We start from the raw sequence: 57671 nt of genomic DNA on the forward strand, positions 1-57671 counted from the left end.
CACTTCTTTTCTCCAAACCGGATCATCTCCTTGTGTCCCTATGTTTGCTGGTGAGTAAGGATCTGTAGAAGCATTTGTATAAACAACAGCATCATTATTGGCTATTAAAATTAATTTTACTGAAAGATCCCTATTAAAAATACCATTTACTCGAGTTAAAGTAGCATTCATTCCAGCTAAAGCACCTTCTTTTGTTCCACCAAAATAAGCTGCATATTCTCCTGTACAGGATAATGCCAATCGAAGTGTTTTAAATTGTTTGGCATTTGAAGTTGTTTTAGCAACAGTTGTAGCTCTATTTTCAAGAAATAAATTGGCTGTTTTACAATCCAAAATCATTCTTGACTCTGCATTGTCTGCCGATTTAAACACAACATATTCCGATTTATCATCAGGATTTTGCTCAATATATTCGGCTAGTTTTCCTGTTCTAAAAACCATTGTCTGCATTCCAATTGACGCAACGCTAAAATATATTTTGGCATTTTTATCGTCTATTCCGCGACCTTCATAAGATCTGATTTTTGGATATTTTGCTTGTAATTCCGGATCAAAATTTGAAGATTCCCAAACCGAAAATCGTTCTACTTTCCCGTCAGTATTTGGAACTGTGATTTCTGACGAAGTACTTTTTGCTGTTTTATTCGTTGCCGAAGCCAGCCTAGAATTAAGGAGATTGGTGTTTAGTTTATAATATAATTTATTGGAACTTACACCATTCGCTTTTCTCAAAACAGATGAAGAAGTTACTTTTTGCCATAAAACATCTTGTGCATTACTATTGGCAAAACAAAAAATAAAAAATATACAAAGTAGCTGTTTTTTCATTCCCTCAAAATATAGATATCAAAATTACTTGAATTAATTTGAAATAAAAGTATATATCAGACAATTATTGCTTTTTAATCGACGAGTCGGCATTTTTGTACAAAAAGACAGATTATGCATTAAAATTCGATTTGGCATATATTAAATATAAGCGAGAATAGTATAAATTTGCAGCATCTTAAATAATTTGTTTTGAAGCTCTTTCATTCTATAAACGATTTTCAGTCAACCAAGAAAACAATTTTAACTCTTGGTACCTTTGATGGTGTGCATATTGGTCATAAAAAAATTCTGGAACGAATTACCCAGAACACTGAAAACGGAAAATATGAAAGTCTGGTTCTTACCTTTTTTCCGCATCCGCGAATGGTACTTCAAGAAAAATCAGAAATAAGATTGCTGAATACGATCGGCGAAAAAATTAAACTTTTGGAAGCCACAGGTATTGAGAACTTAATTGTTCATCCGTTTAACGAAAGTTTTTCAAGATTAACAGCTGAAGAATTTGTTCGTACTATTTTAGTGGAGAAATTTCAAATTCAAAAAATTATTATTGGACATGACCATCGTTTTGGCCGCAATAGAACTGCAAATATTGACGATTTAATTGCTTTTGGAATTGAATACGGATTTGAAGTAGAGCAAATTTCTGCAGAAGAAATTCAAGATGTTTCGGTCAGTTCAACCAAAATTAGAAAAGCTTTACATGAAGGCAATATGGCTTTAGCCAATAAATACCTTGGTTACAGCTATTTCTTGAATGGAACGATTGTCAAAGGAAAACAGCTGGGGCGAACTATTGGTTTTCCTACCGCCAATATTGACATTGAGGAAGAGTACAAACTGATTCCAAAAATTGGCGTTTATGTCGTAAAAGCAACTGTAAACGAGGAAACTGTTTTTGGCATGATGAATATTGGTTTTAATCCGACAGTTAATGGCGAGAAGCAAACCATCGAAGTTCACTTATTTAATTTTGACAAAGATATTTACGATCAAAACATTGAAGTTTCTTTGCTCCATTACATTCGTGAAGAACAGAAATTCGGTTCGATAGATGCTTTAAAAGCACAACTAAACCAAGACAAAGCAGATTCGCTTTCTTTTATTGATTCTTCTTTAAAAAATCATACCGCATAGTTTTTGCCCTTTTTAAATCATCGTAGTTATTTTTTTAGTAAATTTGATAGAACACTGTTTTTCAAATATTTACTATTAACTTCTAAAAAATAACCACTATGAAATTACCTAAAGAAATTAGCAACGGGTTTTTGATTTTCCTCGGAATTGGCATTTATTTTTTATTAATGAATGTACTAGGTTTAGCAGATTTGTTTTACTTGAGAACACTCAACGTTTTCTTTATATTCTACGGTGTTAACAGGACAATGCAAATGAACTTTCATGAAGGAGAAACCGATTTTCTATCAAATGCCATATCTGCAATGACCACCTCTGTGGTCGGCGTATCAATGAGTGTATTTGGCTTATTAGTGTACAGTTATGCTCGAGGCGGAGATGCCTATGTAAGAACATTGTCTGAAACTTTCATGTTTGGAGGAAATCCATCAGTGCCAACGTATTGCATCTGTCTATTATTTGAAGGAATCGCTTCTTCTGTAATTGTTACTTTAATGATGATGCTATATTGGAACAACAAATATGCAGCCGATTAATTTTTAAACCTGCAACTTCAATCGATTCAAAATTGATTCGATTAACAATTTAGTTAAAAGAGTTCATTACTCTCGATAAATATTTATAAATTGCTTGTAGCTCAATGCTATAAGCAATTTTTTATTTAGTAAAAATGAAATTAAAACAAATTGAAAGGGTAAAAAAAATCTCTCGAGAAGATTTTGTTTCCCAATATGTAAAAAAACAAATTCCTGTTGTTGTCGAAGAATTAACCGAAGACTGGCCTGCATATAACAAATGGAAATTATCTTATATAAAAGAAATCGCAGGACATTCGATTGTACCCTTATACGACGACAGGCCTGTAAATCATGAAGACGGATTTAACGAGGCGCACACCACAATGAAAATGAGCGATTACATCGACTTATTGGAAGAAAAGCCTACCAATTACCGTATTTTTCTTTATAATTTAATGAAAGAGGTTCCTTCGCTAAAAAATGACTTCTTATGGCCTGATATTGGCCTAAAACTAGTCAAGCAAATGCCTATGCTGTTTTTTGGAGGAGAAAACTCTAAAGTCTTCATGCATTATGATATTGATTATTCCAACATTTTGCATTTTCATTTTCATGGCGAAAAACAATGCATGATTTTCCCTCCCAATCAGTCAAAATTTATGTATAAAGTTCCTCACGCATTAATTTCGAGAGAAGACATTGATTTTGACCATCCGGATTATGAAAAATTTCCTGCACTCCAAAATGTTGAAGGTTTTATTACCAATCTAAAACATGGCGAAATGCTTTATATGCCTGAAGGCTACTGGCATTATATGAAATATCTAACTCCAGGATTTTCTATGAGTCTGCGATCTTTTCCAAAAAACATTATCAATTTATCAAAAGCGGCATACAATGTTTTTATCATGCGTCACTTTGATATTATGATGCGAAAAATTCAAGGCCAGAAATGGATTGATTATAAAAACGAAAAGGCAATTATCAATACACACCAAAATCTAAGGCGCAGTGCCTAATCAGAATAAAAATAGCGATTGAGAATTTTAGGATTCAATCGCTATTTCATTTTTATTTAAATACTATTTTTTTCGTCACCGTTTTGCCACTTTCTAAAGTTATCTTAACCAATAAAACTTGAGGACCTGATTGAAAATTGGTTACAACCCACTCTTTATCTCCAATTTGTTTTTTGCGATATAGTAAATGACCTCCCGAATCGTAAATAGCAGCTTCTTCTAGATTTTGCTGATCAGAAATAGATTGCAACCTAATGTCTTTATTTTTAACTGAAACAAGAATCTTCTGTTCTTGATTTTCAAAATTTTCGTTTCCTAATGTTTCATTTGGATTTGTATAACGCAATACAAATCGGTTTAAAAAAGTTCCCGGATCTGATGTAAACGTATAACTTCCTGTTTTAAGATTGTGAATTGTTTTTGTTACATTATCCTGCAAATAGATATCTCGATTGATCAAATCGCCGTCGGCATGGTCAATAGCAACTGTAAAATTGCCCGTTGGAATGGTAGATTTATATCCTAACGGAATTGTATCTGATGCAATAAATGGCACCGCTCTTCCTTGAATAACCAATTTTTTACCTTCATTTATACTATAAAAATCAACATATGGATTTGCATTCATCGTTATTGCATCGTAGCTATTATCCCAAGAATTAGTCGCACCTGTTACATATCCGATAAGCAGTTGTTTAAATGCCCCTTCTGTATTGGTGAAATTTAACCATATACGATGTCGTTCTATTTCTGTTGTCGCAGCAGACTTATAAAATTGACTATTAAAATTTGGCACTCGCATCGAATTTGTAAAAATAACACTTTGTGATGTTAGGGATTTTGCAAAAAAGCCTTGACCAGCAGCAATGTAACCTCCTGGCGGAGTTTGATTCCCCTCTGTTGATGCGCCAGTTCCTTCCATTTGCCCAACCGTTGTTGCTCCCGATAAATTGTAGTAGGCATAATCATTACTATATCTATAGGTTGTCGTGCCTGGAATGAGGGCAGGAGAAGTGTTATGTGTCCAAAAATATAATGTTCCATAAAGGCTTGCCGCATTATCATTAATAAATTCATCAGCATAAATGGCTGATGGGTATGGATTTCCTAACAAAACAAATTTTTCAGCAACAGCTGCTGGACCTACAATGGTACCATTATTTGGCACCCCTTCAAATTCTCCGTAATAAACCTGAGCCAAATTTATATCATGTGATTGAGGCCCACGAATATTATAACCAGTACCTTTTACCATTTCTGCTGCGCCATTAACAATTGTTATCCAACCACTCGATGGGTCATATCTGAAAAATTTATCATACAATGTATTTGGCGATAAATCATGTAGCGTATATGGAGGTTCTCGAGTAACAGGCGAAGACCAATAAGTGACATCGTAACGTTTTACTGGAGGTGTTGTTCTTCTATAAATAATATTTCCCGAATTTGCTACATCAGCAATTTGAACTAAACTTGAATTATTTTCGAAAATTAAACTTCCATTTCCGATTACGTTTACTTCATTTGTTACCGTTATTGTATTTGTACTTTGCACAATTAAAGATCCATTATTTTGAACAGTCAATCTACTTGCAAAAAAACTTGCATCGGTACCCGAAATAATTGGATCGATGCCAACATCTGGAATATCAATACAATCAGTAGCAATAGGAACTCCTGTTGGTGTCCAATTTCCAGGATTTCCCCAATTAGCATCAGCACTTCCATTCCAAACTTTAGTAACAGAAGCGTTTATAGTAATAGCTTTTACTTCAGATTCACAACCTGATGTGGTATTTTTTACTTGCACATTATAAACTCCTGAAGATAATCCTGTGAATATTCCTGAAGTATTACTAAAATCTACTCCATCAATACTATAGGTGTAGCCTGTTCCAGATGCAGGCGAAGTAACCGTGATCGCTCCTGTGTTATTTACGCAGGTTGGTTGCTGTGTTACTGTAGCTGTGGGTGCAATCGAAATTGGATTTACAGTTAATGAAACATTCTGAGTTGCAAGGCATCCACCTGAATTAGTAATCGTCATTATCCCATTATAAGTTCCTGAAACGGTATTTGCAGGAACATTCACATTTATAACAGATCCAGATCCAGAACTAAAAGGAAATGGTGTCGCTCCCTGATCTGTTAAAGCAATCCAATCTATTTCATAACTGATTGGAGATCCAGTCGTTGAATTATAACCCAATGTTGTAGTCTGAACCGATGAACTTTGACATACAGACGTAAAGACACCTGCTGTATTTATCGTTGGAAGACTATTAATAGTTAAAGAAACTGTTTGTGTGGCCGAACACCCAGTTGATGTAGAAATTGTCATGACCCCAGTATATGTTCCAACTGCTGTATTTGCAGGAACAATAATATTGTTGATATTTCCTCCTGCTGGATTAAAAGAAAAAGCCGTAGTGCCTTGATCATCTAACCCTGTCCAATCTATAGCATAATTAATTGGTGAACCGGTTGCCGCAGAATATGGTAATGAAGCAATCTGTGCTGATGCATTTTGGCAAATTGGAGATAAATTTCCTGATGTAGTAATTGTTGGGGCTGAGTTAATAGCTATCGTAAAATTATTACCTACTGAAATACAGCCGTTTGCATTTTTTACAATTAAAGTTCCCGTATAAGTCCCAACTGCAGTATTGGCTGGTATTGAAATCGGAATTGAACCTGCTGGCAAATTTGCATCTGTAACTGGCACAAAGTTATTTGTCGGACTTGCATTCCAAACAATGCTATAAGTCGTCGGAGCATTTGTCACACCTGTATAATTTAAACTGGTACTTTGGACAGAAGTGCTAGTACAAACTGCAGCCGCCGATCCAAGTGTAATGGCTGGAAGTGCATTGACCGATATTGTAAAATTATTGCCCGCGGAGATACAGCTATTTCCATTTTTTACAATTAAAGTTCCCGTATAAGTCCCAACTGCAGTATTGGCTGGTATTGAAATCGGAATTGAACCTGCTGGCAAATTTGCATCTGTAACTGGTAAAAAGTTATTTGTCGGACTTGCATTCCAAACAATGCTGTAAGTCGTCGGTGCATTTGTCACACCTGTATAATTTAAACTGGTACTTTGGACAGAAGTGCTAGTACAAACTGCAGCCGCCGATCCAAGCGTAATGGTTGGAAGTGCATTGACCGATATTGTAAAATTATTGCCCATTGAGATACAGCTATTTCCATTTTTTACAATTAAAGTTCCCGTATAGGTCCCAACTGCAGTATTGGCTGGTATTGAAATCGGAATTGAACCTGCTGGCAAATTTGCATCTGTAACTGGCACAAAGTTATTTGTCGGACTTGCATTCCAAACAATGCTGTAAGTCGTCGGTGCATTTGTCACACCTGTATAATTTAAACTGGTACTTTGGACAGAAGTGCTAGTACAAACAGCGGCTGCAGATCCAAGCGTAATGGTTGGAAGTGCATTGACCGATATTGTAAAATTATTGCCCGCGGAGATACAGCTATTTCCATTTTTTACAATTAAAGTTCCCGTATAAGTTCCAACTGCAGTATTGGCTGGTATTGAAATCGGAATTGAACCTGCTGGCAAATTTGCATCTGTAACTGGCGTAAAGTTATTTGTCGGACTTGCATTCCAAACAATGCTGTAAGTCGTCGGAGCATTTGTCACACCTGTATAATTTAAACTGGTACTTTGGACAGAAGTGCTAGTACAAACAGCGGCTGCAGATCCAAGCGTAATGGTTGGAAGTGCATTGACCGATATTGTAAAATTATTGCCCGAGGAGATACAGCTATTTCCATTTTTTACAATTAAAGTTCCCGTATAAGTTCCAACTGCAGTATTGGCTGGTATTGAAATCGGAATTGAACCTGCTGGCAAATTTGCATCTGTAACTGGCACAAAGTTATTTGTCGGACTTGCATTCCAAACAATGCTGTAAGTCGTCGGTGCATTTGTCACACCTGTATAATTTAAACTGGTACTTTGGACAGAAGTGCTAGTACAAACAGCGGCTGCAGATCCAAGCGTAATGGTTGGAAGTGCATTGACCGATATTGTAAAATTATAAGAAGGCGATACACAACCCAAAGCATTTTTTACTGTCAATGTTCCTGTATAAGTTCCACCAAGTGTATTAGCAGGAACTGGGATAGTAAATGAACCTGCCGGTAAAGGAGAGTCAGTAACAGGCAAAAAATTATTTGCTGGCGATGCACCCCATGTAATACTGTAAGTTGTTGGTGAGTTAGCCGCCCCTGTATAGGACAATGTAACATTTTGGGAACTTGTACTAGCGCAAACAGGAGCAATTGTTCCTAATGTTAATGTCGGCTGAACACCAACTGTAATATTTACAGAATTATTTGTTGAAAATGTCGAAGTGCAATCCTGTGATTTCAAAGAAGTAACAGTAATAGTACTATTTCCTAAAGTATTCAATCCTGTTGCTGTAAAACTTCCAAATCCGGCAGTTGTAACAACCATTGTTGCTGGTAATCCCACTGCATTTGGTCTACTTGTATTATAAGTCACAGTATATGTACCTGCTGGTAAACTTGTGGCAGTACCAGTTAGACGTACCTGCGTACTTGTTCCTGGTGAACAAACATTATCTGCTGCTATTGAATTGAAACTGTACGTTTTACAAGTGTAAGTAATAGTAAGCAGACCTCTAGCCCCATTTCCTCCATTTTGTGCAACATTAGCACTTAAAGCTCCTCCGCCTCCGCCTCCGCTAATTCCACCGTTAGTTCCAGCTAAATCTGTTAATAATAGAGTAGATTGTGCGTCTCCACCACGTCCAGCTCCACTTATTGTACCATAACCGCCAGCATTTCCACCCGCACCCGATGTAAGAAGTAAGCTTAATGCAGCAACTCTTCCATTGGCGCCATTTGTTCCTGGTGCCGTTGCGAGATTTCCAATAGCACCAGTACCACCATTTCCACCAGTTGGATTGGAAGTTGTCGCAATATTCGCATTCCCTCCCTGACCTCCAGGCGCATTGAAAGCACCTGTAAATCCTGTTATGTAAGATGCTCCTCCAGATACGCCATTACCAGCTCCTCCTAATGCAGTTGCCCCGACAATAACTCCTAAGCTCGATAATCCCGTTGTATTAATTGTTCCTTTTGCATAAGCACCGCCACCGCCACTGCCACCGCTTCTACCTTCTCCTGGTGTCACTTTAGCTCCACCTCCAGCTCCTCCAGCACCCCAACCTTCAACAGTAACAACATCCATACCTGCAGGAAGAAGAAGAGTTCCACTACTTGTAAACGGATGTGAAATTTGAGCCTTAGAAGAATTATAAAAAAAGGACAACATTAAAATCAGAAGAATTTTAGTTCTTCTTTCAGATTTTAAAAATTTCTCAATGTAAGTTACTAAAGTTGAAAAGCTGAAGAAATTCAGCGCAGTAGGTAAATCTTTTTTCATCTTGTGGCATTTTAGTAATTGAAAAATAAATTCAAATTCAAAACAAGATTAATTGCAAAATCAAGTAATAGAGAACTGAAGAATCACTTCAATTTTACAATCAACTTAAGGCGCATAAATGACAGTTTTAATCTGTCCTTTTTTGAAGAAAAAGAAATAATACAAAGGCTTATAGAAGTATTTAATCGATTTAAAATGCTTTTTATCGATTAAATACAACTACAAGGTACGATTTTATTTACATTGAAATTTATATTGTAGTATTAAACATATAATTTTAACAACCAAAACGCGAAAAACACAAAAAATAAGAAAAAACTGTTAAATAAACAGTAAAACACTGTAAATCAAATAATTAAATTAAAAAAATCAAATTAATAGTTTTCTTCTTATTTTTAAAAAATCACCTTTTTTGAAGTCGATTTTCCATTGTCGAAAATAACTTTAACTAATAAAACTTGATGGGAAGAAAATAAATTTTGTACAGATGTCTTTTGCGTTTCAAGTTTATCTTTTTTGTATAATTGCTTACCACAAAGATCAAATATTGCAATCTCTCTTATTTGTTCTTTAAAAGATTCAATATCTATGATGTGATTTTTAACAGATATCAAAATGCCATCAAAACTCTTGTCAAAAGTTTCATTGTTCAAGACTTTATTAGCATAAGTTATTGAAAAACGATTATTAAAAGTTCCCGCTTCAGAATCGAATTGATATGGTCCGTCTGAAAGATTATGAATTTCGCCTAATGTCTTGTCTACCAGAAAAATATCAACATCCTTAAACAAAACATCTTGGTGATCAATCTCAATGTTTAAGGTGGTTTTAAGATCTGTTTTATAACCTAATTTTATCAAATCATTTTCGTCACGAGGCATTGCTCTTCCTTGAATTACCAATTTTTTACTTTCTAGAATACTATAAAAATCTATTTCTTGACTGGAACCAAAAGCTACGGCATCATAACAATCTAAAGAATTTGAAGCATCTTTCGCATAACCTAATAAAATTTGCTTTAACGCATTATTTTTATTGTTTAGATTCAGCCAAAAGCGAAGTTTTTCACTATTTTCAGAATCTCTAGCTGGTCTTAAAAAAGTATTGTTACGAGTTTTAACTCTTAAACTATTATTAAATTCTATAAATCCTTCTGTTTTACTCTGCACAAAAAAACCTTGTCCGGAAGCTATAATACCATCTGGTGTAGTAATATAATTATTAGTATTTAGAGAAGAGGTTATTCCGACGCCCCCTAAAAGATTATAAACTACGTAATCATTTGCCGAATATTTACCATTGGAAGGTGGAGTATTATGACTCCAGAAATAAAGGGCTCCTTGTATTTTTGATGAATTATTTTTTATAAATAGATCTGCACTTATAGCAGACGGGTAAGGGTTCCCTATTAAGTAATAGCCATCAACTACTTTAAGTTCAGCTTCAATTTTGCCATTATTTGGAACTCCTTTAAACACACCTTCAAATACTGCCCGATCTATAATAGAAAAATCTTGTGGTGCTCTAATGCTATAACCTTGGCCTGGAATCATATTCATAGTTCCACTAAAATTTATAATCCAGTGAGAAATTGGATCATACCAACAGTATTTATCCCAAAGAGTATTTGGAGAAAAATCAAACATTGTCTGATTCTTAACAGGCGAAGACCAATAGGTAATATCGTACCGAATTACAGGACTTGTTTTTCTTATTAAATGAATAACTCCTGTATTGACCATTTCATCATCCGATTGGTACAAACTTGCTGAATCTTCTAAAACTAAAGTTCCAGAACCAGTGTAAGCGAATTCTATTACAAGCGTATTTTTTTCCACCAATGTTACTGTTTTTCCTTCATCAATATTACAAGCACAAATTGATGTCGTTGTTAATTGCGGAAAATTTTCTTTAAAATATACGTCCTTCCCTGCCGAAGGTGAACCATTTGACCAAGAGATTCCGTTCCAAACTGTAGTATTTACACAAAGTTTTAAGCGAGCAATTCTGTGTTTTGAAATACCTCCAACTGAATTAAAATTTCCTCCAACTATTAATTTATAATCGTCAGTAAATTTCATGTCGCAGAGTGTATTGTTTAAAGGAGCTGTAAATGAATTATCAAAAACTCCAGAAGGCATCAATCTCAAAAGTCTTGAAACCGCTACATTTTTATAGGTTCCCGAAAATGCTCCTCCAACCAAAATTCTGCCATCTGGCTGAACTAAAATGGATCGCACGTCATTTTTACTAAAACCTGTTCCCGAATCGAATGTTTGATCAAGACTTCCATCACTATTTAATCGTAAGATTCTCTTTTGAGAAACACCATTAAAAGTCACGAAATTTCCGCCAACAATAATCTTTTGATCTGGCTGAATTGGAATTGCATAGACATATTTATCAAATCCCTCTCGAATATTAAAACTTGAATCTATACTTCCGTCAGAATTTAAACGAACTAAACCTCCAAAAGGCTGTCCATTGAATGTCTTAAAATGACCTCCTACGAAAATTTTGCCATCAGGCTGTATTGCTACTATCTCCACTATACCATCAGCTCCAGAACCGATATTAAAATCAGTATCTATTGCACCGTCGGGAAGCAGTCTTACAATTCTGTTTAAAGCTGATTTATTATATTTTGTAAATGCGCCTCCAGCAATTATCTTTTGATCGGGTTGAATCGCAAGTGTATAAACTTGAGTGCCAAATCCCTCGCCGCAGTTAAAAGAATCATCTATTTCTCCATTGGGTAAAATTCTAACAATTTTCTTACTTGGCATATTATTGTATTTTGAAAAATTACCCGCAACCAGTATCTTCCCATCTGCTTGTAATACTAAGGCCTTCACTATATCATCTGGACCAGAATTTCCAACATTAAAAGAGGCGTCAATAGAACCATCCTCTAAAAGACAAGCTATTTTTGAAACTGTCGTCCCATTAAATTTATTGAATTTGCCGCCAATAATTATTTTTTGATTTGAAAGTGGCAATATGCTAAAAACAGAATTATCAAACCCAATACCCGAAGACAAATATGCCGTATCATGATCTCCATTATTATCAATCTTTGCCAACCTACCTTGATTTTGATCATTAAAAACAGAAAACGAACCTCCAATAAACCATGAACCTTCATTATCAAATTCTAAACTTAAAACAGAAGCCGAAGCGGGACCAGAACCAATATCAAAATCTGTATTTAAAGTTCCGTCGGCATAAAGAAAAACCAATCTATTTACTGCATTCCCATCATAAGTTCCCGTAAATGATCCGCCTACCATCAAATTTCCATTTAAATCTATTTTAATCACCTGAACACCTTCTTTGCTGAAACCCTTGCCTGTTATAAAACTTTCATCTTTAGTTCCATCAGGATTCAGACGTATAATTCGATTGGCAACAATATTATCAAAAGTCGTAAAATTACCGCCAATCACTATCTTGCCATCAGGTTGAAGTACAACGCCATTCACATCATCATCAAATCCATTTCCACATTCAAAAGTTGGATCAAAAGTTCCATCTCTATTTAATCGGATAATTCTATTTGCTACAATTCCATTAAATTTGATAAAATTTCCGCTAAGAATTATTTTCTCATCAGCAGTAATCTTGACATGTGAAATATTTACTGTTGAACCTGATCCTGTTAAAAATGAGGAATCAAGTGTTCCGTCTGAAAGCAAACGCGCCACTCGGTTTACTGTAGTATTAGCATATTTTGCAAAACTTCCAACAATTATAATTTTGCCATCTGCCTGCATTGCAATATCGTACACAATTCCCGATGTCGCTCCTATTGCTGTATTGAAAGATGCATCATACGATCCATCTGGATTTAAGCGAACTAGCCTTCCAACATTAATTCCGTTGTACATGGTAAAACTACCGCCAACAATAATTTTACCGTCTTCTTGCAGATACGTTGAATAAATTTTACCGTTAAAACCACTGCCGGTATTGAAACTTTCGTCAATTGAACCATATGGATTTAAACGGGTAAAGTAAGAAACAGGAAATCCATTTAAACTGAGATAATCACCTCCCACAATCAAGTTTCCATCTTTTTGCAAAAATAGAGTTCTGACGGCACCGTCAAAACCATCGCCACTTTTTCCGTCATCAAATACATTAAAAGCTGGGTCTACCTTGCCTTGTTGCGAAAAAAGATTTGAACTGTAAATAAATAAAAGCAGTAGTAAGCAGGAATATAATTTTTTAATCATTGCAGTACAATTAAAGTTGATTTTACAAGAATTAACCTAAAATTATAAAGCTTTAATCAAGCACGCAATACCAAGATTTGGGGATTTTTAATGCATAAAAAAAAGCCCATTCTTTTTAGGAATGGACTTCTTACTATTTTGATTTATTATCTATAAATTAGAAAAAATGACTTTTTTAGTAAAATTATGCCCGTTTTCTAAAGTGATATTTACTAATACAACCTGATCGCTAGAATGTAAATTTGTGATCTGCAATTCTGAAGCATTTACTTTCTCATTACTATACAATAGCTGCGCTCCTATATTGTAAATGTTTACCTCTTTTACCGTTTCTTTAGATGAAGTAATTTTTACGACTTTATCTTTAACCGAAACTAAAACTGAATTTTCAAGATTCTCAAAATCATCTGTCCCTAAAGTTTTATTAGTAAAACGAAGAACAAAACGAGTTGAGTAAGTACCTGTTCCACTTGGGAATGTATAATTTTCTTTGCGTAAATCTATTATTTTTCCCAATATCTTATCTTCTAAATAAATTTCCTGAGTGTCAAAAAATCCGTCTGTATGATCAAGAGAAAATGTAAAATTACGATCTCCAGTAGCATCAACTCCACATTTGAACCCAAGTGGAATTATCTCTGTATTATCAAAAGGAAGCGCACGGCCTTGAATGGTTAATTTTTTACCTTCGTTAATACTGTAAAAATCAACATAAGTATTGTTTCCCATTGTAACAGCATCAAAACTTAAATCATTGCCATTTGTCGCTCCTTCAACATATCCGATTAGCATTTGTTTAAACGCTCCTTGTGAATTGGCAACATTTAGCCAAATACGATTTTTCTCAATTTTGTTAGTTTTAGCTGTTTTATAAAATTGTGTATTCTCTGAGCTTCCTCTACGCATACTGTTATTAAAGTTAATTACAGATCCCGCTGGCATAGCAAAAAAACCTTGGCCCGCTGCAATATTACCTTTAAATTCATCATTAAGATCAGTTCCTGGCTGATTTACTCGAATTGAACCTACTCCATTATAAACAAGATAATCTGAACTTACATATCGGTATGTATTCGTTCCTGAAACAATTTGCGGAGGCTGATTATGTGTCCAAAAATACAGTGCACCTATATTATCTTTATTTGTCACCAAGATTAATTCATCTGCATCTATCGCAGAAGGATATGGATTACCAAGGAAATTCCATTTATTTGGTTCTACCGTAATCGGAATATTTCCATTATTGGGTACTCCAGTAAATATACCTACAAACGGTTTTGCCGTTTCTATCTCATGATCCTGTGGACCTCTGATGTTATAGCCAGTTCCAATTTTCATAGGTTCTACGCCATTTGGGCTAGTTATCCATTTTCCGCTAAGGACATCCCAATAAAAATATTTATCATAAAACGTATTTGGAGAAAGATTGTTCATTTTAAAAGAAGCATTTTCAACAGGAGTTGACCAATACACTACATCATAACGACGCAAGTTTGTCGTTCTCTTATAAACAATCTCACCCGTATTTGCGATGCCTGTACTTTGAACTAAACTTGAGCCACTTTCAAATACTAATTTACCATTACTTGTTACTGCATTTGTAATATTTAATGTGACTCCTGAAGGAACAATTACGTCTCCAGATGTAACTGTAATATTTAATGAGCATGCCTCTATGTTTGGTATAGCAGTTGTAAAAGGCTGACCATTTGAAAGAGATGAAATCGTAACCATTCTATTACCATCTGGCGGACCATTGGTCCAGCCTGCAGGTCCCCAATCTGTACTAAGAGTAGTATTATTTATATCAACAAATATAGAACTTGAAGTACAGCCCGTAGAAGAGTTCGTAACAGTAAAATAATGTCTACCCGCTACTAATCCTTCAATAGGTTGAGTAGCAGTTGCACCATTATAAGTTCCTGCAGCTGCACCTGTTTGATTAATTGTCCAACTTGCAGGTAGATTCGTTAATGTTATACTCCCTAAACTATTACATGATACATCATTGTTTTTTGTGATTGATGGGGTAGCAGGAAGTGGATTAACCACATTTGTAATTCCAGCGCTAGTTGAAGTACAGCCCGAAGCATTGGTAACATCTACAGTTACAACCTGTCCATTTGTTAAGGTGCTAGTTGTATATGTTGCACCGTTTCCCGACTGGACTGCGGTAGAGCCAACTTTAAACACGTAGCTGGTTCCACCTGAAGCCGTAAAAGTAACCTGTGTTCCTGCACAGAATATATTGTCAGCATCACTGCTGCTTAGACTGGCTGTAGGAAGTGCATATACTGCTAAACTCTTCGTTGCAGTATTTGTGCAACCTCCACTCGTAATAGTATAAACAACACTAACTGATCCTTCTGTCAATCCTGTCACGACACCACCTGAATTGATACTAGCAGAACCAGATCCATTTGCGATAGACCAAGTTCCTCCGTTGGTATTATTTGTAAAAGCGGGAGTTACACCATTTACACAAACCGTAGTTGCACCACCACTTATTGTCGCAACCGTAGGCAATGCTGCTGTTGTAACAGATACCACATTAGATGGTACAGCATAAACACCGCATGCATAAACAGGAGAAATTCTATAATAATATGTAGTATTAGGCAAAAGGCCACTTACTGCAAAAGATGCAACATCACCAACATTTGCCCCATTAAATCCAGAAACAAAAGTACCAAAACCATTTGAAGTAGAAATATCTAACAGGTAAGCCGTTGCTCCCGTTACTTTATTCCAATTGGCAGTGAAGCCATTACAAACAGGCAAAGAAGCTGTCGTTGCGGTGACAGCACCCGTAGTTAAAATTCCCACTGATGAGTAAATAGAAGAACAACTACCACTCTTTACCAATGCTCGATAGTAGGTTGTAGTTGTAACATTCGAAACTGACAAAGTAGTTGTTGTATTTGGAATAATTGTTCCTGATGTTGCAAAATTATTAATAGATGATTCCCATTGTACCACACTACCTACATTTCCTGTTAATGTAAAAGTGGCGCTATTTGAAGCTACACAGCCGGAAGTACTACCTGACACTGTTCCTCCAACACTTATCGGGTTTACTGTAAATGAACTCGCACTCGTTACTGAACCACTCGGTGTTGTAACAGAAATTGTACCTGTACTTGCTGTCGAAGGCAAAGTAGCTGTAATTTGTGTATTACTATCGACCGTAAAAGCAGAATTAACTCCATTAAAAGTTACTGCAGTAGCTCCGTTAAAGGCACTTCCTGTTATCACTACAGCAGTTCCTGATCCTATACAAGCAGAAGTTGGAGTAAAACTATTAATAACTGGAGTAACTGCAACTACAACAGGTGATGAAGACACTGTACAACTATTCGCTGAATTCGTAGCAGTTGCAACATAACTTGTAGTTTGAGTAGGCGCAGCTATTGGATTAGCTATGTTAGTAGCAGATAATCCTGCTGTTGCTCCAGAAGGTGTAGCAGCCCAACTATAGGTGTAGGTTACCGGCTTAGTTCCTGTTACCTTAACATTATCAATAGCCCAAAACCAATCGAAAGATGCCGTGTATACAAATCTCACATATAAAGTAGTATTAGTACCATTAGCATAACTATTTAGCGGTATTGTTACCTTCTCAAATTTATTTTCAGTTCCTTGTGTACTATTAAAGATTTGAACGTTTGTCCATGATGTTCCATTTAATGAAACTTGAATTGTTGCAGAATCTCCTGACCAGCTATAGTAATAATGATAAAATTCTAATGATAAACTTGTACATCCTGTGATTGGAATCGCAGGAGAAGTTAAATAAGTAGTAATAGTAGCATCTTGCGAAGCGCTATTTGAAAGATAAAATTGGGTGTTATCATTAGAGCGAAAAGTAAAAGGCTCATAATTACCAGTACTAGTATATTCATAAAAATATCCATCTGGTCTTAGCGTCCACGCAACACTACCTGTATTTCCAGAAACCCCCCAACCTGGACTTGCACCATTGAAATCTTGATTTAATAAAGTTGCTGTATAAGAAGCCGGAGTCACTGACGAAGTCAGATTTGTAGTTCCTCCACTTGCAATGGTGGTAGGCGATGCACTTGCTGTAATTGTAGATACAGACATCGTAATTTCATTTGAAGTCGCTGTACTTCCAGAAGGCAAACATGGTGCTGCCCCAGATGTTACTACACAAGTTACTTTATCATTATTACTTAATGTCGCGCTAGTAAAAGTAGCACTATTTGTTCCAACGTTAACACCATTTACTTTCCATTGATATGAAGGCGATATTGCATAAGTAGGTGTGGCTGTAAATGTGGCACTTGCACCTTTACAAATTAAAGTAGATGTAGCATTTATAGTGATCGCTACTTCATTACAACTGGCTCCTACACTTACTCTTCCTGTTGCACTTGTACCAAAATAATATTCACTTTTAAAAGTTCCGGTAGCAGTATTAGTACTACCCCAAAATCCCGAATTTTGGCTATGTCCACCTAAAGTCAAACTCCCCGCTGTATGGGTAACATTGTTACTCAAATTAGCTACTACTCCCCAAACAATTGACAGATTATTAGTTATATTTATTGGCGTTGTACCAAATGTTTTTGTACCACTCCCAGAAAGAATAAGATTATTATATGCTGTTGCGCGTACGGTCTGATTACCTACATTATCATAATTTACTGTTGAACCCGAACCATTTAAGGTAAAAGTACTAGTACCGACGCCAGAAGGTGCAAATGGAGTAGTATTACCTAATAATAAAGTTTTTGATTGCGTCCCAGTAGCCATAGTAAAAAGGGACGTTGTACCAGATGGTGACGTTGTTTTAATCTGCCCATTAATATTTACAGAGCCACTTTCCAAACTAAAAGTTCCATTATTAGTATTACCGCCACTTGCACTACTTAAAATAGTCAAATCTCCTGATATATTTAAATTCGAAATAGTTGACACCACGCTTGTAGGCCTACTATCACTATTTGGAGTGCTAGTAGATCCAACCGTAAAAGATGCACAAGATAGAGTTCCTCCCCCAGCAATCTCAACATTCCTTTCACTGCTGTTGGAAGATTCTACGATAACCGCTCCAGTTCCTCCCGTAAGAGTTAGCGTAAAACCACTATTCACGGTCAGAGATAGATTGCTACCTCTAAATGTAATAGAACGACATGTCCTATTTGATGTCAATATAGGATAAAAGTTTGCAGTACCAATGATAATATTGGCATTCGTATTAGGAACTGCATTCCCACTCCAGTTTGCAGCAGTGCCCCAATCAGAACTAATACCCCCTGTCCAAGTTTGTCCAGATATTATATTGGAGACAAAAAACAGCCCCACACAAAGCAAGCCTAAACTAGGTTTGTATGATCTTTTAGATAAAAACTTAGGAAAAATGAAGAATAAAAACGAGTAAAGTAATTTTCTCATCATATAACAGTAGGTATTTGTTTTAAATTTGTTTTTGGTTTGCTTAAAGCAAAAATGGCATTTCTTCCAAAAAAGAACTCAGTTCTATTTGGTAATTAACTGAACCCTAAAATGTTAAATTCTGGCATTTTAGGCCGAAATTGAAAATGTTAAAATTCCGTACAAAAATATTTAAATTAGCCTAATACACAAGGTTATAATTTATTTCTTTTGATAAAATATTAACAAATTTCAGTATTAATTTATAACTATTTGAGCATAACGCAATTTAAACGTTAAAACGCATGAAAAACCCGACGAATAGCACCTTTACCATCAAAGAAGCTTTACAAAAATTAGAGCATTTTTGCGCTTATCAAGAACGCTGTCATGATGAAGTCGTTACTAAATTATATAGCTTAAAAATGACACCTAATGAGATTGACAGTATTGTCGTACAGCTTATTGAGGGAAATTTTCTAAATGAAACTCGTTTTGCTTGCAGCTTTGCTAGAGGCAAACACCGAATTAAGCATTGGGGAAAAATTAGGATTACTAATGAACTTAAATTGAGAAATATTTCGTCTACCAATATTACACTTGCTCTGAAAGAAATTTCACCTGAGGAATATTTTGAAACTTTTGAAAATCTTGCAGCAAGATCTTGGAATAGTATTTCGGAAAATAATCTTTTAAAAAAGCGAAAAAAATTCTGCGACTATATGCTCCGAAGAGGTTTCGAAAGCAATTTAGTTTACGAAAAAGTAAAAGAACTAGAAGAAAACTAAAATCTCATTTTTCCGCTTCAAAAAAGAACATTTTCAAATCGCTTTTGCACCTTCTCATCTCAACAAAAACTCCCTTTCCGAAACGCTCAAACCAAGACAACTGTTAGTTGTAAATTATTCCCATTTTGAAGATTTTATAGCAAACATGACGTTTTTCAGTCTAAAAATCAAAAAAAAGACCTTAAAAAAAGCAATTATTTACGATTATTCTTATAATATTTTTTTGTGTTTTATAGGAATTATTATCGAACATTAAAATTTTTAATGCACTTCATCGACTATTTTATCTATTCATCGATTATATCAGGGTTCTCAAAACCCTAACAATTTCTAGCTCGTAGATGTATCTATCTTTGCCGCGGTTTAAAAAGTTTTATGCCAGCATAACAAATTGATAGAAAACATTTAGCATGAAAAAAACTCTACTTTTATTCTTATTGTTGCCTTTTTTAACGTTTGCTCAAAGTTTGAGCGGTGACTATATAATTAGCACAGCAAATACTGATGCTAACTTTCGAACACTATCTAGTGCCATCGCAAGATTGGATCAAGTTGGGGTAAATGGCCCTGTCAATTTCCTGCTCGATCAAGATCAAACGGCAACTTCACAATATGTGATTAAAGAAATTTCTGGTTCAAGCAAAACTAATATTTTGACCATAAAACCAAACGTTGGACGAAACGACATTAAAATCACAATAAACAAACCAAATGATTATACTGGTATCGCTACAGTATTCTTGTTTAATGGGGCTAGCAACGTGGTAATAGATGGCAGCAATTCTTCACTAAATAACAAAAACTTGACCTTAATCAATACTGATAATTTAGCATATATTCAACGTGCAATTATCTGGATAGCCAGTAATGGTATAAAAGGATCAACAAATATTACTGTAAAAAATAGCAATTTAAAGTTTACTAATCGAAATTCGGGAGTAAATCTTTTATCTGGAATTTATTCAGGCAATAACACGATTGGAGGAAATAATACAATTACTATACAAGCAAATTCTGCAAGTAACTCAGATATCACGATTTTGAGCAATGAAATGATAAATGTAAAAGAAGGAATTTACATCAATGGAAATAGTAACGCAACATTGTCTCCTAATACTTGGAAGATTCAGGGAAATAAAATTGGAAGCTCTACCACAGAGGAAAAACCTATTAGGGGAATGTATGTTTCTAATGCGTTGAACTACGAAATTTCCGGCAACACAATATCAGGAATTAGAAATACCGAAAATCAAAGTAATGACTGTGCCGCAATTTTGCTTTTAGGAACAAGCAGTGGTACTATTTCAAGCAATAAAATCAATAATATCGAAAACATTTGGTACAATAACAGCTATTTAACTGCTGGAATATTGGTAAAATCTAGTAGAGCTAATACTATTGCCAACAACATTATAAGCAATGTTTACACTTCTGCTGAAACTTCTGAGAACGGAAATTTTCATCAAAGAGGGCATAATGTATTTATAGAATCCGGAAGCGCAACAAATGTATATTACAATACAATTATCAGTTCTGGCGGAAAATCAACACGTGCTTCCTGTCTTTACATAACTGGAGGATCTGGCATTAATGTCAGAAATAATATTTTTATTAATACACAATCTGGAATACAATATGGTATCTTTAAGACTGGAGGCACTTTAGGAACAGTAAGCCACAATAATTATTATGTAACCAACAGCTCTGGTGGTTTCTCAAACAGAATTGGAGGAGGTCAAAACGGCGTTGAATATATAGGCACAGGCCCTACTGGTTCAACCGCTTGGACTAGTGCAACTTCAGAAAGTACATACACAATCATCAATCCTTCTTTTACTTCTGATTATCACTTACAAGATGTTGCTAATAACAAAAATTTACAAGGTATAGCTATTTCAGAAGTTACAACTGATATTGACGGAGAAGCAAGAATTAAGCCATATATTGGAGCAGATGAATTGGCTCCTTGCGCACCAACTGAAGATCCGACGGTATTTGGAGACAATATATGGAAGGGATATGTATACAAATGGACACAAACCAATGCTGTTCCCGCTCTTGCTTTCAATGAAACACCAAATCCTGCTGTTGCAACTTACGTTGGAACCGTAACAGAAAATAAAAACTTTGACAGAGATGTCAATAATGGAGCTATCACTGGTTTAACGTCAAACTTCCCTTGCGAGGCTGCTCCTTCAGATTATTTCCTTGTACGCTACAAAATGCGAACAAAAGTTACAGAAGCTGGTCTATACAATTTCATGATAGCAGGCGATGATGGAATTAGATTATATGTGAATGGCAACTTGATCTTACAAAGATGGAGCGGCGGAAGTTATGCTGTAAACTCAGTTTTATATGAGCTTGAGGCTAATAAGGATTATGAATTTGTCTTAGAATATTTCGAAATAGCGGGTGCCGCCAGAGCTTCTTTCTCTTTTGGTTTAATAAAAGGAGATCCGACAGTATTTGGAGATAAGGTTTGGAATGTTTACGGTTATAATAAAAACGATATATCTTTAACAAATGCGGTATATGCAGGATATTATGTCGATCCAAATCCAAATGCAAATTCAACAGCATTCTGGCCAACTACCAAATCTCCATATGCAGCAAGCAATTGGCAAGGAGCACCAATGCCTAACGATTACTTTACAGTTGTTTCTAAACGTACAGGTTTCGCTTGTGGTCAATATCAGATACAAGTCGCAAATTATGACGATGATCTTCAAATATATGTAGATGGAAATAAAATTTTTGACAAATCAGGAAACACAGATACTGCAGTAATATTAGACAATGACGGAAAACTTTTTGCTTTAAACAGTAAAACCAAAATAGAAATACGTTTAAAAGAAAACGGAGGTGGCGCAAAATCTTCTGTTCTTTTTATTAACGTCCCAACTACTAATACGGGTAATGCAAATGGAAGTTCTTTAGTCATAAATGCAGATACAACATTACAGTCTGACCTTACCGTGTGCTCTTGTACAATTAATGACAAAAAAACACTTACAGTACCTAAAAACATAACCCTTACTGTAGACGAAGACATAACTGTTCTTGGAGACGGCAAGCTGTTAATATTAGATGGAGGTTCATTTCTTCAAACTTCAACAGACAACAATATGTTCAAAGGAAGTAAAGAATCTTTTGAAGCACAAAGAACAGTAAATATAACCCGTTTTGACATAACATACTGGTCATCGCCTGTAAGCGACTTTTCAATGCACGATTTATCACCAGAAACTTTATATGATAAATTTGCTTCTTGGGACAATACAAATGGCAAATGGGCAACTATTATTAACGGTTTAATAAATATGGATCCTGGAACAGGATACAGCATTAGAGGGCCACAATCTCATGATATTAACCAACCTTCAGATTTTACTGCGAAATTTATAGGAACTCCCAACAATGGAGATATCGAAGTAAAACTTGTAAGCGGAAAATTTAATTTTATAGGAAATCCTTATCCTTCTTCTATCGATGCAGAAGAGTTTATTAGCAATAATGGAGAAGTTGGAGCTTTATATTTTTGGTCGCACAATACGCCACCCAAAATTGTTGAAGGAACTAATACATATAGATATAGCAGTTCAGATTACGCAGTCTTTTCAATGATGGGACAAACTAGACCATCTCCAAAAGGACAAGCTCCTGATGGACATATTGGTACGGGACAAGGTTTCTTTATTCAGCCAAATGTTAATTCTATTTTTTTTAAGAACGGTCAAAGGCTTAAAGCTAACAATACTACATTCTTTAAAACAACCTCAAAAAATAGTACGATAGAAAAAAATCGTATATGGTTGAATTTAACCAACAATGATGATGCTTTTAAACAGATGCTCGTTGGATATGCAACTGGAGCAACTAATAGTTGGGATTATAATTACGATGCCACTACAATGGGAAGCAACTCTTACATTGATTTTTACAGCATTAACGAATCTAAAAGATTGACCATTCAGGGTCGTGCATTGCCTTTTGACAATACCGACACGGTTCCTCTTGGTTACAAAAGTACATTTGCAGGTGATCTCACCATTTCAATTGATCACGTAGATGGATTATTCAATAATCAGGAAATCTATTTAGAAGACAAATTAAAAGGCGTAATAATAGATTTACGTAAAGAAAATTATACTTTTAAAACTGCTATCGGAACTTCTTCAACACGTTTTGTATTGCGCTTTACAAACAAAACATTAGGAACTGATGATTTTGAAAATATAGCCGATGGACTTTTGGTTGCTGTAAAATCAAAAGTTATAAATATAACTAGCGGAATTGAAAACATTAAAGAAGTTCAAATCTATACTATCGGCGGGCAACTGCTTTACAGCAAAAGCAAAATTGACGCGAAAGAATTAGAAATTGCAAACCTGCATTCTAGCAATCAAGTTTTATTGGCAAAAGTAATACTAGAAAACAATCACGAAGTCACTAAGAAAATCATATTTAATTAATAGCAAAAACCCATCTTTACGATGGGTTTCTTGTTTTTACTTTTAAAATTCCGTTTTACAATAACTGCATTTATATCGGTATTTTGAATAAAAAGGAATCACACCAAAAAGCAGTGAAAAAACAAATGCAATTAATGATCTCGCATCCCTTATTGAAGTAATCATTTCAACTTTTTCGGCACCACAATTTGGGCATTTTATTAAATTATTCTTTTCATCTACTGAATATGGGCTAACTGTCGAAAGAATTTCATTTGCTTTTTCAAAATCTTCTTCTTTCACAAAAAGTTTGACTCCACCAACAGCGTTACTCCAAATCGGATTTGAATCTACTATGTGATTATCCCTTAAATAGACTTCAATTCCTTCGGATTCCAACTTACCGCAGAATATTTGGGCTTCTGATGAATACTGATAACTTTTAACTAATTTAAAATCTTCTTTCATACTTAAAAAACAAAATCCCTAACCAATTTTAGAACTTTAATAATCTCTTCCTGCGAATTATAACTATGAAGGCAAAAACGTAAACGTTCCTGACCTTCTGGAACAATTGGAGAAAGAATAGATTGCACATCGAATCCTTTATCTTGAAGTTGCACTGAATACGCTTTTACATTTTTATTTCTTGGAACAATAGCCGAATGTATCGCAGATTTACTATGGATAAACATTGGTTTTAACCCTAATAAATTTTTCTGCTGATTGAAAAACACTATATTCTGACGTAGCTTTTCAATGGCGTCTTTCTCGCTTTCCAATTGCTGATAAGCCATTAAAATTGTTGCAACAGCATGAGGAGACAAAGCAGTTGTATAAATAAAACTATGGGCAAAATTGATCAGATATTCTCGAAGTTCCGCACTCCCTAAAATCGTCGCCCCTTGACATCCCAAACCTTTTCCAAAACTTACAATACGGGCAAAAATTTTATTATGCAACTGCAAATACTGAGTCAAACCCTCTCCTTTTTCTCCAAAAACACCCAAAGCGTGAGCTTCATCGACAATCAGATAGCAATTGTATTTTTCTGAAAGCTGTACCAATTCTTCTAAATTCGGACAATCTCCATCCATAGAAAAAACTGTTTCGGTTACAATATAGATTGTAGTATCAGGATATCTAAGAATGTATTTTTCTAAATCTTCAAAATCATTATGTATAAAATATTGCGATTTTGCCTTAGACATACTGATTCCATCTTTTATCGAAGCATGACACAATTCATCATACAAAATAACATCATTTGCTTGCGGTACAGCGCTAAAAAAACCTAAATTGGCATTGTAGCCCGAATTGAAAATTAAAGCAGTTTCTGCCTCATGAAATTCAGCAATAAAGCTCTCTGCAATTGGATAAAGAGAATGGTTTCCTGTATTTAATCTTGAACCTGTAGCACCGTTTTGAAGAATCTCATTTTCCAATAAATAAGCATGAGTATGTTTGAAAATAGTTTCTGATTTAGAAAACCCGATATAATCATTTGAATAAAAATCAATCAGATTATTAAACGCAGGAAGTTTTCTAAATAGATTACTCTGTTTAGATTTTTCTAATTTGCGATTAAGACTTTCTGGCAGCTTCATAAAACAAAGTTAGGCAATTAGCACTAAAATAAAACAAACAGTGGATCTGTGTAAAATCCGCTGTTTTAATTTAAATGGCACTTATAAAAGGTGATTGTCTCTTATAATTTGATTCAATCATCTCTTTCACCAAAAACTTCGCAATATCAAAGGCTGAAATTTTATCTCCTAAACAATCTTCAAGATTTACTGAGATTTTAGAACTTTCATCAGAAAAAACAATTAATGGAACACGAACTTGCGTCCAATCCACATTGCTTTCATTCAAAAGATTATACGTAAATTGACGATCTTTTTGAATTTCTGGAAAATTGGTTTTCATCCACTCGGTTGCCATAATAGTTTTTGCACTCTTTTTATCATGTGGCGTATCAATATTCAGTCCAGCCAATAAAACGTACCTCTGAATACCACAATTTTTCATAGCATTCAAAATGTTCTTTGTTGCTTGACTAGCCACCATAGGTTCTCCTGGGCGCTGACCAATGGTACTTAATACCGCTTGACAATCTTTGAGCAATAAGCTTATCGATTCTTCCTCAATAGCATCACCCCTGATAATATCAATTTTCGAATTTTGAACAGTAAAATCGTCCGGATTTCTTAAAAGAAGTTTTACACTAAATCCGTTTTCTAATAACTGGCTTACAAGATATTTTCCAGTTCTTCCACCGCCGCCAAGAACAGCAACTTTTGATATATTTTTCATATATATTCTTTATAAAATTTGACATAAAAAATGTTGCTACTTTACTTTAAAAGAAGCGATTTGTAAAAGCTTACTACGCTTTTACAATTGATCAAATATTTTATAAAGAGATTCTAATACTTCAAAAGTAAGAAAATAAAAAAGCCAAACAAAACGTCTGGCTTTCAATATATTATTTCATCTCTTTCTCTACCCATTTAAAATTTCCTTTCTCAGTTGCATCAAGTAAATCAACCTCTAATCCGTTGGCTATTTTTAATGCATAATCAAATGCTGACTGTAAATCTAGATGAACAGATATAGATTTTTTCTGTGTTTCGGACAACCAAATGTATATTTCAAAATCTCGATCTGAATAATTTTTATAGACAGATACATATTGTATATTTTTAAAAACAGAATCACGACATAATGGAATCTTAAACAAAGTAAAATTAAACCTAACTGTTTTTAGTTTAGCATTAGTGTAAACCTTCTTTGTAAAAGTCAGCCCCGCTGCACATACGAACATAAAAAATATCGCTAAAAGAAATTTCAAAGCTTCAATCACCTTTCCAGAAGAAAACAGTTCTACGGCTTTAAAAACCATTGAAATTGTAAAATAATATAGTGGGAATGCTATCAGAAAATGCCAAAATGGTCTTTGCGAAACATAAATTAACTTAGTAAATTCTCGTTCTTCCATCTACCAAAAATAAAAAAAGCCAGACAATACTGTCTGGCTTTTCTGCTTATTTTGAAATTGTTTTAGTCAACTAATACAATAATCTTATTGTTTTTCATTTCGATTGTTCCTGACTTAATCCCTAAAGTATAAGTTTGGTCATTCACTCTCGTAAATTTATCAGCAGCCTCTTTAGAAAAACTGAAGCTTGGAGCTGCAATTTTAATTGTTCCTTCTTCTAAGATAGAAACAATTGGCGCGTGATGATTTAAAATCTGAAAGCTACCATTAACTCCCGGCAAAGTAACTGAAGTAACTTCTCCTGAAAATAATTTTGCTTCTGGTGATACTATTTCTAAAATCATAACTGTTTTTTAAAATTCCAAATTAAAAAATTCCAAATCCCAATTTTGGAATTTGGAATTTTTACTTTTTGATGTTTATCAAGCTACGCTTGATTATGCTTCAGCTAACATTTTCTCTCCAGCTTCGATTGCATCTTGAATAGAACCTTTCAAGTTGAAAGCTGCTTCTGGAAGGTGATCCAACTCACCATCGATGATCATGTTAAATCCTTTGATAGTATCTTTAATATCAACTAATACACCTGGGATACCTGTAAATTGCTCTGCTACGTGGAATGGCTGAGACAAGAAACGTTGTACACGACGTGCTCTTGCTACTGCAAGTTTATCTTCTTCAGATAGCTCCTCCATACCAAGGATAGCGATGATATCTTGTAATTGTTTGTATTTTTGAAGAATTTCTTTAACTCTTTGTGCACAGTCGTAGTGCTCATTTCCTAAAATTTGAGGAGTTAAGATTCTAGAAGTAGAATCTAACGGGTCAACCGCAGGATAGATACCTAACTCAGCAATTTTACGAGACAATACAGTTGTTGCATCTAAGTGCGCGAAAGTTGTAGCTGGCGCTGGGTCAGTTAAGTCATCCGCAGGAACGTAAACTGCTTGTACAGATGTAATAGATCCTTTGTTTGTAGATGTAATACGCTCTTGCATAGCACCCATCTCAGTTGCCAATGTTGGTTGATAACCTACCGCAGATGGCATACGTCCTAAAAGTGCTGATACCTCAGAACCTGCTTGTGTAAAACGGAAGATGTTATCAACGAAGAACAATACGTCTTTTCCTTGATCAGATCCAGCTCCATCACGGAAATACTCAGCGATAGATAATCCTGAAAGTGCCACACGTGCACGAGCTCCAGGTGGCTCATTCATTTGTCCGAAAACGAAAGTAGCTTTAGACTCTCTCATTCCTGGCATATCTACTTTAGATAAATCCCATCCTCCATTTTCCATAGAGTGCATGAAATCATCACCGTATTTAATAATTCCTGACTCCAACATCTCACGAAGCAAGTCATTTCCTTCACGCGTTCTTTCACCTACTCCAGCGAATACTGAAAGTCCACCGTGACCTTTTGCGATATTGTTGATCAACTCCTGAATCAATACTGTTTTACCAACACCAGCACCACCGAACAATCCAATTTTACCTCCTTTTGCATAAGGCTCGATCAAATCGATTACTTTAATACCTGTAAATAAAACTTCAGATGAAGTTGATAGATCTTCGAATTTTGGAGCTTGTCTGTGAATTGGCAAACCGTTCTCTCCAGTTTTTGGTAAATCACCTAAACCATCAATTGCATCTCCAACAACATTAAATAATCTTCCATATACATCTGGACCGATTGGCATTTGGATTGGATTTCCAGTTCCAACTACCTCATATCCTCTAGACAAACCGTCTGTAGAGTCCATAGAGATTGTACGAACAGTGTTTTCTCCAATGTGAGATTGTACTTCTAGAACTAAGATAGTTCCGTCTTTTTTAGTGACTTCTAGTGAATCATAAATTTTTGGAAGTTCAACATCTTTACCGTTGAAAACTACGTCTACTACTGGTCCAATGATTTGAGCAACTTTTCCTATTACTTTTGACATTACTTATGTATTTATTAAATAGCTATTTAGGTTTATCGAAAATACCTCTTTTTTCAGAGCGCAAAGATAATTTTTTAAAATATAAAATCAATTTTTTTTTCATAAAAAATACCATGATTTTGTTTGATTCCTAAAACTGACCCAAAAAACAACATAAATGGCATTTTTTTAGCGTAAAGAAAAAAACCGCTTCATCTTAATAATGAGCGGTTTTTTTTGCTTCTTTTTTTATCCTAATTATTATGGTAATGTAGCTGGATACTGAATTGGATAGATTGCTAAATCCACATGTCGCAGTGTCGAACCATACTTTTCGTTAATAGCGTCAATAAAGATATTTGCAATTAGCCCATAACCTCTTGCACTTGGATGCACACCATCTAAAGAGAAAGCTCCCCCAGTTGCAAAAGAAGAACTTATTACGAAATTGCCAAATCTAATTCCCCCACTAGCCAACTGTGTCATAGTTGCTCTTGTATCAACAAAAGCAAGGCCTTTTTCTTTAGCAACAGTTTCAATTGTTACATTGTAAGCATCAGTAGCTTTTTTAATCTCTGCAATTTCTGTCGGAATTAATACATGTTTATCTTGTAAAGGATAAGATATTCCAAATGCATTTAATGGCGCTGGAGGCGCAATACCAATTCCAGAATTGGCAGCTGTTGGTGCAGTTCCAATATCTGCTCTCGTCGTTAGCACAACTAAGTCCGTAGCTTTAGCCTGTCTCGCTTGTCCGAAAACCGCACCATAAAAAGCAGCATTCTGCGCTCCTAACGTTGGCGTAAATGCCGCGGTCAATTGCACTCTCAAATCTGTTAAAGTTTCATCTTTTATTAATAAAGGACTTGCGCCAGTTTCAGAAAGCAAATTAATTCTGTCTCCAGCATTAAAAGCTGTCAATGCTTGTTTTAATGGCCCATACAGCTGTGCGTTTAATGCCTTTATAGCAGCAACACCCGCAGCTTCATTGTTTTTACCTATTACTTTCGCGGTAAGCGGATTGTAAGGAACCGTTGTAAAGTGAGGTAAAGTTGTAATGTATGGCAGATTTGCCACAACACCTTTTGCGCCTTTTGCTGTTAAAGCAGTCGCCAAATTAGTATACACACTGGCAAAAACTGCTGGATCTGTTATATCGCTTGATCCGTATGTGGCTGGATTAGGATTTCCTGTTTGATCTTTTCCGGTTCCACCAGATGTTGCATATCCCAAAACATCATTACCGCCAATAAACAAAGAGAAGAAAGTCGGATCCTGAGCAACAGCGTCACCTAAAACTGTAGATGTACCCGTACTCGAGAACCTTGCATAATATGGGTTTGCCGCACCAGTTGCTACGCCAGCAACGTTGCCATAACCAGCAGCTAACAAGTGATAGCTTTTAGCACCTGGAACTCCTAAATTATTAAATGTTCCCGTAAGATGAGCTGTAACTTCTGTCGTTGGTTTTCCTACTACATTAACCGGAGTCTGGGTTGGCCCATCAAAATACAAACGAGTTCCTGCAATTACATTTCCTCCTAAAAGCAAACCTCCAATATTATCATTCATAAGCGGCTGCGTAAAAGCACCTCCTCCTGCAGCCACAAATTGTTGCGCCAATATATTTGGATATGAATTCTCTTGTCCTTTTTTAAACAAAGCATTATCACTATAACCTGCAGCAAAAGAATCTCCAATTGCCACATATTTTGTAAATACAGCAGAACCTGGAACTACTGGAACTTCTGCTGGAGCATTATTATCATCATTATTACAAGCTGCCATAAAAGCCAAAGAAACCAATAACAGCGTTTTTATATTTTTTTTCATAATTAGTACTTTTAAATTATTATCTCCATTTTCCCAAATAACTTCATTGAAGCTACATCATTCACATAAATAATTACACCGTTATGGATTGATTGTCCAAGATGCAAACCACATTTGACCAATCATACCTGCTCCGATAACTTGAAGATAATCTTTTCCAAAAAGATTTGTTGCTCCAACTTTAACAACCGACTTCCATTTTGGAATTGCATAATTTACCTGAGCATCAAGAACAGTATTCTCTGGAATCATACCATCTCCAAAAGAAGATTCCCATAGATATTCAGAATTCCATCTAACATTTACATTAAACCCTAAGTTTTTAATCACTTTCGCATTTCCTAAAGAAGCTTTGATTCTGTGTTTTGGAGTATTAAATCCAGCAACGAAATCAGGATCATCTTGCTGATCAAAATTAAATTGAGCATAATTGTAGTTTACCCCTACTTCAAAATCTTTATATACTTTTTTTGATAAACCTGCCCCAAAACCAAAAGACGATATTTGAGCTGTTGTATTCGTATACACTTGATACACTCTTCTATCACCAAATGCAAGAGCTTGATATGTTTGCTGCACTGCAGGATTTGTCGGATCTGTACCAACTGTTCCATAATAAGGAGAAATAACTCTTGCAGTATTCATAAAGTCATTATAAATATTATAATAAGCATTCAAATCTACTGATAAGTCATTCTGAACAACCGTACGATACCCAACCTCAAAAGCCTGAACTTGCTCTGGTTTTACCAGTCCGATATCTGCCACTTGAAGATCACCAGGATTAGCAGAAGCAGCAAAAGCTTGAACTGATGCTACAGTGTAAGCATTGTGATAAGCATTTTGTCCTGACATATTAATAGTTGCTGGCTGCCCTGCTATTGACTGACCTGCTGCGCTTACATTTACTGTTTCTTGAAAACGATCCAAGTTCTCAGGAGCCGAACCAATTAAAGCAAATGGCCCTAAATCTAAACCAATATACTGATCTTGTGTAGTTGGATTACGGAAACCTGTTTGATAAGACAATCTAAAATTATGATTCTTTGATGCTCCAGCAGAGTAAACAAATGAAACTCTCGGAGATACATTTCCGTCAAAATTCTGGCTTTTATCGTAACGTAAAGACCCAGTAAACTTCAATCTATCATCTAAGAACTTTTTCTGTAATTGAGCATAAGCTCCATATTCTTTATATTCAATTGGCCCATCATAATCAGTAAAAATAGTTCCTTCTGAATCCATCACATATTTTCTCCATGAACCACCCACTTGAACTTCTGCCCATTTAATAATATCTCTAAAATTATAATTCACATCTGAGTGATATAATTTTGAATGATCAATAAATTTAGCTCCCTGAGTTAAATCAGGATTTGCTACGACAGTTGCTAAAGCACTATTAAATTGAGCACTTCCAGGTTCAAATCTTGGAGAGCCCGTTGGTTTTGGAAGAAACGAGATTGCAGCTGGCAACACATTGTAATCAGCAAAATTTCTTGCAATTGAAGCCGATTCATTTGCATTTGTTCCCATAACTGCTCCGGCATACTGATAAGCTGTTGCATAATTTGTAAACCACTCTTGATCCGACTTAGCCGCTCTGTTAACATTCCATGCAGCAAATCTCATATCGTAAGAATTCCCAGCATCTTCACTTGTAAAATAAACTCGTCCAAAAAAGTTTTTCCCTTTAACTTCAAATTTACCCTGTTGCATCAAGAAGTCTTTCAAAGCATATCTATTTGCCCCTTGATAAATAGTACTTCCTGTACCGATTTTATATTGTAAAATAAATTCTGTATCATCTGCCCAAGGTTTGATATGCGCACTAAAATCAGCTTTCATACTTTTCACCTTGTTATCTGTTAAGTCTTGCTCACGATAACCAGTTCTACTAACTTGCCCAACATTTGGAATAAAAGTTGTTACCTCGTCACCATAAATATTCAATCCATCATAATTCTGATTTACTGCGTGGCTATCACCTCCACTTGTCATACTTCTTTTATCAGCAGCAATCCACTCACTTGCTTCCATGTAAGTAAAATTAGCTTTCATCGCAAAATGCTTTGTAAAAGCTTTAGCTGCTCTAATTCCAAAATCATTATAATCATTTGTTCCGGCAGCATCTTGACTTGTTTGCCCGTATTTGTAATAAACACTTATACCTTCATTCGTAAAAGGACTTTTACTAGACATAAACATAATTCCATTAAAAGCATTTGCACCATATAATGCAGAAGAAGCACCTGGCAGCAACTCCACACTTGCAACATCAATATCCGAAACCCCAATAAGATTTCCTAAAACGAAATTCAAGGCAGGAGATGAGTTATCCATTCCGTCCACCAACTGCATGAAACGAGTATTGGCTACCGTTGCAAAACCACGAGTATTGACAGATTTAAAAGAGATACTACTCGTATTGAAGTTTACCTCTTTCAAATTTTCCAAGCCATCGTAAAAAGTTGCAGCTGTTGTATTCTTAATTTCCTGAAGCCCCATACGCTCAATTGTAACCGGCGATTCAATCACACGTTCTGGCGTTCTTGATGCAGAAACTACGATTTCATCAAGCTTCGTTTCTTCATCTTTTAGAATCACATTAATTTTTTGATTTGCCGCTGTTACACTTATCGTTTTTGATTCAAATCCTACTGCCGAAACCTTTACAGAAAAAGGCAGCTTAGCATTAGTAGTCAATTTAAACGATCCGTCAAAATCAGTAGAAGCACCACTGTTTTCTCCGACAACAACAACATTGGCACCAGGGATAGATTGCTTGTTACCATCGGTAACCGAACCTGTAATTGTATTCTGCGCAAAGGCCATTCCGCTGAATAACAACATAATTAGCAAGTAGACTCTCATTTTGGGTTAGTTTTTCGTTAGTATATATAGCCAAAATAAGCAAATATTTTAATATGCATAAAAAAACGTTAAATAAAATTCATATTTAGCATCATTTTTTACAATATTTTAACTATTTACTAATTAGATTTATTAAAATAAAAACAAAGAAAGTGAGAAGAAAAACCAATATACTATGCATACATATAAATTTTCATCAAAAAAATGAAAATTTCACAAAAATACAGGTGTTCAAAAAAATTATTGACAATAAAAAAAAAGCGAGACCTAAATCTCGCTTTTTTAACATATTTATTATTTCGAAAAATAAACTTATTCTACTGTAACCGATTTTGCTAAGTTACGTGGCTGATCCACATTACAACCTCTCATTACCGCAATATAGTAAGACAATAATTGCAACGGAATAGTGGTAACTAATGGTGACAATGCATCTGAAGTTTCAGGAATTTCGATTACATAATCAGCTAATTCGCGAACTTGAACATCACCTTTTGTAACTACAGCGATAATTTTACCGCTTCTTGATTTAATTTCCTGAATATTACTTACAATTTTATCGTAATGTCCTTGTTTAGGAGCAATAACAATAACCGGCATGTGTTCGTCAATTAAAGCAATCGGACCGTGCTTCATTTCCGCAGCTGGATAACCTTCAGCGTGGATATATGAGATTTCTTTTAATTTTAAAGCACCTTCTAATGCTACAGGGAAATTGTATCCTCTACCTAAATAAAGACAGTTTGGCGCATCTTTAAAGGCAGCAGCAATTTCTTTAGCTCTATCATCAGTTTCTAATGCTTCAGCCACTTTCTCAGGAATAATTTCTAATTCTTGAAGGTAAGTATGAAAATCTGTATTTGACAACGTTCCTTTTGCTTTTCCTAAACGTAGAGCAATCATCGTTAATACAGTGATTTGAGTAGTGAATGCTTTTGTAGAAGCTACTCCAATTTCTGGACCTGCGTGCGTATAGGCACCTGCATGACTTTCTCTAGAAATAGAAGATCCAACTACGTTGCAAACTCCAAATACAAATGCTCCGTTTTCTTTTGCCAATTTAATAGCCGCCATAGTATCTGCAGTTTCACCAGATTGTGAAATCGCGATAACTACGTCATCTTTATTGATAATTGGATTTCTGTATCTAAACTCAGAAGCATATTCAACCTCTACAGGAATACGGGTAAATTCCTCAAAGATATATTCTGCCACTAAACCTGCGTGCCAAGAAGTTCCACACGCAACAATTAGAATTCTTTTTGCGTTTAAGAATTTCTCCAGATTATCTTCAACACCAGCCATTTGAACGATTCCTTCATTAGCATGAAGCCTTCCTCTGTATGTATCTTTAATTACACTTGGCTGCTCATAGATTTCTTTAAGCATGAAATGATCATATCCACCTTTTTCAATCTGCTCCAAATTCATTTGAAGCTCTTGAATATAAGGATCTACCAAAGAATCATCTTGGATTTTTCTAATTTTAATTGGCTTATGCAATCTAATATTTGCCATTTCGCCATCTTCTAAATACACCGCATTAGAAGTATATTCAATAAACGGTGAAGCATCAGAAGCAACAAAATACTCTCCTTCTCCAACTCCAATTGCTAATGGACTCCCTAATCTTGCCGCAACTAGTTCGTTTGGATTTTTTTTATCAAAAACAGCAATTGCATACGCACCAACAACTTGGTTTAATGCAACCTGAACCGCTTTACCTAATTTAATATTTTCTTTCTTTTGAACTTCTTCTATTAAATTAACTAAAACCTCAGTATCTGTATCCGACTTAAAAGTATAACCTCTTTTGATAAGCTCCTCTTTCAAAGGTGCATAATTCTCAATAATTCCATTATGGATAATTGCCAAATCTCCAGAATTAGAAAGATGAGGGTGCGAATTCACGTCGTTTGGAACCCCATGAGTTGCCCAACGCGTATGTCCAATTCCAATATTTCCGTTTATTGTAAAACCTTCATTGGCTTTAGCCTCAAGATCAGAAACTTTACCTTTCGTTTTACATACTTTAATGCCAGCCTCTTCGTCATACAACATAACGCCGGCACTATCATATCCTCTATATTCAAGACGCTTTAATCCTTTTATTACAATAGGATAGGCATCTCGATGACCGATATATCCAACAATTCCACACATATATATTTATTAATTTGGTTTCGTGTAGTAAACTTCAAGTTTCAATCTTTTATCCTCTGGAACAGATGCAGATGCTTTTGAACCATACAAGATTGTACCTAAAGGATTCATAACCGATGTTCTCGGTACTGCAGAAAAATATTCAATCGGATTTTCTTGAATTTGAATCCTATTCTTCAGCGCATTAAATGTAAGCGTCGTCGGACTTTGAGAAACAACCAGACCTAAATCAACATTTTTTGCCGTCGCATCTTTTATCAGATTGCGAATATGGCCTGTAATTCTAACTTTATAACTTTTCCCTCTTTTATCAGAACCAACCGTAATTAATCCTCCATAAGTAGATGAGGCATCGGTAGAATAATCTAACAACACAGTATTATTTGTAAAATCATACAAATACAATCTATTTGGCTCTTCGGTATTAGCCATTTTATCGGCATCAATATAAAAAACCAAATTTGCCTCGTTAACTCTCCAATTCTTAATGGCAGCATTACTTCTTATTTCATCTAATTGGTCAGGAACACCATTTGCTCCATTTACCGGTTCTCCTTGCGCATTGTAACTTAATACATCGGTTGGATTAAAAAGCTTTAGGATTGCCATAGCGCCTTGACCTCCTTTTAAATAAAGCCGCTCATCTCCTTCTGTTTTATTTACATTTGTGGTTATAGCACTTTCATAATTTGGATTTCTAGCATCATTAAGAAAATTAGCCGTGTTTGATGTAGACGAACTAGAGCCCTTTAAATTCAAAACAATTGTTTTGCTCTCCATTGTAGCGTCAGCATCTGTTGTAGATTCTGTTTTAGCTTTGTAATAAACTGTAATTTTACCTTCACTAAAATTAATCAATGCCATATTACTTGGACTAGATCCAGACTTCTCAACATTAAAATACAAGCCTCTAAAATACTCTTGAAAAACATCCTCTGTTGCAAGTTTTGACGCATCCGCTTTTAAAATTCTATCTTGAAAAAACTGCTTATTTAAATGCAAACGCATTTCAGGCTTTACTCTACTAAGCGATTTTTTACCATCGGCTGTAATACTATCTTTGTACTCTTTCGCACTAAAAAAGAACTCTTCATTTTCAAGCCTATTTGCATCATCATTTAATAATGTCCCTACTTTTTTATTATTAAATTCAGTATTTTGATCGGTATAATAAAATTGTGGCAACTGAGTACCTCCACTAAAAGAACTACTCCTCATCTGGATTCCAGACTCATAAATACTTAATTTAATTTTTCCATTTTTATCACCGTAAATAGAATCAAGTTCATACGTACTATTTCCTTTATCATCAACAGCAGTAACATGACTATAATACGGAATCTGGATTCTAACACTATCAATAACTGGGGACTCTCCAATTGTTGGCGCATAAGAAGCAAGTCCTATCTGAGCTACAAAATTGGCAGTTGTGGTTCCAAAAGTAGGGTTATCAAAAATACCAAGAGCATTTGGCGTCATATTATTTGACTGAACAGGAGTAACTTCTTGATTAAAAGCTAAAACATCATATTTTTCAGACTCAAGTCCAAAATGATCATCACCAACTAAACCTTCACCAATCGCATTAAAATCTTTGTCACAAGAATATAAAAAAACAGCCATTACGGCTAAAAGAGTTTTCTTAATAAAAGAAGTTCTATACATGTCTAATAATAAAATTAAAATTTAAAGTCCAAATGTTCTATAGAAATTGGTATAAGCATCAGCAAATCCATCTTTCCCGGCGAAAGGTAAAAAAGGTTTTCCTGAAGATTCTATAAATTTTGTTAAACTTGGGGAAACATTTTCTGACGCAATGATTACACCATCAGAATGTAAAATACTAGCTTTTAAAACATTCTCATAATTTGGCACTTCTAAATCTGACACTGCCTCATGAGGAACACCGTCGAATTTAACTTTATTGATCATTTCTAAATCTAGGTTTTCATCAAACGACTGCCCGTAAACAGAAGTAATGATTTTAGTTTCAGAAAATAATGCTTCATGTTTATAATAATGCTTCATATAAATTGGAAGCATTGCTGCAAGCCAGCCATGAACATGTATAATATCTGGAACCCAGTTTAATTTTTTTACGGTTTCGACAACACCTTTTGCAAAGAAAATTGCTCTCTCGTCATTATCAGGGTATAAAGCACCTTCTTCATCTGTAAAAGTTGCTTTACGTTTGAAATATTCATCATTATCAATAAAATAAACCTGAATTCTTTCTTTAGGAATCGATGCAACTTTAATAATCAATGGCATATCTAAGTCATTCACTACCAAATTCATCCCTGAAAGTCTAATCACTTCATGCAATTGATGTCTTCTCTCATTTATATTCCCATATCTAGGCATGAAAATTCTTATCTGGCCACCTTGGTCATTAATCATTTTCGGAACGTCATAAGACATTAAAGAAACCTCATTTTCAGCCAAGTAAGGCACGACTTCAGATGATACATATAATATCCTCTTATCTTTCATAATAGTATTTTACTTAATTTTGGTAATAAAAACGTCGCAAAATTACAAAAATTTATGCAGTTTATAACTAATATATTATGTTTGCATAAATTTTAATAATACCTCAATGCATATTTTCTACAGTAAAGCAGCGTTGATAGCCTATCTTAAAACTATCAAAACCGCAAATTCAACTATCGGATTTGTACCAACAATGGGCGCTTTACACCAAGGACATTTGGCTTTAATGCAACGTTCGTTAAAAGAAAACAACGATACAGTAGTAAGTATTTTTGTCAATCCAACTCAATTTAACAACGCAGACGATTTAGCAAAATATCCTAGGACACTAGAAGAGGATATTAAGAAAATGCGTACATTAAGTGATAAAATCATTTTATATGCACCTTCTGTTGATGATATTTACGAAGGAAACACGATTTCACAGACTTTCGATTTTGACGGATTAGAAAATCAGATGGAAGGAAAATTTCGTCCTGGACATTTTAACGGTGTCGGAACAATCGTAAAACGTCTTTTCGAAATCGTAACCCCTACCAATGCGTATTTTGGAGAAAAGGATTTTCAACAGCTTCAAATTGTTAAAAAATTAGTCGAAAAAACAGGATTGCCTGTAAATATTGTTGGTTGTCCCATCTTTAGAGAAGATAATCAGCTTGCCATGAGTTCGCGAAATGAACGCTTAACTTCTCAAGAAAGAAAAGATGCTTCCATTATTTATAAAATTATAAGCGAAGCAAAAGAGATTTTCCAAAACCATACTCCGCAAGAAACAATCGAATTTGTAGAAAATTCTTTTAAAGACAACAACGAATTTGAACTAGAGTATTTTGTGATAGCTGACGAATCTACACTTTTATCTATCGATCAGAAAGAGAATGATAAAAAATATCGTGCATTTATAGCGGTATTTGTTAATTCTATAAGACTGATTGACACCATTTCATTAAATTAATCTAACTTTGCAACATGCAAATTCAAGTTATAAAATCAAAAATTCATCGTGTTAAAGTAACCGGAGCCGATCTAAATTATATTGGCAGCATTACTATTGATGAAACTCTTCTGGAAGCTTCAAACATTATTGAAGGCGAGAAAGTATCTATTGTTAACATTAATAATGGCGAGCGTTTTGAAACTTACGCTATTAAAGGTGAAAAAAATTCTGGCGAAATTACTTTAAATGGTCCTGCAGCGAGAAAAGTACAAAAAGATGATATCATCATTATCATTTCGTACGCGACATTAGATTTTGAAGAAGCAAAAACCTTCAAGCCATGGATTATTTTCCCAAACGAAAATGACAATTCTTTAACGTAAGATTTTCCTTTTCTTACCGAATTCCCCTACTTTGTCAAAAGCCAATTTTGCACAAAAACGCCTTCTTTTGTCCTAATCGAAAATGGTTTTTGGCACTAAATTCCTCTGCTTCAATTTTCAACCTACTTAACAAAGAAGCAAATAAAATAGTATATTGCTACACTATTTACAATACTTTTTTAATTCACTGAAATGCCACAAATCATGAAAAAAGTTTACCTACTATTTTTTTTAATTTCGTTTTCATCGTTTGCCCAAAAAACGTTTGACAATATTAAATCAGAAAAGCTTGGAGAAGAGCGCAGAATCACCATCGGACTCCCAGCTTCTTATGAAGCCAACAAAGACAAAAAATATCCAGTACTTTATTTATTGGATGGGGATTATTTATTTGATCCATTTTCTGGCGCCATAAGCTACGGAACATATTGGGATGATATCCCAGAAATGATTATCATCGGAATTCATCAAAATAAAGATGGAGAGCGATTTGATGACACAACAATCGATCAAAACGAAGGGCTTCCTTTTGAAAAGGGAGCAAAATTTTTCGAATTTATTGGAGCTGAATTAGTTCCATACATTGAAAAAAAATACCGTACCTCACCTTTCAGACTTATAGCAGGTCACGATTTAACGGCGAGTTTTGCTAATTTTTATTTGTACAAAGAAATACCGCTTTTCAATGCTTACATCTGCTTAAGCCCGGAGCTTGCTCCAAAAATGGAAGTACGCATTGCAGAGAAATTCGCTAAAGTAAAAAGTCCTATTTTTTATTACTTATCTGCAGGAGAGGGCGATATTAAAAAAATTAAAGAGCCAATAGAAAAACTAAACGGTAATATTAAAATTGCTAATAATCCGTTAGTAAATTACAAATATGACGTATTCAAAGGCGCAACACATTACACAGAAGTACTACATTCTATACCAAATGCATTATACCAAATTTTTGAAGTATACCGACCTATAAATTCTGCCGAATACAATGAGAAAATTGCGGTACTTCAAGAAGGTTATGCTGAGTATTTAGAAAAAAAATACACTACAATGTCTGAAGCTTTAGGAGTTCAAATTCCTGTTAGAATGAGCGATTTTAAGGTAATTGAAAATATTATTTTAAAAAGAAACGCTTATAGCGAACTAGGAAAAATGGCCGAAATAGGAAATGTAAATTATCCGAAAGCCATGTTGGGTGAATATGAATTAGGATTAATGTATGAAAAACAAGGCGATCCTAAACATGCTTCAAAAAAATACCAAAATGCTTCGCAAATGGAGCCAATTGGCGATCTGAACAAAGACTTGATGTATGAGAAAATTGACGAAATGAATACACTTACTAAAAAAAGTAAATAATGTCAAAAGTTAAAACTTCCTTTTTCTGCCAAAACTGCGGAACCCAATATGCCAAATGGCAAGGGCAATGCAACGCGTGCAAAGAATGGAATACGATTGCCGAAGAAATCATTCAGAAACAAGACAAGGTTGCTTGGAAAAGCGAATCTGCTCCAACAAGCAAAGCACCAAGACCTTTAAAAATTAACGAAATTGATTCTGCCCAAGAAGTTCGAATGGACACTACTGATAGTGAATTGAATCGTGTTTTAGGTGGCGGACTTGTTCCTGGATCACTAACACTATTGGGTGGTGAACCTGGCATCGGAAAAAGTACACTTTTGCTTCAAGTTTCTCTTAAATTACCTTATAAAACCTTATACGTTTCGGGCGAAGAAAGTCAGAAACAAATAAAAATGCGTGCGGAAAGAATTACGCCAAACAGTGACAACTGTTATATTCTAACCGAAACCAAAACGCAAAATATTTTCAAACAAATTGAAACCATTCAGCCTGAAGTAGTCATTATTGACTCTATTCAGACTTTGCATACCGATTATATCGAATCGACTGCGGGAAGTATTTCTCAAATACGAGAAACCACAGCAGAACTGATCAAATTTGCCAAAGAAAGTAATATTCCGGTAATTTTGATTGGACATATTACGAAAGACGGAAACATAGCCGGACCAAAAATTTTGGAACATATGGTAGATACTGTTCTTCAATTTGAAGGCGATAGAAATCATATTTATAGAATTTTACGCTCACTTAAAAATCGTTTTGGTTCGACATCTGAACTTGGAATTTATGAAATGCTTGGAAGTGGATTACGCGAAGTTAATAATCCATCAGAAATTCTCATTTCACATAAAGATGAAGAACTTTCAGGAACTGCAATTGCGACAACTCTTGAAGGAATGCGTCCGCTAATGATTGAAATTCAATCTTTGGTTAGCACCGCAGTTTACGGCACACCTCAAAGAAGCACGACAGGATATAACGCTAAAAGACTGAACATGATTTTGGCTGTTCTAGAAAAAAGAGCAGGATTTCGCTTAGGCGCAAAAGATGTTTTCCTGAATGTAACTGGAGGTATTTCTGTAGATGATCCAGCAATTGACTTGGCGGTTGTTGCAGCAATTTTATCCTCAAACGAAGATATTCCGGTTGGAAAAGGATTCTGTTTTGCTGGCGAAGTCGGACTTTCTGGCGAAATTCGTCCTGTTAATCGCGTAGACCAACGCATTCAAGAAGCTGAAAAACTAGGTTTCGATACTATTTTTGTTTCTAAATACAACAAAATTGCTTTAAAAAACACTGGAATTAAGATTGAGCTTGTAGCAAAAATTGAAGATGTTGCAAGCATACTTTTTGGCTGATTTCAAAAACATTCCCTCTATGAATTTTCCAAAACAAAAAATATACAAAGCACTAAAAATACTAGGAATAGTAATCGTATTGCTTTGCATCGCGCTTTACTATTTTCGCGATTCACTTCTAAAGCAGGCTATTGCAAAAGTCACGCACAAAATGGCCGTGCAATACAACAGTAATTTCTCTGTAAAATCGGCTTCATTTGATGGTTTATCAACCATACATTTAACAGATGTTGTTTTAGCTCCAATAAATGCTGATACGCTTTGTAAAATTAAAAATGTTGAAACCAGCATTAGCTTAAGTAATTTATTAATTGGAGATGTTCAAGTTGGAACTTTAAAAGTAGACAATGGGTATATTCAATTAGTCAAAAAAGGAAATAAACGAAATTTTGATGCCTTTCTAAAAAGAGATCGAGAAGAAACCGATTCTAACGAAAAACGCAAATATGCCGCTTTTGCTTACAGAATCATTTCGAAAGTTCTGAACTTGGTTCCGACCGACATGGATTTGAAAAACTTTCAATTCAAAATCAATGATAATGACAAACTAACTACTGTAGATGTAGACAAACTGGTTTTAAGCAACAAGCAATTAGAAACCAATCTTCACGTTCAAGCAAAAGATTTTGATCAGCGTTGGAATATTAAAGGTTTTGCAGATCCTAGAAACAAAAAAGCTGATATTCGTTTTTTCAACTTAGATACTGGCGCTATTCGCGTACCATATTTGGATCAGCGTTACAATTTAAAAGCAAGTTTCGATTCCATTCGTCTGAATGTTCAAAACATTGACAAAAGCGGCAGCGAACTTCACATTGACGGTTATACTTCAATCGCCAATCTTAAAATTAATCACCCGAAAATTGCAAGCAAAGACGTGGTTATAAAAAATGCTCGTTTTGACTATCGTTTTTTATTAGGAGATAGTTTTATTTCGATCGACAGCACTTCAACCATGCAGTTGAACAAAATTAAAGTTCGCCCTTACATTTCTTACGATACTGAGAAAGACACGATCTATACTTTGAAAATGGATATTCCGAAAATGAAAGCGCAAGATTTTATCGTTTCGCTTCCAGACGGATTATTTACGCATTTTCAGGGGATGCAAGCAACTGGAAATTTCGATTACAAATTGGATTTCAAATTCAATAAAAACAAACCTAATACGCTTGTTTTTGACAGTAAACTCAACAAAGAAGATTTACGAATCACTAAATATGGCGAAGCCGATTTAAATAAACTTAATGGTGAATTTGTTTATCGAGCCATTATTCAAAACGTATTGCAAAGGCCCGTTTTAGTTGGAAATGCTAATCCGAATTACACGCCATTAGATCAAATTTCTCCTTATTTGAGAAAATGCGTTTTAACAACTGAAGATCCTTCTTTCTTCTCACACCGTGGATTTATAAACGAGGCTTTCAAACAATCTATTCTGAAAAACATCAGAACAAAGAAATTTTCTCGAGGCGCGAGTACAATTAGTATGCAGTTGATTAAGAACGTCTTTTTGACTCGTGAAAAAACGCTTTCGCGAAAACTTGAAGAAATCTTATTAGTTTACATTTTAGAAAACAACCGAATTGTAAGCAAAGAAAGAATGCTGGAAGTCTATTTCAATATTATTGAATGGGGACCAAACGTTTACGGAATTGGCGAAGCGAGTCATTTTTACTTCCAAAAAAATCCTGCTGATTTAAATGTTGATGAATGTTTGTACTTGGCAACCATTATTCCGAAACCAAGAAAATTTATGTATCAGTTTAATGATCAAGGTAATTTGAAGGATTATGCAATTAAAAATCAGAAATTTTTAAAGAATTTGATGTTTAGAAGAGGTCTTTTAGTTCCAGAAGATACGACCGGTATATTGCCCGTTTACATTTCAGGAAATGCACGTTCGTTAATTCGCATCAAAGTTCCAGATTCTACAGCAATCAAAGCAGATTCTTTAGCTGTTGATGATGAATTTGATTTATAATTTGTAGCAAAGTTTAACCGCAAAGTTCGCAAAGATTTACGCAAAGCACACAAAGATTTTTCTACTCCAAAAAGGAAAATCTTTGTGTGCTTTTTTATTAATTAAAACATTGCGAACTCGGCGTAAATCCTTGCGCCTTTGCGGTTAAATATATTTTTAAGGCGCTGGATCAGGAATTATTGCTTGAACCGCATCAATTTCAGCTAAAATTTGTTTCGAAAGAACCACATCAATTGTATCGATATTTTCCTTTAATTGTTCCAACGTCGTCGCTCCAATAATGGCACTTGTCAAAAACGGCTGTTGCAACACAAATCCCATTGCTAATTGCGTTAACGTCAAACCATTTTTTTTAGCGATTTCTTGATATAATTTTGTTGCTTCGGTACATTGATCGCTATTGTAACGTTTGTATTGCGGAAAAAGGTTAATTCTTGCTTTAGGATGACTTTCTCCTGTTAAGAATTTCCCAGTCAAAACGCCAAATGCTAAAGGCGAATATCCTAGCAAACCAACATTCTCATATTTTGACACTTCTGCAGAATTTACCTCAAACAAACGATTCAATAAAGAATACGGATTTTGAACGGTTTTAATTCTTGGCAGATTATTGTATTTGCTTTCCTCCAACAAACGCATCATTCCCCAAGCATTTTCGTTCGAAACTCCGATATGTTTGATTTTCCCTTCTTTAATCAATACATCGAAAGTTTCTAAGATTTCTCTGAAATTATCTTCCCAAAGGTCATCATGTCCGTGAAAAGCACGTTGTCCAAAATTATTCGTTTTTCTTTCTGGCCAGTGCATTTGATACAAATCGATATAATCCGTTTGAAGCCTTTTCAAACTATTTTCAACCGCGTATTTAATACTCGCAGGCGAAAAATCCAGTTTCTCACGCATGTACCCAAAATTCGGATTCGGGCCCGCAATTTTAGATGCCAAAACAACTTTATCTCTGTTTCCTGTTTTTTTAAACCAAGTTCCAATAATTTTTTCTGTACTTCCGTAAGTCGCTTCATTTGCCGGAACTGAATACATCTCAGCTGTATCGAAGAAATTCACTCCTCTTTCAAGAGCATAATCCATTTGTTCGTGTCCTTCTGCTTCTGTATTCTGCTGCCCGAAAGTCATCGTTCCAAGACAGATTTTACTAACTTTTATATCGGTGTTTGGTAATGTAGTGTATTTCATTTTTTTTTAAGGTTCTGAGTTGCTAAGATTCTAAGGTTCTAAGTTTTTTCTCCTCTTTTGTAATAAGACTTCAAAGATACAAAGTGATTTTTCAAATCTAAAAGCAACAAAGGTTAAAAAAAGTACAAGATTTTTATGCGTTCCTGCAAGGTTTTCAAAACCTTGTAGGTATCTGTAAGTTCAATCAAAACGTAAGCTAAACCTACAAGGTTTTGAAAACCTTGCAGGATAAAAAAAAGCTCAAAAGTAAAACCTTTGAGCCTTTGTATCTTAGAACCTTTGTCCATTATTAATCATCCCAATCTTTCATTTCTTTAGACAAATCTTCGCTTGAAATTATTCGATTGTATTTGATATCTTCTAAACCTTCTTCTACTTTGCTATGGTAGTCAGTTAATGTCATTGGATTTCCTTTTGCATCATACGAAACCACTTCATTTAAATAATTATCAAATACAGAAGAAACAATTCGCAAAACTCTTTCATCAGCCAAATCTAATTGATTTTTTATTTTCTCTTTTAATTCTGGAAGTCCCATAATTCTTAATATATAAAGATCAAAGTTACAAAATTTTAAATTCCAATCTCTAAATCCCAAATTCCAAACGCTTTCAAAAATTAGAATTTGGAATTTGAGAATTGGAATTTAAAACAAAAAGGCTCAAAAGTAAAAACCTTTGAGCCTTTGTACCTCAGAACCTTTGTTCTTTAGTTTATGCTATTCAACATCTCGGCAATCTCATCTAATCTTGGAGTAAGAATAATTTCGATTCTACGGTTTTTAGCTTTTCCTTCTGGAGTAGCGTTGCTTGCCAAAGGAGAAAACTCGCTTCTTCCTGCTGCAGTTAATTTTTGTTTATTGATTTTTGGATTTTCACTTAAAATAGCTACAATTGCTGTCGCTCTTTTTGTAGATAAATCCCAATTGTTTGCAATTGGTCCTGAACCTGCATACGGATCATCATCTGTATGCCCTTCAATCAAAACAGAAAGGTCTGGATTATCGCCTAAAACTTTTCCAAGTTCTACAACTGCTCTCTTTCCTTCTGTTCCAACTGCCCAGCTTCCAGAATTGAAAAGCAATTTGTTTTCCATAGAAACATATACTTTTCCATTTTTTTGTTCTACTGTCAAACCTTTTCCTTCAAATCCGTTTAAAGCTTTAGACAAAGTTTCTTTCAATTTACGCATTGCTTCTTCTTTCGCTGCAATCATATCTTCCAATTCTTTTAGACGATTTGCCGTTTTATCCAAACGAGCTTGTTCATCAGCAAGAGCTTTCCCTTTTGCCTCTAATTGCGCTAACAATTCACGGTTTTTGGCCAAGTTTTTCTCTAATGCATCGTTACTGTTTTTCTCCAATGCATTATAAGAATCTTGTAAAACCTTATATTTATTTTGAGCCGCAGCCAAATCTGCTTTTTGTTTTGCCAAATCATCATTAGCAGCAGCTAAATCTTTAGTTAGTTTATCACGATCAACTTCTAGCTGATTTTTCGCTTTTTTCAAATTTTCATTTTCATCAGCAATAGAACGATTCTCTTTCTTTAAATCTGAATATTTTGTTTCTAAGTCAGTATAAATTTTCTTAGAAACACATGACGTTGTGGACAAAGCTAAAGCTAGTAATCCGATGGAGGCTTTTTTAATCATCTTTACTTAATTGGTTTTATTTCTGGGGCGTTTAATACATACTTTATTTAAAAATCCAATGTTAGAAATTTCAATTTCAAATTTTGGCTTTAAACTGCCATTTTTCTCTGCAAGAACAATACCAAAAATTAGTCAATTTCGACTAAAATCGGGCAATGGTCTGAATGCATGGCATCTGGAAGTATAACAGCTCTTTTTAATCGGCTCTCTAATGCATCACTAACTAAATTATAATCGATACGCCAGCCTTTGTTATTTCCTCTTGCTCCTGCGCGGTAACTCCACCAAGAATAATGATGCGGATCTTTATTAAAATGACGGAAACTATCAATAAATCCAGATTTCATAAAAGCATCTAACCAAGCGCGTTCTGCTGGAAGGAATCCAGAAACGGTTTTGTTACGAACAGGATCGTGAATATCAATTGCTTCGTGACAAATATTATAATCACCACAAATAATTAAATTGGGAATCGTTAGTTTCAACTCATTAACATATGTCTGAAAATCATCCATAAACATAAATTTATGATCTAGTCTTTCTATGTTTGTTCCAGACGGAAGATACAAGCTCATTACAGAAACATCGTCAAAATCTGCACGAAGATTTCTGCCTTCAAAATCCATATGATGAATTCCTGTACCATAAACAATATTATTTGGTTTTATTTTCGAAAGAATAGCTACTCCGCTATATCCTTTTTTGGTTGCAGGATAGTAATATTGAAACGGATAACCTGCCGCCGTAATATCGTCTACCGGAATTTGATCTTGTGTAGCTTTTATTTCCTGAAGACATATTACATCAGGATTTGCTTGTTGCAGCCACTCAATAAACCCTTTGTTTATTGCTGCTCTAATTCCATTTACATTATAAGAAATAATTTTCATCAGTGATATTTTTAAGGATTCCAAATGTAATAAAAAAGTGCAAAGTTTGTCTTGGATACAACGAAAAGTAGACTTTTTTGTTATCTTTGTTCGCTGTTCTAATAAATTAAAAGTAGTAGATGGGTTTAGTTACCGCGAAAGAAGTTGCAAAGGCAATAAATGTTGAAAAGTACGGAGTTTTCGGTACCTTTTCTGGCTGGATTCTTATGAAGGTTCTTAAGATCTCGACCCTTAATAAAATTTACGATCGTAATAAACATTTGACAGACCTTGACTTTTTGAATGGAATTTTGGATGAAATGGAAATTAAATTCGAAATCCCGGAAGAAGATTTAAAGCGTTTGCCAAAAGATGGTGCGTATATTACCATTTCTAATCACCCTCTTGGTGGAATTGATGGAATTTTACTTTTGAAATTGATGCTTGAAAGAGAGCCAAATTTCAAAATCATTGCCAATTTCTTGTTGCACAGAATTGTTCCGATGAAAAAATACATTATGCCGGTTAATCCTTTTGAAAATCATAAGGATGCAAAATCGAGCGTAATAGGAATTAAGGAAACTTTACGTCATTTAAGCGATGGAAAACCTTTGGGTATTTTCCCTGCTGGAGAAGTTTCAACATACAAAGACGGAAAATTAGTGGTAGACAAGCCGTGGGAAGAAGGTGCAATTAAGCTCATTAGAAAGGCTAAAGTTCCGGTTGTTCCAATTTATTTTCACGCCAAAAACAGTAAATTATTCTACTGGCTTTCTAAAATTGATGACACTTTACGTACAGCAAAATTACCTTCTGAGCTTTTAACGCAAAAAGACCGCGTAATTAAAGTGCGTATTGGAAAACCAATTTCTGTAAGCGAGCAAAACGAAATTGAATCTTTTGAAGAATACTCAGAATTCTTAAGAAAGAAAACGTATATGCTTGCCAATCCGTTTGAAAAAGATTCTAAACTAATTGACACTGCAAGTTTAAAAATCCAGAAAGCGCCTAAAAAAATCGTTACTCCTGCAAATGAGTTAAAATTGATTGATGAAGTTCAAGCATTACGAGATGGTGACAAAAGATTTTTACAAAGCAAAAATTATGAAGTTTTCTTTGCAAGCGCAAAAGAAATTCCGAATATTTTACATGAAATTGGCCGCTTACGCGAAATCACTTTCCGCGAAGTTGGTGAAGGAACAAATGAATCTATCGACCTGGACGAATACGACCAATATTATCACCATATGTTTTTATGGGATGATGAAACCAACAAAATTGCGGGAGCGTATCGTATGGGATTAGGTTCTGAAATTTATCCAAAATATGGAATTGAAGGATTCTATCTAACTGATCTTTTTAGATTTGAACCGGAGCTTCATGACATGATGCACAAATCTATTGAAATGGGGCGTGCCTTTATAGTGAAAGAATATCAGCAAAAGCCAATGCCTTTATTCTTATTATGGAAAGGCATTATTCATACTACTCTACGCCATCCAGAACATAAATATTTGGTTGGTGGTGTTAGTATCAGCAATCAGTTTTCAGATTTCTCTAAATCTTTGATGATTGAGTTTATGAAATCAAACTATTACGATCCGTATATTGCACAATATATTCACCCGAAAAAAGCGTATAAAGTAAAACTGAAAGACGCAGACAAAGATTTTATCTTCGACGAAGCGGAATCTGATTTGAATAAGTTTGATAAAATCATTGACGAACTAGAACCAGGAAACTTACGCTTACCTGTTCTAATTAAGAAATACATCAAGCAAAACGCAAGAGTTGTAGCTTTCAACGTCGATCCTTTATTCAATAATGCAATTGATGGTCTAATGTACATTCGAATTGCAGATATTCCTGAAAGCACCATGAAACCTGTTATTGAAGAGTTTCAGATTGAATTGGAAAAGAAGCTATCGGAGAAAGAAGATTAAATAATCAATCATAAAAAAGGAAAACCCATAAACTTAAGTTTATGGGTTTCCTTTTTTACTTTATTCTCAAACAACTTCTTCTCGTTCAAAATTAAATATTTCTTCCCCAATAGCAGTAAGTTTATCTAGTACAACCTGAGAGCCAGACTCTTTTATTACCCTCCATTCTCGATCTGAAACAGGTACAATCCATAAAAAATTTGTTTGTGAATCTCCAAAAGAGGGCACATTCATTGGAGGCAGAAGCTTTAGTTTTTTAGTTAGAATCGCATACTTAAATTTTTCACTTACAATGTTTTGGAATTCTACTGTATGACCTTCACCCAAAAATGTGATATAATCCCAAGGAATTGTTGTAATGCCACTTATCAAGCTTGCAACATTGTTTATTTCATCATTTGTTAATCCTGTCTTCAGCATAATCCCAATTTCAATTCTATTTATCCTGCTGGAATCTTCAAAATACATTTCGATTTTTGGCTGTGGTCGTAATGCTACCGCTACAGTTGCAAAAACAATCTTTTCTTCTCCTTCGTATACGTAAAGACCCTTTGGAGGCCACTCTGAATTGTCGATTGCATAATATTTCACGCTTTCTCCAAATACTTCATCATAGTAGTTTAAGATTTTTGGCTGCAGCGACTGAAAAGGATTCTCTTCTTCACCCCAAGCTTTAATAAATGAAACAGCATTTTTCACGCGTTTTCTCATTTCATTATCTTCAGCTAACTCCCAAGCAAAATTACCCTGACCAATACAATCTCGAGCGTACCCAAGAAATCCTGCATCTCCTCCCCAGCTTGGAATTACACACAAAATTTGTCCATTTTCCAACAATGCCGCTCCATCTCCTTCTTCCAGCCAGACAATTTCAAGATCCTTAGCATTAACCGCAACCTGCCCTTCTGGAAATTTACAAAACTCTTTGGTCAACATAGGAGGAACCCCTTTTTCCATCAATTTTACCTCTATTTCATCGGGTGCTTTAATTAAATTTCTAATCCAACAGCTTTTTACACCAAAATCTTCGTTATCACCAAATAGATAAAAATAGGCCACTCTATTATCTTGTTCTACAATTGCAGTGATTGGGCAACTAGGACTTCTTAATTCAAGAATAACCTTAGGTCTTTCAATCTTATTATTTCTGCTAAATAATCCCATATTTCTTTATTATTTTATCAGATTAAAATTCATATTGAAATTAACGACTTTTATTAAAAAAAACAGTATTCTAAATAAAACTCTTCATCTTTATTTCTTTATTCCACAAAATCAAAAAGCCCATTCAACAATGAATGGGCTTTTTGATTTTGTTCCTTTTATTTAAAACCAGCCTCTCTGACCAACTTGATACGTTTGATAAAACTCTTCATCACTTTTGGTCAAATATAGAATACCTTCAATAATTCCTATTATGCCGCCGATTCCGAACATAAATCCTAAAATCAACTGAATGATACCCTCTCTAGTATAACCCAAATAAAATTTATGAATTCCTAAATATCCTAATAAAATGGCTAGAATTCCGGCTAATACTTTTTTATTTTCCTCCCGATAACGCGGATTATTCCAATCTTCTCTTTTTGTATTTTCCATAATCTTAATTTTATAATTCTTAAAATAGTACTCGAACAAAAAAACTGATTCTTGAATACAACCAGTTTATATCTTTATTAAAACCAAATAGATTGGTGCAATATATCATCAAAAGAGTTATTTTTTACAAAGAGAATTAGTCTTATAAAATGATAAACGCCTAAAAAAACAGCTAGTCCATAAGCTAGTCTTCTATTGTACAAAAGCCCTGTGAAATATTCTTTTTTGGTTATCAACTCCATAGCCAGCACCAAAATCGTCGCAATGCAAAATGCAATGACAAAAGGGCCTAAAATATGATAGCTTATTGATTTATATAAATCTCCTTGATAAAAGTAAACTAACGATTTTGTGATTCCGCATCCTGGACAAGGAAATCCCGTCAACATTTTAAAGGGGCAAAATGACTGATCTCTTTCTAAATGATCATTATGATTATCAAGCATTATAAAAAACGGAACTATCAGTGTAATTAAAGCACCGATAATTCCGTAAATTTTACGTCTTGTTTGAATATTATTTGTATAATCTGTTGATATCACCTTGAACGATCATTGCTGCCGCAATAGGAAAAAAGAATCCTAAAACAATTAGTAAAGTAGATTGATCTTTTTGAAGTTCGCCTGTTTTCTCATATACTTTTGGCAATGCTTCTTTACCTGCTAAGTAATAGAAATAAATATTAACTGGCATACAACAACCTGCAAAAATTGCAATTGGTTGTGAAATAACTTCTTTTTTTGCTACCGCATTAAAAACCTCCGCTACTTTAATATTCCAATAAATTAAATACAATCCACATGTTAAAAATCCAAAAAGCAATACCATTACTGGATCTACTTTAAATACTGGGATTGGTTCTTCAAAATTATTCGATGTTTGCTGTAATTCCATCTTTTCCTTAATAAAATTCGTTAACTCCTACTCTTTGGATTTTCGGTTTCTCCAAATTTCTAAAGAACTTATTTAGATTCATTCTTTCGAAATTCGGAAACAATATTATTAAAAATTAACAAATAAAACTAATCTTGCTAAATAAATTTTAGAAGAAAAACCTCGTTATTAATGCCCTAACGGCTGTAGGCTATTTTTTGTTGTAAATGGCCTTAATTTTATCTACAATTACTTGCGCCAATCGTTCATGACTCTCAAAAGTCCAGCCTGCAATATGCGGTGTTAAAAGCACATTTTTTGCTTCCATTAAATATTGAAGTGCTTCTGGCGTAGTATTCTCTTGGAACAAGGTTTCAAATGAAAGTTTTTCATACTCTAAAACATCCAAACCTGCTCCAAGCACTTTTTTCTCTTTCATCGCCTTAACCAAATCAGCCGTCACAATGTTTTTACCACGCGAAGTGTTTATGATCCAAAACGGCTTTTTAAACGCATTTATAAAGTCACTATTAACCAATTTATCTGTTTCTGGTGTCCAGGGAAGATGAAGACTTAAAACATCTGCTTTTTCGCGCAGTTCTTCCAAAGACACTTGTTTGGCATTTTCGTCGCCCACATTATCCAAAATATCGTAGCATAACACTTCACTTTCGAAACCTCTTAATTTTTTAGCAAAAGCTTTACCCATATTTCCATAACCGATAATCCCGACCGTTTTTAAATCCAACTCGTGACCGCGATTGCTTTCTCGATTCCAGTGACCTGCTTTAACTTCGGCATCTGCTTGGTTTAGATTATTAAATAAAGATAAAATTACGCCAAGCGAATGTTCTGCAACAGCATTGCGGTTCCCTTCTGGAGCAGCAATGAGATGAATTCCTTTAGAAGAAGCATACTCACAATCAATGCTTTCTAGACCCGCACCAACTCTTGCGATAAATTGCAACTTTGTTGCAGCGTCTAAAAAAGTCTTGTCAATCTTGAAACGACTGCGGATTACAATTCCATTATAGTCTTGGATTTTTGATTCGATTTCTTCTTTTGAAGATTTAAAATCGGCGTGATTTTCGAAACCAGCTTCCTCCAATTGATTCCAAAGAATTGGATTATTGCTGTCGATATGAAGAATTTTTATACTCATTTTGTGTTGAATTTTAAAAGCACAAAAATACGGGAATTCTTTAAGATTTCATTTCAAGCTTAATGTTTAATCTCGCAGAGTCGCAAAGCCGGGCAGAAAAATACAACACCAAAAAACTTAAAAAGCTTCCTGCCTTTGTCCCGATAGCTTTCGGCATTGTGTCAAATGTCTTTTTATTGCCCAGTTTTTTTTTTAACTTTGAAAGAATAAGAATTTTTCAATTCCATCTTCAATACTCCAGAAAATCCTCTCAAATGAAATTAACCAAGACTTTTACAGCCTTTTTTGAAAACGAAAAATCAGGAGGAATTATCTTGCTCTGTGTCACACTTATATCGCTATTTCTCGCTAATTCTTCCATTCAAGTTCCATATGTTTCTTTTTGGGAGAAAGAAATTGCAGGCCATTCTGTAACAGATTGGATCAATGATGGATTAATGACCATATTCTTTCTTTTGATTGGTTTGGAACTGGAAAGAGAGATTTATCATGGTGAATTATCGAATATAAAGAATGCATCGCTCCCTATAATAGCCGCTTTTGGAGGAATGTTGGTTCCAGCCGCCATATTTTTAGCATTGAATTATGGAACAACCACACAAAATGGTGCCGGAATACCGATGGCAACCGATATTGCTTTTGCGATCGGGATATTATCGCTTCTTGGCAGCAGAGTTCCTGCCTCGTTAAAAGTCTTTTTGACCGCTTTGGCTGTAATTGACGATTTGGGAGCTATAATCGTTATTGCCGTTTTTTACACCACATCGATCTCCTTTTTAAACCTCGGAATCGCGCTTGGAATCTGGTGCCTTCTATTTGTTCTAAACAGAATGAAAATTCACAATCTTATTCCGTATCTCATTGGTGGAGTTGTAATGTGGTATTTTATGCTTAATTCTGGAGTTCATGCCACGATAACGGGTGTGATTTTAGCATTTGTAATTCCATTTGGTGATGGTGGCGAAAAAACATCTTCATACAGACTACAGCATTTTCTGCATCAGCCTGTAGCTTTTTTCATTTTGCCATTGTTCGCGATTGCCAATACCGCTTTGCCTATTACTGAAAACTGGCATGAAGGTCTTAATCATGTCAATACATACGGAATCATTTTGGGTCTTGTAGTTGGAAAACCACTCGGAATTTTGCTTTTCTCATCAGTTGGTGTGACGTCAGGTTTATGCATGTTGCCAAAAAACTTAAAATGGGCACATATTCTAGGCGCAGGAATGCTAGGCGGAATTGGTTTTACCATGTCAATCTTCATTACTGTTTTGGCATTCAAAAACCCTGAAGTTATTGTTTTTTCTAAAATAGCAATTCTAATCGCTTCTTTCATAGCTGGCCTTATGGGATTTGTTTATTTGAAGTACACGCTTAGTAAAAAATGAAATCTTAATTTTTTAAATTCCAATTAAAATCCTAAACTCCAATAGTCAAAATTCCAATTTAAATACTTTGGGTAGCCAATTTAATGATTTCTTCTCCGTCAAAATAAAACCAAAACATATTCAACTTTGACAAAGTTCTTTACCAAAACAAAAAAAAATCCAAATCCCAATGATAAATTGGAATTTGGATTTTTTAATATTGAAATTTAAGTAACCTAACCTTTGATTTGTTTCAAAGAAGTTTTGATTCCTTTAATTAATGAAGAACTAAAACCATTATGCTCCATTTCATTTAAACCGACAATTGTACAACCTTGAGGCGTCGTAACACGGTCGATTAATTGTTCTGGGTGCACTCGTTCTTCTAAAAGCATTTTAGCCGCTCCTTTTACTGTTTGTGCTGCAATTGCTAAAGCAGTGTTAGAATCAAAACCAATTTCGATTCCGGCTTGCATAGAGGCACGAATATAACGCAATGCATAAGCCGTTCCGCACGCACCTAAAACTGTTGCCGCATCCATTAACTTTTCGTCGATTACTGGAGCAGTTCCTAAATCTTGGAATAAATCAACAATTGGCGAAGCATTTGCTGCATACTTTTCTGGAAAAGAAATACAAGTTGCCGATTCTCCAAATTGAGCCGCAATATTTGGCATAATGCGTACAACAGGATATTCGTAGTTTGTTTTGGTTTGAAGCACTTCCAACGACAATCCGCTTACTGCAGATGCAATTGTTTTATTTTTAATAACTGGCAGAATTTCAGCCAAAACAGTATCTACTTGATACGGTTTTATAGTTAAGATTACAACATCAGCTTCCTGGATGTTGTGTTTATTATCGTTTGAAATCGTAATTCCATATTCAGATAAATATTGAATACTTGCTATGTTTCTTCTTGTGACTGTAACTTGGTTGTTTTTCGAGAATTTGGCAATTCCCAAGGCAATAGAAACCCCAAGGTTTCCTCCTCCAATAATGTGTACTTTCATTCTGGTTGGCTTTAATTATTTCTGACTAGTAAACAGCTTTTTTTTCCGCCTGTAAATTACGTAGATTTTCGAGATCTTAAATCACTGTAATCCCCAAATTTGTGGCAAAAATCTAGAATCCAAGAATCAAGTTAGCTACTCCAAAGTAGAGCATAATTCCAAATACATCGTTGGTTGTAGTGATAAACGGACCTGTGGCAATTGCGGGGTCAATTTTATTTTTGTTCAAGAAAAGCGGCACTAAAGTTCCTAAAGTTGCAGCAAAAAGAATCACCACAATCATAGAAATCGAAATCGCAAATCCGACCAAATACTGCTGGTACATGATGGAATGATAGCACAATAAAAGCAAAGAGATAATACTTCCAGATATCATAGAAACGGTAATTTCTTTAGTAAAATAACCGCGGCTAAAATCTTTTAAAGTTCCATTTGCCAAACCTTGCACAACAATTGCCGAAGCTTGAACTCCAATATTTCCTGCCGTCGCAGACAATAGAGGCACAAAAATGATTAAAGTAGAATATTTTTGAAAAGTACTTTCGTTTCCTTTCAGAACAAACGATGCCACAATTTCGATTACCATTCCAATCAAAAGCCAAGGCAAACGTGCTTTGGTCAGTTCGTAAACACTGTCATTGGATTCAACATCTTGTGTAATACCCGCTGCTAATTGGTAATCTTTATCAGCCTCTTCTTTGATTACGTCTACGATATCGTCGATGGTAATTCTTCCTACCAAACGCCCTAACTCGTCCACAACAGGAATCGCCTCCAAATCATACTTCTGCATGATACGAGCCACCTCAACATCTTCTGTATCGACGTTTACAAAGTTTAATTTTCTAATATAAACTTCTCCAATTTGAGTTTTGGTTGAAGAAGTCAATAAATCTTTTAGTGATAGTCTTCCTTTTAGTCGATTTTCATCATCCACTACGTAGATAGAATGTACTCTCGAAACATTTTCTGCCTGAATTCTCATTTCTTTAACGCAGGTTAAAACATTCCAATTTTCATTCACTTTTACAAGCTCTTTTCCCATCAAACCACCGGCCGTATTTTCGTCGTAACGCAAAAGATCAACAATGTCCTTGGCATGTTCAACGTCAACTAACTCCGAGATTACTTCCGCTTTAATTTCTTGCGAAAGTTCGGCGATAATGTCGGCAGCGTCATTGGTTTCAAGCTCATCAAGCTCTTCCGCGATTTCCTTTGGTGAAAGTCGGCTTAAGATGTTTTCACGCAAATCCTCTTCTAATTCTAGAAGAATTTCAGCTGTTTTATCACTATCTAAAACCTTAAAGATATAAGTTGCCTCATCAAAATCTAATTCTTCTAAGATTTCGGCAATATCAGCATGGTGCAAATCATTAAGTAAAACTTCAAGTTCGTTGTCGCTTTTCTTATTGATAAGTTCCTCTAACTGGTGTATAAACTCTCTACTAACTTTGAACTCCATCGGTTTCTATTTTTTGAGTTAGTTCAATAAATTCATCAACACTTAATTGCTCTGGACGTTTATCAAAGATAGTGTCTTCTCGCAAATTGTCTGATAAATTTAATGTTTTCAAACTGTTACGTAATGTTTTTCGTCTCTGCTGAAAAGCGGTTTTTACTACTGTAAAAAACAACTTTTCGCTACAAGGAAGACTGTAATCTTCCTTTCGGGTCATTCTCATCACACCCGATTTCACCTTGGGCGGAGGAATAAAAACGTTTTCATTAACAGTAAACAGATACTCGGTATCATAGAAAGCCTGAGCTAAAACTGATAATATTCCGTAGGTTTTTGAGCCTTTCTTCTCACAGATGCGCTCCGCCACTTCTTTTTGAAACATTCCCGAAAATTCTGGAATT

General features: G+C 34.9%; 39 protein-coding genes (2 of these 39 running past the window's edge). 12 read left to right on the forward strand and 27 right to left on the reverse strand.

Translation table 11 applies throughout. From position 1 onward, the window contains the following. A protein-coding gene (locus ABTV69_RS03875; RefSeq protein ID WP_433834365.1) for a reprolysin-like metallopeptidase crosses the window boundary here: on the reverse strand, positions 1 to 828 show its beginning. The gene continues 1845 nt to the left of window position 1, outside the view; the window shows 828 of its 2673 coding nt (coding positions 1-828); it begins with the start codon at positions 826 to 828; its stop codon lies off the left edge, out of view. Positions 829 to 1020: 192 nt separating this feature from the next. Here ABTV69_RS03875 and ABTV69_RS03880 point away from each other — a divergent pair, with 192 nt between their 5' ends. The 3 genes from ABTV69_RS03880 (at position 1021) to ABTV69_RS03890 (ending at position 3505) form a co-directional block, all read left to right on the forward strand. Continuing rightward, a complete protein-coding gene (locus ABTV69_RS03880; protein ID WP_433834366.1) occupies positions 1021 to 1968 on the forward strand; it encodes a bifunctional riboflavin kinase/FAD synthetase in 948 nt (315 codons plus the stop codon). A 98-nt stretch (positions 1969 to 2066) separates the two neighbouring features. Next, positions 2067 to 2504 (forward strand): hypothetical protein, encoded by a 438-nt coding sequence (locus ABTV69_RS03885; protein WP_433834367.1) that lies wholly within the window; start codon positions 2067 to 2069, stop codon positions 2502 to 2504. Between the two features lie 134 nt (positions 2505 to 2638). Beyond that, on the forward strand, positions 2639 to 3505 hold the full coding sequence (locus ABTV69_RS03890) for a cupin-like domain-containing protein (RefSeq protein ID WP_433834368.1): 867 nt from the start codon (positions 2639 to 2641) through the stop codon (positions 3503 to 3505). A 52-nt stretch (positions 3506 to 3557) separates the two neighbouring features. Here the strand turns inward: ABTV69_RS03890 and ABTV69_RS03895 are convergent, their stop codons facing one another. The 3 genes from ABTV69_RS03895 to ABTV69_RS03905 form a co-directional block, all read right to left on the reverse strand. Continuing rightward, positions 3558 to 8945, reverse strand: coding sequence for a T9SS sorting signal type C domain-containing protein (locus tag ABTV69_RS03895; protein ID WP_433834369.1), 5388 nt, complete (start codon positions 8943 to 8945; stop codon positions 3558 to 3560). Between the two features lie 395 nt (positions 8946 to 9340). Next, the gene (locus ABTV69_RS03900; RefSeq protein WP_433834370.1) at positions 9341 to 13180 is read right to left on the reverse strand and encodes a T9SS sorting signal type C domain-containing protein; all 3840 of its coding nucleotides are present in this window, start codon (positions 13178 to 13180) and stop codon (positions 9341 to 9343) included. A gap of 150 nt (positions 13181 to 13330) precedes the next feature. After that, positions 13331 to 18601, reverse strand: coding sequence for a T9SS sorting signal type C domain-containing protein (locus tag ABTV69_RS03905; RefSeq protein WP_433834371.1), 5271 nt, complete (start codon positions 18599 to 18601; stop codon positions 13331 to 13333). Between the two features lie 281 nt (positions 18602 to 18882). On the opposite strand from ABTV69_RS03905, the gene ABTV69_RS03910 reads away from it, so the two are divergent. Both ABTV69_RS03910 and ABTV69_RS03915 read left to right on the forward strand, forming a co-directional pair. Then, positions 18883 to 19365, forward strand: a complete 483-nt coding sequence (locus ABTV69_RS03910; RefSeq protein WP_433834372.1) for a regulatory protein RecX — start codon at positions 18883 to 18885, stop codon at positions 19363 to 19365. 410 nt (positions 19366 to 19775) lie between these two features. After that, the gene (locus tag ABTV69_RS03915; RefSeq protein ID WP_433834373.1) at positions 19776 to 23840 is read left to right on the forward strand and encodes a PA14 domain-containing protein; all 4065 of its coding nucleotides are present in this window, start codon (positions 19776 to 19778) and stop codon (positions 23838 to 23840) included. Between the two features lie 42 nt (positions 23841 to 23882). Here the strand turns inward: ABTV69_RS03915 and ABTV69_RS03920 are convergent, their stop codons facing one another. From ABTV69_RS03920 to ABTV69_RS03970, 11 genes are all read right to left on the reverse strand, one after another. Continuing rightward, entirely contained in the window at positions 23883 to 24287 is a 405-nt protein-coding gene (locus ABTV69_RS03920) for a putative signal transducing protein (RefSeq protein ID WP_433834374.1), read from the reverse strand. A gap of 2 nt (positions 24288 to 24289) precedes the next feature. Beyond that, positions 24290 to 25426, reverse strand: coding sequence for an aminotransferase class I/II-fold pyridoxal phosphate-dependent enzyme (locus ABTV69_RS03925; protein WP_433834375.1), 1137 nt, complete (start codon positions 25424 to 25426; stop codon positions 24290 to 24292). Positions 25427 to 25496: 70 nt separating this feature from the next. Continuing rightward, complete coding sequence (locus ABTV69_RS03930; RefSeq protein ID WP_433834376.1) at positions 25497 to 26135, reverse strand: NAD(P)-dependent oxidoreductase; 639 nt, start codon at positions 26133 to 26135, stop codon at positions 25497 to 25499. 172 nt (positions 26136 to 26307) lie between these two features. After that, entirely contained in the window at positions 26308 to 26820 is a 513-nt protein-coding gene (locus tag ABTV69_RS03935; protein ID WP_433834377.1) for a hypothetical protein, read from the reverse strand. Between the two features lie 62 nt (positions 26821 to 26882). Further along, positions 26883 to 27164 carry a FoF1 ATP synthase subunit delta/epsilon gene (locus ABTV69_RS03940; RefSeq protein WP_111368086.1) on the reverse strand — a complete coding sequence of 94 codons (282 nt, stop codon included), beginning with the start codon at positions 27162 to 27164 and terminating at the stop codon, positions 26883 to 26885. Positions 27165 to 27257: 93 nt separating this feature from the next. Then, positions 27258 to 28769, reverse strand: coding sequence for a F0F1 ATP synthase subunit beta (gene atpD, locus ABTV69_RS03945; protein ID WP_433834378.1), 1512 nt, complete (start codon positions 28767 to 28769; stop codon positions 27258 to 27260). 240 nt (positions 28770 to 29009) lie between these two features. After that, positions 29010 to 30581, reverse strand: coding sequence for a G-D-S-L family lipolytic protein (locus ABTV69_RS03950; protein ID WP_433834379.1), 1572 nt, complete (start codon positions 30579 to 30581; stop codon positions 29010 to 29012). 81 nt (positions 30582 to 30662) lie between these two features. Next, positions 30663 to 33455, reverse strand: coding sequence for a TonB-dependent receptor domain-containing protein (locus ABTV69_RS03955; RefSeq protein WP_433834380.1), 2793 nt, complete (start codon positions 33453 to 33455; stop codon positions 30663 to 30665). A 312-nt stretch (positions 33456 to 33767) separates the two neighbouring features. Then, positions 33768 to 35618: a glutamine--fructose-6-phosphate transaminase (isomerizing) gene (glmS, locus tag ABTV69_RS03960; RefSeq protein WP_433834381.1), complete on the reverse strand. Its 1851-nt coding sequence runs from the start codon at positions 35616 to 35618 to the stop codon at positions 33768 to 33770. A gap of 9 nt (positions 35619 to 35627) precedes the next feature. Further along, the gene (locus ABTV69_RS03965; protein WP_433834382.1) at positions 35628 to 37283 is read right to left on the reverse strand and encodes a DUF4270 domain-containing protein; all 1656 of its coding nucleotides are present in this window, start codon (positions 37281 to 37283) and stop codon (positions 35628 to 35630) included. A 21-nt stretch (positions 37284 to 37304) separates the two neighbouring features. After that, positions 37305 to 38111 (reverse strand): glycogen/starch synthase, encoded by an 807-nt coding sequence (locus ABTV69_RS03970; protein ID WP_306153700.1) that lies wholly within the window; start codon positions 38109 to 38111, stop codon positions 37305 to 37307. A gap of 106 nt (positions 38112 to 38217) precedes the next feature. Between ABTV69_RS03970 and panC the strand changes: the two genes are divergently transcribed. The 5 genes from panC (at position 38218) to ABTV69_RS03995 (ending at position 44135) form a co-directional block, all read left to right on the forward strand. After that, positions 38218 to 39066 carry a pantoate--beta-alanine ligase gene (gene panC, locus ABTV69_RS03975; protein WP_433834383.1) on the forward strand — a complete coding sequence of 283 codons (849 nt, stop codon included), beginning with the start codon at positions 38218 to 38220 and terminating at the stop codon, positions 39064 to 39066. Between the two features lie 14 nt (positions 39067 to 39080). Further along, complete coding sequence (gene panD / locus ABTV69_RS03980; RefSeq protein ID WP_008465481.1) at positions 39081 to 39431, forward strand: aspartate 1-decarboxylase; 351 nt, start codon at positions 39081 to 39083, stop codon at positions 39429 to 39431. A gap of 204 nt (positions 39432 to 39635) precedes the next feature. After that, positions 39636 to 40790 (forward strand): alpha/beta hydrolase, encoded by a 1155-nt coding sequence (locus ABTV69_RS03985; protein ID WP_433834384.1) that lies wholly within the window; start codon positions 39636 to 39638, stop codon positions 40788 to 40790. Continuing rightward, positions 40790 to 42151, forward strand: coding sequence for a DNA repair protein RadA (gene radA, locus ABTV69_RS03990; RefSeq protein ID WP_433834385.1), 1362 nt, complete (start codon positions 40790 to 40792; stop codon positions 42149 to 42151). Before ABTV69_RS03985 ends, radA begins: the two co-directional genes overlap by 1 nt. A gap of 19 nt (positions 42152 to 42170) precedes the next feature. Continuing rightward, the gene (locus ABTV69_RS03995; RefSeq protein WP_433834386.1) at positions 42171 to 44135 is read left to right on the forward strand and encodes a transglycosylase domain-containing protein; all 1965 of its coding nucleotides are present in this window, start codon (positions 42171 to 42173) and stop codon (positions 44133 to 44135) included. A gap of 156 nt (positions 44136 to 44291) precedes the next feature. Here the strand turns inward: ABTV69_RS03995 and ABTV69_RS04000 are convergent, their stop codons facing one another. The 4 genes from ABTV69_RS04000 to ABTV69_RS04015 form a co-directional block, all read right to left on the reverse strand. Beyond that, entirely contained in the window at positions 44292 to 45329 is a 1038-nt protein-coding gene (locus tag ABTV69_RS04000; protein WP_433834387.1) for an aldo/keto reductase, read from the reverse strand. Positions 45330 to 45618: 289 nt separating this feature from the next. Next, positions 45619 to 45867: a hypothetical protein gene (locus ABTV69_RS04005; protein ID WP_433834388.1), complete on the reverse strand. Its 249-nt coding sequence runs from the start codon at positions 45865 to 45867 to the stop codon at positions 45619 to 45621. A gap of 170 nt (positions 45868 to 46037) precedes the next feature. Next, positions 46038 to 46982 (reverse strand): OmpA family protein, encoded by a 945-nt coding sequence (locus ABTV69_RS04010; protein WP_433834389.1) that lies wholly within the window; start codon positions 46980 to 46982, stop codon positions 46038 to 46040. Positions 46983 to 47110: 128 nt separating this feature from the next. Continuing rightward, positions 47111 to 47872, reverse strand: coding sequence for an exodeoxyribonuclease III (locus ABTV69_RS04015; protein ID WP_433834390.1), 762 nt, complete (start codon positions 47870 to 47872; stop codon positions 47111 to 47113). Positions 47873 to 47991: 119 nt separating this feature from the next. Here ABTV69_RS04015 and ABTV69_RS04020 point away from each other — a divergent pair, with 119 nt between their 5' ends. Next, on the forward strand, positions 47992 to 49794 hold the full coding sequence (locus ABTV69_RS04020) for a GNAT family N-acyltransferase (RefSeq protein ID WP_433834391.1): 1803 nt from the start codon (positions 47992 to 47994) through the stop codon (positions 49792 to 49794). A 66-nt stretch (positions 49795 to 49860) separates the two neighbouring features. Here ABTV69_RS04020 and ABTV69_RS04025 read toward each other — a convergent pair whose 3' ends face one another. The 5 genes from ABTV69_RS04025 to ABTV69_RS04045 form a co-directional block, all read right to left on the reverse strand. Continuing rightward, the gene (locus ABTV69_RS04025; RefSeq protein WP_433834392.1) at positions 49861 to 50958 is read right to left on the reverse strand and encodes a suppressor of fused domain protein; all 1098 of its coding nucleotides are present in this window, start codon (positions 50956 to 50958) and stop codon (positions 49861 to 49863) included. Positions 50959 to 51120: 162 nt separating this feature from the next. Continuing rightward, on the reverse strand, positions 51121 to 51393 hold the full coding sequence (locus tag ABTV69_RS04030; RefSeq protein WP_433834393.1) for a TM2 domain-containing protein: 273 nt from the start codon (positions 51391 to 51393) through the stop codon (positions 51121 to 51123). Between the two features lie 77 nt (positions 51394 to 51470). Continuing rightward, positions 51471 to 51935: a DUF2752 domain-containing protein gene (locus tag ABTV69_RS04035; RefSeq protein ID WP_433834394.1), complete on the reverse strand. Its 465-nt coding sequence runs from the start codon at positions 51933 to 51935 to the stop codon at positions 51471 to 51473. Further along, positions 51910 to 52287, reverse strand: a complete 378-nt coding sequence (locus ABTV69_RS04040; protein WP_433834395.1) for a DUF4234 domain-containing protein — start codon at positions 52285 to 52287, stop codon at positions 51910 to 51912. Before ABTV69_RS04040 ends, ABTV69_RS04035 begins: the two co-directional genes overlap by 26 nt. Positions 52288 to 52477: 190 nt before the next feature. Further along, on the reverse strand, positions 52478 to 53428 hold the full coding sequence (locus ABTV69_RS04045) for a 2-hydroxyacid dehydrogenase (RefSeq protein WP_433834396.1): 951 nt from the start codon (positions 53426 to 53428) through the stop codon (positions 52478 to 52480). 254 nt (positions 53429 to 53682) lie between these two features. Between ABTV69_RS04045 and nhaA the strand changes: the two genes are divergently transcribed. Continuing rightward, entirely contained in the window at positions 53683 to 54819 is a 1137-nt protein-coding gene (nhaA, locus tag ABTV69_RS04050) for a Na+/H+ antiporter NhaA (protein WP_433834397.1), read from the forward strand. A gap of 215 nt (positions 54820 to 55034) precedes the next feature. Here nhaA and proC read toward each other — a convergent pair whose 3' ends face one another. From proC to rsmA, 3 genes are all read right to left on the reverse strand, one after another. Next, positions 55035 to 55811, reverse strand: a complete 777-nt coding sequence (gene proC, locus ABTV69_RS04055) for a pyrroline-5-carboxylate reductase (RefSeq protein WP_433834398.1) — start codon at positions 55809 to 55811, stop codon at positions 55035 to 55037. A 112-nt stretch (positions 55812 to 55923) separates the two neighbouring features. Next, a complete protein-coding gene (mgtE, locus tag ABTV69_RS04060) occupies positions 55924 to 57273 on the reverse strand; it encodes a magnesium transporter (protein ID WP_433834399.1) in 1350 nt (449 codons plus the stop codon). Beyond that, positions 57257 to 57671: the 3' portion of a 16S rRNA (adenine(1518)-N(6)/adenine(1519)-N(6))-dimethyltransferase RsmA gene (gene rsmA / locus ABTV69_RS04065; protein ID WP_433834400.1), read on the reverse strand. It continues 371 nt past the right edge of the window; the window shows 415 of its 786 coding nt (coding positions 372-786); the start codon falls outside the window, past its right edge; the stop codon is at positions 57257 to 57259. Before rsmA ends, mgtE begins: the two co-directional genes overlap by 17 nt.

This window comes from Flavobacterium anhuiense, assembly GCF_050990855.1.
In the GTDB taxonomy this organism is placed as follows: domain Bacteria; phylum Bacteroidota; class Bacteroidia; order Flavobacteriales; family Flavobacteriaceae; genus Flavobacterium; species Flavobacterium anhuiense_C.

What these genes read in the sequence shown, in the direction of transcription:
- ABTV69_RS04000 (WP_433834387.1), bottom strand. Translation starts at nt 45,329, where the DNA reads ATGAAATACACTACATTACCAAACACCGATATAAAAGTTAGTAAAATC.
- ABTV69_RS03900 (WP_433834370.1), bottom strand. Translation starts at nt 13,180, where the DNA reads ATGATTAAAAAATTATATTCCTGCTTACTACTGCTTTTATTTATTTAC.
- mgtE (WP_433834399.1), bottom strand. Translation starts at nt 57,273, where the DNA reads ATGGAGTTCAAAGTTAGTAGAGAGTTTATACACCAGTTAGAGGAACTT.
- ABTV69_RS03955 (WP_433834380.1), bottom strand. Translation starts at nt 33,455, where the DNA reads ATGAGAGTCTACTTGCTAATTATGTTGTTATTCAGCGGAATGGCCTTT.
- ABTV69_RS03905 (WP_433834371.1), bottom strand. Translation starts at nt 18,601, where the DNA reads ATGATGAGAAAATTACTTTACTCGTTTTTATTCTTCATTTTTCCTAAG.
- glmS (WP_433834381.1), bottom strand. Translation starts at nt 35,618, where the DNA reads ATGTGTGGAATTGTTGGATATATCGGTCATCGAGATGCCTATCCTATT.
- ABTV69_RS03970 (WP_306153700.1), bottom strand. Translation starts at nt 38,111, where the DNA reads ATGAAAGATAAGAGGATATTATATGTATCATCTGAAGTCGTGCCTTAC.
- ABTV69_RS03965 (WP_433834382.1), bottom strand. Translation starts at nt 37,283, where the DNA reads ATGTATAGAACTTCTTTTATTAAGAAAACTCTTTTAGCCGTAATGGCT.
- panC (WP_433834383.1), top strand. Translation starts at nt 38,218, where the DNA reads ATGCATATTTTCTACAGTAAAGCAGCGTTGATAGCCTATCTTAAAACT.
- ABTV69_RS03910 (WP_433834372.1), top strand. Translation starts at nt 18,883, where the DNA reads ATGAAAAACCCGACGAATAGCACCTTTACCATCAAAGAAGCTTTACAA.
- radA (WP_433834385.1), top strand. Translation starts at nt 40,790, where the DNA reads ATGTCAAAAGTTAAAACTTCCTTTTTCTGCCAAAACTGCGGAACCCAA.
- ABTV69_RS04020 (WP_433834391.1), top strand. Translation starts at nt 47,992, where the DNA reads ATGGGTTTAGTTACCGCGAAAGAAGTTGCAAAGGCAATAAATGTTGAA.
- ABTV69_RS03950 (WP_433834379.1), bottom strand. Translation starts at nt 30,581, where the DNA reads ATGAAAAAAAATATAAAAACGCTGTTATTGGTTTCTTTGGCTTTTATG.
- ABTV69_RS03885 (WP_433834367.1), top strand. Translation starts at nt 2,067, where the DNA reads ATGAAATTACCTAAAGAAATTAGCAACGGGTTTTTGATTTTCCTCGGA.
- ABTV69_RS03915 (WP_433834373.1), top strand. Translation starts at nt 19,776, where the DNA reads ATGAAAAAAACTCTACTTTTATTCTTATTGTTGCCTTTTTTAACGTTT.
- ABTV69_RS03940 (WP_111368086.1), bottom strand. Translation starts at nt 27,164, where the DNA reads ATGATTTTAGAAATAGTATCACCAGAAGCAAAATTATTTTCAGGAGAA.
- ABTV69_RS04005 (WP_433834388.1), bottom strand. Translation starts at nt 45,867, where the DNA reads ATGGGACTTCCAGAATTAAAAGAGAAAATAAAAAATCAATTAGATTTG.
- ABTV69_RS03995 (WP_433834386.1), top strand. Translation starts at nt 42,171, where the DNA reads ATGAATTTTCCAAAACAAAAAATATACAAAGCACTAAAAATACTAGGA.
- ABTV69_RS04010 (WP_433834389.1), bottom strand. Translation starts at nt 46,982, where the DNA reads ATGATTAAAAAAGCCTCCATCGGATTACTAGCTTTAGCTTTGTCCACA.
- ABTV69_RS03920 (WP_433834374.1), bottom strand. Translation starts at nt 24,287, where the DNA reads ATGAAAGAAGATTTTAAATTAGTTAAAAGTTATCAGTATTCATCAGAA.
- ABTV69_RS04040 (WP_433834395.1), bottom strand. Translation starts at nt 52,287, where the DNA reads ATGGAATTACAGCAAACATCGAATAATTTTGAAGAACCAATCCCAGTA.
- ABTV69_RS03935 (WP_433834377.1), bottom strand. Translation starts at nt 26,820, where the DNA reads ATGGAAGAACGAGAATTTACTAAGTTAATTTATGTTTCGCAAAGACCA.
- ABTV69_RS03930 (WP_433834376.1), bottom strand. Translation starts at nt 26,135, where the DNA reads ATGAAAAATATATCAAAAGTTGCTGTTCTTGGCGGCGGTGGAAGAACT.
- proC (WP_433834398.1), bottom strand. Translation starts at nt 55,811, where the DNA reads ATGAAAGTACACATTATTGGAGGAGGAAACCTTGGGGTTTCTATTGCC.
- ABTV69_RS03890 (WP_433834368.1), top strand. Translation starts at nt 2,639, where the DNA reads ATGAAATTAAAACAAATTGAAAGGGTAAAAAAAATCTCTCGAGAAGAT.
- ABTV69_RS04045 (WP_433834396.1), bottom strand. Translation starts at nt 53,428, where the DNA reads ATGAGTATAAAAATTCTTCATATCGACAGCAATAATCCAATTCTTTGG.
- panD (WP_008465481.1), top strand. Translation starts at nt 39,081, where the DNA reads ATGCAAATTCAAGTTATAAAATCAAAAATTCATCGTGTTAAAGTAACC.
- nhaA (WP_433834397.1), top strand. Translation starts at nt 53,683, where the DNA reads ATGAAATTAACCAAGACTTTTACAGCCTTTTTTGAAAACGAAAAATCA.
- ABTV69_RS04015 (WP_433834390.1), bottom strand. Translation starts at nt 47,872, where the DNA reads ATGAAAATTATTTCTTATAATGTAAATGGAATTAGAGCAGCAATAAAC.
- atpD (WP_433834378.1), bottom strand. Translation starts at nt 28,769, where the DNA reads ATGTCAAAAGTAATAGGAAAAGTTGCTCAAATCATTGGACCAGTAGTA.
- ABTV69_RS04030 (WP_433834393.1), bottom strand. Translation starts at nt 51,393, where the DNA reads ATGGAAAATACAAAAAGAGAAGATTGGAATAATCCGCGTTATCGGGAG.
- ABTV69_RS03895 (WP_433834369.1), bottom strand. Translation starts at nt 8,945, where the DNA reads ATGAAAAAAGATTTACCTACTGCGCTGAATTTCTTCAGCTTTTCAACT.
- ABTV69_RS04025 (WP_433834392.1), bottom strand. Translation starts at nt 50,958, where the DNA reads ATGGGATTATTTAGCAGAAATAATAAGATTGAAAGACCTAAGGTTATT.
- ABTV69_RS03985 (WP_433834384.1), top strand. Translation starts at nt 39,636, where the DNA reads ATGAAAAAAGTTTACCTACTATTTTTTTTAATTTCGTTTTCATCGTTT.
- ABTV69_RS03925 (WP_433834375.1), bottom strand. Translation starts at nt 25,426, where the DNA reads ATGAAGCTGCCAGAAAGTCTTAATCGCAAATTAGAAAAATCTAAACAG.